This is a genomic window from Paenibacillus sp. UMB7766-LJ446 (assembly GCF_030226665.1).
GTDB classification, from domain to species: domain Bacteria; phylum Bacillota; class Bacilli; order Paenibacillales; family Paenibacillaceae; genus Paenibacillus; species Paenibacillus vandeheii.
The window spans coordinates 1-57,671 of record NZ_JASOYM010000002.1; the positions used below are offsets into that span (position 1 = coordinate 1).

Genomic DNA, 57,671 nt, shown 5'->3' on the forward strand with positions numbered 1-57,671 from the left:
GTGCGATGAAAGTCGCACGCACGGTGTGGAGAAGGGGAAAAGGCGGTGATTATATCAAATCCTTACCTATTTCTATTGATCTTTCCATTGTGTTTGTGCTTATCTTTTTACCTATATTTTGGGTTATATCTCACAATACAAACAATGCCCAAGAGGCTCAATATTTAAGCAATCGATATAAGATGGCACTTCAGTCTGCTGTACTGGATGCAGGGGCTGTGATGCATCAAAATGAGAAGCAAAACGATGAAGCAGGGTATGATTCAACCAAATTTGTTAAAGCGGACAAAGAGCTTGCTTTGACTACATTTACCCAAACCATGGCACTAAATATGGGGATTCAGGATGACCCTGCTGCTATACGAACCATGTTTAATTACATTCCTGCAATGGTCGTGCTAGATTATGATGGTTACTATATTTTGGCGAACGAAACAGAAATGACCGGTAACCTTGAGGATACCTTCCGACAGGTTTGGAGTCCCAAAAAGCCCTATACATATTCGGATTCAAATGGTAGCAGTATTAACTTCACACTCGATGGGTATGTGTATGCCTATGATGCAGGCTTGGGCAAGTGGGTGGAGGGTTTCCAGAAAGAATTGGCCTCCAGCACGCAAATCCCTCTGCTTCAGAATTCCGAGACGTTTGAGCAGGTCAGACGAAGCCGGATCGTGACAAGTGTGCAGGAAGATTTGGCAGATGTTATTAACAGGCATAATGAGTTTGCAAGAAGGAATGGTGTTTCCTACACCTTTACGATGCCTTTGATTTCTCAGGAAGATTGGTACAACTCGATTAAAGACACGGGGCTTATGGCTTTTATCCAAGGAATACCTGTAGGTAACCAAAAGATTAACAATTATGCCATTGGTGGTGGCAGACTGGTGAAGAAAACAGCGATTGTTGGCGGAGTTGATCCGTTGAGTGGAATCAAATATTATTACCCTTCCACTTGTAGCAATGGTTACAGAGCCGAAGAAGTATTTATAAATGCCAAACAAGCGGCAGCGCAAGGTTATTTTGAGTATAACTGTTCCACAAATTAAAGGCAGTTTGTTTGTAATATAAAAGCGAGGTTGCATGAGATGTTTACATTACTTTCAGAAAAGGCTACACCTGTGCTAAAATAGGGTTTCGGAACGATAGCAATGTCCAATAGATAGGAGCAACCTCATCTTATGAGTTTATTGTCAGTAGAGAACGTGAGTCACAATTTTGGAGACCGCACGTTATTTAAAAATGTATCTTTTCGTTTACTTGCCGGAGAGCGTGTAGGCCTTGTTGGTGCAAATGGTGTGGGCAAGTCCACACTGATGAACATCCTTACCGGGAAATTGCTAAAGGACGAAGGGAAGGTCGAATGGACCCCCAAAGTTCGTTATGGATATCTGGATCAGCATACCAAGCTCACGCCTGGAAAAACGATTCGTGACGTGTTAAAGGATGCGTTCCTTCCCTTGCTTGAGTTAGAGAAAGAAATGATGTCCATCACGGATCAGATGGCAGACGCCGATCCGGACAAGCTCGAATTGTTGCTGGAAGAAATGGGTGACATTCAGGAGCAATTGGAGCAAGGTGATTTTTATCTGATTGATGTGAAAGTGGAAGAGATGGCGAATGGACTTGGCTTGTCCGCTATCGGTCTGGATCGTGACGTGGCTGCGCTTAGTGGTGGTCAGCGTACAAAGGTATTGCTTGCCAAGCTTTTACTCGAGAAACCCACTGCTCTTCTTCTGGATGAGCCGACGAACTATCTCGATGTGGAACACATTGAATGGCTGACGCGCTACCTGAAGGATTACCCGTACGCGTTTATTCTGATCTCGCATGATACGGAGTTTATGAATGAGGTCGTTAACGTTATTTATCATTTGGAATTTGCCAAGTTGACGCGTTATGCAGCCAACTATAACAAATTCCTTGAAATGGCTGACATGAATAAGGCCCAACATATTGATGCTTATGAGAAACAGCAGGAGTACATCAAGAAGCAGGAAGATTTCATTCAGCGGAACAAAGCCCGCGCTTCCACTTCCGGTCGTGCCAAGAGCCGTGAGAAGCAGCTCGGCAAGATTGAACGTATTGATCGTCCAGACGAAGCAGCCAAACCCACGTTTAATTTCAAAGATGCCCGTGCGAGCAGTAAAACAGTCTTTGAGGGTATTGATTTTGAGATTGGATATTCGTATGCATTATTGCCCAAAATGACGATGACTATTGAGCGTGGCGAGAAAATTGCCATTGTTGGATGTAACGGTGTAGGTAAATCAACACTACTCAAGACCATTTTGGGGAAAATTCCACCCCTTAGTGGTAAGACTTTCTTGGGTGATTATCTGGAAACCGCTTATTTCGAACAGGAAGTACGTGCAGGTAATATTACCCCGATCGAAGATGTTTGGAATGAATTCTCTCATCTGACACAGAATGAAGTCCGGGGCCATCTTGCACGTTGTGGATTGAAAAATGAGCATATCACCCGTCCGCTTAACGCGCTTAGTGGTGGAGAGCAAGCGAAGGTTCGTTTGTGTAAGCTTCTGATGCGTGAAAGCAACTGGATTTTGTTCGATGAGCCTACGAACCATTTGGATGTGACGGCCAAAGCAGAGCTGAAACGTGCCCTGCAAGAATTCAAGGGTACCGTGCTGCTTGTATCCCATGAACCTGAATTTTATGAAGGCTGGGTAACCAAAACGTGGGATGTTGAGGCGTGGTCCGAGAAACAATAGTTTCTTCATACCAGACGAGCTATTTCGATAACTAGATTGTCTTCAGCAATGGATAAAGAACGTAATAAATGGAAATTGTACGGTGACAAAAAAAGATGTCTATGGTAACATAGGCTACAGCTTCATATGAACACTAGGGGGGCCGCACGATGCGGCTGAGATGGAAGAATGCGATTCCGGACCCTTTGCACCTGATCTGGATCATACCAGCGTAGGGAAGTGGCGCGTTTCAGCTAATGACAAAGGGCGTTATCGTTGACTTTGCGATATTGCCTGCAAGATGAATCATGTGGTTTCTAGGTATACTACGTTGCGACTATGGATGTTTTTATAGTTGGTTATACGTTATGTTTAGAGTAATTGCATGCGACAGTCATTCAGTTGATCATGAATTCTAAATTCGTGGCCACTCCCCTACGGGAGTGGCTTTTTTGTTGTTTTATATCAGCCTAAAGCACGTAAGAGGAGGGCGAACAGGACGTCAATTTTCCATGAACATGTAGCAGCACGATCATTTGAACTGCATGTCATTTCGCCAGGTAAGGGAGACATGTACTCTTTTCTAGATACGGCTAAGAAAGTATGGCGATGGATCGATTTTATCCACATTCGGGAAAAAAAGCTGACCCTAGAGCAGCAGATGTATTGGGCGCAAAGTCTAAAAACACAAGGAGTTCCATCTAAACGAATCGTTATGAACGGCTTAGATCAGCTGGCTCAACATGCGTGGTTGGGTGGTGTGCATTGGGGTCAAGCAGCTATTCAAGGCTATGATCTGGCTGAGTTAAATCGACTGAACCGGCTTCGTGTAGGCGTGTCGGTTCATTCTCTGAAAGAAGCAAAAGTTGCAGAAGAACGTGGAGCGGATTATCTCTTTTACGGGCATGTATACGAATCCGATAGTAAACCGAATTGCGAACCTAAAGGTCTTATTGCGTTGGCTGAAGTATGCTCCAATGTTTCGATTCCAGTGATTGCGATTGGCGGGATTAGACCGGAGAATATCGGGGCTATTCGTACTGCGGGTGCCAAAGGCGCTGCGGTAATCTCAACCATTTGGATGAACAGTAAGCCGGAGCTGGCTGCCGCTTCATTGCGGCAGGCAATCAGGGATTCAGAGAACGCCGAACCAAGGAGATGAGAACATGAGAGAGGAAGCAAGAAGCCGGAGCAGGAATCGTTCGGGTTATCATCCAGGAACAGTATTCAGGAGTAAAGGTGGAACAGAGATTCGAGGCAAGCTTCATGCGGAAACGATTATTGTTGGTGGAGGAGTTATTGGTAGTGCCATTGCATGTGAACTCGCCACCCGCGGTCACGACGTTCTTCTGGTTGAGCGTGCAAGAATAGGCGGGGGAACTTCCTGTGCAGCTGCCGGGATGCTTGCTGCGGACAGTGAGGAATTCACTCATGCTGTGATGGCGAAGCTTGCGCGGCAGAGCAGAGCATTACTTCACGAGCAGAAGGAGCGAATCCATTCACTTAGCGGAGTGGAAATGGGTTTGCAACAGCATGGATTTATTACTCCTTTTCGTTCATACAGTGAGGTCAGCAGTTACAAGAATATCCGATCGTCTTCCTTATCTACAGAACATATTTGGTGGGATCGAGTGGCTGTCCAACAAGAAGCATCATGGTTAAACAGGGATACGTATGGCGCATATTACAGACCTTCCGAGAGCGAGGTTCTTCCTATCAATCTAACGCAGGCTTATGTCAGATCGGCTCAGGCCCTGGGTGCCAGAGTGATGGAAGGTGTACAGAATGTCTGTTTGCATAGGGACATGAATGGAGTGCAAGGTATTGAGACTTCAATTGGAACCATGACATCGAGAAATGTCATTATCGCTACAGGGTTACAAGGCGAAGAATTGATGAGACAAGTGGGCCTTGATTCACCTGTTTTGCCTGTGAAGGGTGAAATTGCAGCCGTGCAGTTCTCACCCCACCATGTCGGTTACAGACCTGACAAAACGGTGTATGCAGAGGATATATATATTGTTCCCAAAGCGAATGGAGAAGTGTGGATTGGTGCAACAAGTCTTCCTGGAAGAACCGACATGAAGGTCTCCGTTCAAGGCATTCAGAAGCTGCTTGCAGCCGCGACAAATTGGGTGCCTGGTATGAAGGAAGCGCATTTTATCCGAGCGTGGGCGGGAGTACGTCCTTCGACTCCGGATGGGTTGCCTTATGTGGGTGCTTGTGAAAGTGTTCCGGGTTTATTCGCTGCTTTTGGACACTATCGTAATGGCATACTGCTTAGTGCGATCACGGGCAGCTTAATGGCTGACTTAATTAATGGTAAAACCTCGGAAGAGCTGGGTATTCAGGACTTAAGTCCTGAACGGTTAAACCGAAAGGAGATATTGCAGTGAATATCATTGTCAACGGACAAAGCATGCATATTGAGGATAGTTTAAATCGTGTGGACAAATTACTCCATTCGTTTAATCTGCAAGTGAAAACCGTGGTAGTTGAATTGAATCGGCAAATTTTAACACGTGAATATCATGAAACGACAACGTTAAGGGACGGAGATCGAATTGAAATTGTACATTTTGTGGGAGGCGGTTGAACCATGTTGAGGATTGGGAAGTATACGTTTGAGTCCAGGTTACTGCTGGGTACAGGCAAATTTTCGGATTTGGAAGTGCAGAGCCAAGCGGTTGAAGCCTCGGGTACGGAAGTATTAACGTTTGCAGTTCGGCGTTTGAATCTGGAAGATCGCAACAAACAGCATTTTCTGGATACACTGGATTTGAAAAGGTATACCCTGCTTCCTAATACAGCGGGTGCTTCAACGGCAGAGGAGGCGGTGCGAATCGCTGAATTAGCTCGGGCTTCAGGACTTTGTGATATGATAAAAGTGGAAGTCATCGGCGATGGAATCACATTGCTTCCTGACCCGATTGAAACCTATAAAGCTTGCGAGATCTTGCTTGAAAAGGGCTTTACGGTACTGCCTTATATCTCGGATGATGTTATTCTGGCCAAACGATTGCAACTACTCGGCGTACATGCCGTTATGCCTGGGGCTTCGCCCATAGGGGCGGGGAGAGGAATTATTAATCCCTATAATCTGGAGATTATTATTGAACAAGCCGTCGTTCCTGTCATTGTGGATGCAGGACTTCGTGCACCAAAAGACGCTGCTCATGCGATGGAGCTGGGAGCTGACGGTGTATTGTTGAATACGGCAGTCTCCGGATCTGGGGACCCGGTAAAGATGGCAAAAGCAATGCGAATGGGGGTTGAAGCAGGCAGACTGGCTTATGAGGCAGGCATGATTCCCGTCAAGCGCTATGCAGCGGCGAGTAGTCCGGCGGAAGGAATGGTTCATACATGACTAATCAGACACAATCCTCTGAGCAGGGAGACCGCTATTCCAGACAGGAACGGTACACACCTATCGGTAAGGAAGGTCAGCATCGATTGAGTAACAGCAGAGTATTGATTGTTGGAGCTGGTGCGCTTGGTACTGGGATTGCAGAAACACTGGTGCGTTCGGGAATTGGCCATATTACCATTGCAGATCGTGATTATGTGGAGTGGAGCAACCTGCAGCGACAACAGTTATATACAGAGCAAGACGCCACTGAGCGAATGCCTAAAGCGATGGCAGCGAAGAAGCGCCTATCGGAGATTAACTCTACTGTTGAAGTTGTAGGTAGAGTGATGGACGTTAGAGTGAATGAAATGGAAGAATTGATACAGAATGTAGACTTAATTATGGATGCAACAGATAATTTTGATACCCGGCTTTTAATAAATGACATGTCTCAGAAGTATCGCATTCCCTGGATTTATGGCGGATGTGTGGGCAGTTACGGAATCACCTACACATTTCTGCCTGGAGAAACCCCTTGTCTAAACTGTTTGTTGGGTGAGGTTCCGTTAGGTGGGGACACCTGTGATACGTCAGGCATTATCCCTCAGGCAGTGCAGATGGTTACGGCGAATCAGACTGCTGAAGCGATGAAGTTTCTTAGTGGGAATTCAGATGCGCTCAGACGCAAATTGCTATCATTCGATGTGTGGAGAAATAAATATATATCCATTAACGTTGACGGTGCCAGAAAAGAAGATTGTCCTTCCTGCGGAGTTAAGGCAAATTATCCGTACCTCTCAGCCTCAAACTTGGAAAAAACAGATGTATTATGTGGCAGGGATACAGTACAGATTCGTCCTTCCCGGCGAATGAAACTGGATTTGCAGCATACGGCTGATCGCCTCGGCAAGCTGGATGAGGGCAAAGTGGAGGCCAATCCATTTTTGGTTTCTTTCACAACTGGAGCGTACAGGATGGTCATTTTTCAGGATGGGCGCGTCCTTGTTCATGGAACAAAAGACACGGCAGAGGCGCGTACGCTGGTTCACCGGTACTTTGGTTAAAGATAAAAACAAATGAATTCTTCGAGTCCGTTCCTTCCGGGAATGGACTTTTTCATTTTACGGCATGATAAACATACAAGAATGCTGCGATGCACAGTGGTCACAAGTATGTGGAGACCAGGTGTAGTTGAAACTAACCAAGGTAGCAGCGTATAAGACAGGCCGGGTGAAAACATGAAAACATCCATATTACTGGTTGGCAGGGGCGATCTGGTTTCTTTTATTCAAGGCATATTAGGTGCTGAAGGGTACCAAGTCGAGCAAATGGAATGGACGGAACTGCACGATCTTTCTGAACTAACACTAACGAATCTCAATATGATCATATTAATAAATGAAGGCTGTCATGTAGATAACCTGAAGAGTGGACTGGAATCTTTGGTACGCATGGGTGTCACCTCTCCATTACTTGTGATTACTCCTAAGATATCGCCTGAATTAATTGTGGAATTACTCGATTACGGCGCTAATGATGTGATGGAAGCACCTATTCATGGTAATGTGATGATGGCCAGAATACGAAATCTTTTACGTGTGTTCTCACATGCTGCACAGGAAGATGAAGAAATCATTGTTGTGCATGATCTCAAGGTCAATCTGCGTTCACGTCGTGTAAGTCGTGCAGGTGAATATCTGGTATTGACTCCGAAAGAATATGAATTGCTGGAGTTTCTGGCCCGTCATGTGAACGAGGCATGTGCCCGGAGCGCTATTTTAAGGGAAGTGTGGGGGTATGATTTTGCAATGGATACCAATGTGGTGGATGTGTATATCAAACATTTGCGGGTGAAGGTGGATAAGGGGAGGAGCGTCAAATTAATTCATACCGTTCGGGGGATCGGCTATATGCTTCATTCTCATTAAAAAGGGTTGTAGCGGCGAGCTCCATTTCTGTTTTCCACATTACTCCTGTTTGAACAGAGAACTTTATCGGGTAAATATAAAAGGACCGGATCATTAGATCCGGCCCCACTCGCTCGTTTTTTCTGAAATGTGAACTACAGTACGCGGCGAGCTTTAATATATGTTTTTTTCCAGTTTCCCGAGTTTAAGTCGGAAAGAGTAACACCTGGTGATCCGTACGTGTGCAGAATTTTTCCGTCTCCTGCGTATACGCCTACGTGTGTAATATTGGACCCTGTGGAACGACTGCCGCTGGAGAAGAAGACCAGATCTCCCACTTGCAGATTAGCTTTGGACACAGCTACGCCTTCTTGGGATTGCTTAACGGATGTACGTGGCAAATCAACACCATACTTTTTGAAGATGTATTTCATAAAAGAAGAGCAGTCAAAATTTTTGGTTGTAGAAGTTGACGCCCCAAATTTATATGGAGTTCCTGTAAAGGTTTTACCATAGTTCACGATTTGTTGTCCTGTGGATACAGAAGCGCTTGCTGCTTGTGCAACAGGTGCATTAGTCATTAATACAGCTCCAAAACCTAGTGTAGCGCACAACCCGACGGTTACGGCCTTTTGGACAAAGATGTTTGTTTTCATGTGAGTACCTCCAAAATTCGTTTTCGTTTAGTTGCTAGAGCGAGTATAACAGCTTTGTAACAGCCTAGAAATTGGATGGAACCTGTTCGTCCTTAGAGCCGCAAAGGTTTGGGTTTGTTTATTAAAATACCATTAAAAATGTCAAAAAATTAATCATTGACGAATCTTGAACATTATAAACATAGAAAAGACCCTTGATATATCAAGGGTCTTTGTTGTTTTATGCGATTATTTTTGATCTAAATCACAGGTTACAAAAACGTAATAAGTCTGCACTAAAGTTTAATCTTTGCTCTGAATAAGGAGTAACAACCCACTATCGATCGAGACCGTGCCAGACTTTCCGAGCAGTTTGTTGCTAATCCCCAAAGATTGCCCCATACGTATGGTGGCTTGCTCCAGCGGGTACATGAAACCTTCCAGCGTGATACCTGTAACTTCATTGGTGAGAGGGAGCAGGGAGATGTACTCATATCCACGGTCCTCCACGAAAGCTTCGGAGGTCGTTAGCATCATATAATTGTGTTCATCCTGCAGAGTACAGGAAATATGATGCTGCATAGCGCGGACCATAATATGTACGTTAGCCAGTGTATGATCCATGCGTGTACCCGTTGCGCCCAACAAGAGAATGTCAGTAGGCTCAAAATCCAGTGCTGTTTCGAATGCCATCTCGGTATCCGTCAAATCCTTATGCACAGGATCACAGGTAATTATCCGTTCGCTGTTATCTCGTACACTCTCCCGTTCCTGTTCGGTAATGGAATCAAAATCTCCTACAGAAATATGCGGCTGAATCCCATGTTCTATTAAAAATAAAGCTCCACGGTCGGCCGCAATAATGATGTCATCCTTACCGATTTCTTTCAGAAATTGAGGAGATAGGGTTCCACCCGTAAAAATAACAACTCGTTTCTTAGTCATTCTATTTCATCCTTCCTGGTCAATGAAGAAACTAAATCACTTCTAATAATGTGATGAATTGATGTAAATATCATTCACAAAACCAGTATAATCCACAAAATGTGGTTGCACAATTTCAGCCTGCGCGGATACAATGGGTAGAGCAACATGGAGATGACTTGAAAAGTGAGGTTTGGACGGGTTGGACTTGCACATTTTTGAAGTATTCAGCATTATAGGTACCATTGCATTTGCAATGTCCGGTGCTTTCGTGGCAATGGAAGAGGAATATGATATTTTGGGCGTTCTGGTATTGGGACTCGTGACTGCATTTGGAGGCGGAGTTATTCGTAATGTTCTCATTGGTGTTCCTGTAACCATGCTGTGGAGCCAGGGAGCGCTGATTATGCTTGCCTTAGTATCTGTAGCGATCGCGTTTGTATTACCTCTTAAGTGGATTGGTCACTGGAAGCGAACAGAAGCGCTGTTCGATGCGATCGGACTTGCAGCATTTGCGATTCAAGGTGCGTTATATGCGGCAAATATGGGACATCCCATTAGTGCGGTGATTGTTGCCGCAATGATGACTGGTATAGGCGGAGGGATCATTCGTGATTTGTTGGCAGGCAGGAAGCCACTGGTGCTACGGGATGAAATCTATGCCGTTTGGGCAATAATCGCTGGTTTTGCCGTAGGCATGGGCTGGTTCACAACGAACGTTGGACTGTTAATATGTTTCGCTGCAGTTGTGTTTTTCCGGATGTGTTCTGTTCATTATAAATGGAAGCTGCCCCGTCGTTCTCTGGTACAAACGGAGAGTGTGAAACCTAAGACTGCAACAGCGCCACTTAACCGCACCTTGAGTAAGGGGGAATAACATGATTAACGTTTTGTTTGTATGTTTGGGCAATATTTGCCGATCGCCGATGGCTGAGGCTGTCCTCCGCCACAAAGTTAATGAAAGAGGACTGGCTCAACAAATTCGAGTGGACTCGGCAGGTACAGGCGACTGGCATGTCGGTAAACCTCCGCATGAAGGGACTCGCAAATTGCTTGATTCACGTCAAATTTCTTATGCTGATATGGCTGCAAGACAATTTGAGAGTGAAGATTTCGTACAGTTTAATTACATTATATGCATGGATGATTCCAACGCTGCTAACGTAAGAAGTGTTACCGGTGGTGAAGAAGCAGAAATTATCAAGATGATGGATATGCTGCCGGACGAGACACTTCGTGAAGTTCCAGACCCGTATTATACGGGGAATTTTGAAGAAGTGTACAGGCTGCTTGATGCGGGCTGCGACGTGTTGCTAGATCGGATTGCGAAGGAGCATTCACTGGTATAACCAATGTGATATTAGCTGAACATTGACAGATGTAGTACAGAAGAAGAGGCTGGACGAACAAGCAGGAGAGCCTGCTTCTTTTTTGAATGTTTATGTAAGCGATATCATTGGATTGTAAAACAAAAGCGGCATTTCAGCCGCCTGTTCTATGATCGTGTTAGTTTTCCTGAAGAAAGTAAAGCAAAGCTTCCGGCAGTTCATTCTGCCAGAATCCCCATTGGTGACGCCCGTCTTTCTCCTGATAGGAGACGATTGCACCTCGTTTTTCCAGCAAATCACGGGTATCACGGTTTAATTGAACAAAATTATACGTGCCGGTGTCGGCTTCAAAAGCCGTCTCCTGCAAACCAACAATCATCCAAATGGATAACCAGGACAAGTCTTCAGCTGCAGCGTAGATTTCCTGAGAAGCGGAGTAGTAAGCACCAGACATGCTGATCACACGTGTGAACAGGTTCGGATAGAGTAGAGCAAGGTGAAGTGAAACGCTGCCACCCAGTGAGTCGCCGGCAAGAACACGTTCCTGCGGAGAGCTCCGAACAGGATATTTCTCTTCTACATAGGGAATAATCTCTTCAGCGAAGCATGAGGTATACGCCTTGAACCGATCGCCGAATGGGGCGTATTCCTGAGTTCTTACAGACACGTCGACCTGAACTCCTACTATAATGAAAGGTTCGGCTCCCTCGTCGAGAATGATTCGGTTGGCCGTGGTGGCGATACGTCCAAAGTTGAAAAATTCTTCACCGTCCTGACAATAAACGACAGGGTAGCTAAGCAACTCGTTATAGCCAGGCGGAAGATAAATTCGAAGTGTGCGCTTCTCTCCGAGATAGCGGCTCTCAATCTCTTCCTTTACAATCGTGCGTTTCAAATAGCGGGAATCCGTCATAAAACGTCACCTTTCTCGGTAAATTTTTGCATTCGACCGCGCAATACGGTAAGATTAACCTTGTGCGAGGATGGGTCAAACACGCAAACATGTATTATGCTGTTATACCAATATTAAGCCCCTGTTATACATACAATCCGGAAGGAAACATAAAAAAATTACGGATATCTTTGACGTATGCAGTGAAACAGGTGTATAATAATATTATAACAGCGGAACTTGATATTCAAATTTTTTGTTGAGGTGAAGAAAAAAATGAGCAAGGTTCCTTATGAAGTATATACGGAGGATGTAGAAGCTCTGTCCGTGCTGTCTCCTGATGGCGAAATCGTTAACAAAGACATGATGCCTAAACTTTCCGACGATCAATTAAAAGAAATTATGTACCGCATGGTATTTACCCGTACTTGGGATGACCGTGCAGTAAACCTGGGCCGTCAAGGTCGTCTTGGTTTCTATGCTCCAGTATCTGGTCAAGAAGCTACAATGGTTGGTAGTGAATTTGCAATTGAAAAAGAAGACTTTGTATGTCCTGGCTATCGTGACATTCCGCAACTCGTGTGGCATGGACTTCCTCTTTATCAAGCGTTCCTGTACTCCCGTGGACACCAACATGGTGGACAAATTCCGGATGGCGTTAATGTATTGATGCCGCAAATCATCATTGGTGCACAAATCCTGCACGCAATGGGTATTGCTATGGGTTACAAGTTGAAGAAACAAAAACAAGTAGTTATTACGTACACAGGTGATGGCGGTTCTTCTGAAGGTGACTTCTATGAAGGTCTCAACTATGCTGGTGTTTACAAACTGCCTGTTATTTTCTTCGTACAAAACAATGGTTATGCCATCACAACTCCTTTTGCCAAACAAACGGCAGCTCTGTCCATCGCTCACAAAGCGGTAGCAGCAGGTATCAAAGGTGTTAAAGTTGACGGTATGGACATCTTTGCAGTTATCAAAGCGGTTCAGGAAGCTGCTGAACGCGGTCGCAACGGCGAAGGCGCAACATTGATCGAGGCAGTAACTTACCGTTTCCGTCCTCACTCCCTTTCTGATGATGCTTCCAAGTATCGTACAAAAGAAGAAGAGGCAGAATGGAACACTAAAGATCCAATCGCACGTTTCGCTAAATATCTGGAGAAAAAAGGTCTTTGGACTGAAGAAGATACAGCACGTGTGAAAGAAGAAGCAAAAGCTAAAGTGAACGAAGAGATCAAAAAAGCGGAAAAAACCGAGAAAATGACGATTTCAGGCTTGATCGACAGCATGTTCGAACAAACGCCTAAGCACTTGGAAGAGCAAAAAGCTGATTTCCAATAAGTTTTTTCCGATAAAGCATAAACATCCGGGACGGGTTCCGGTGTCCCGGTATACATGTATGAATTCAAATGTGAACTGTCAATGTTTAAGGAGGAAATGAAGCAAATGGCACAAATGAACATGAAAGAAGCAATCCGTGATGCGCTTCGCGTTGAGTTGAAACGTGATCCTAACGTACTGCTTTTCGGTGAAGACGTAGGTAATGTAGGCGGCGTTTTCCGTGTAACGGAAGGTCTGCAAAAAGAGTTTGGCGAAGAGCGTGTATTTGATACTCCACTCGCTGAGTCCGCTATTGGTGGTCTGGCTGTAGGTTTGGGTGTTCAAGGCTTCCGTCCGGTTGCCGAGATCCAATTCGTTGGTTTTATCTTCGAAGCACTTGACCAAATGGTAGTTCAAGCCGCTCGTATGCGTTTCCGCTCCGGCGGTAAATACAATTCTCCAATCGTATTCCGTACACCTTTTGGTGGCGGTGTAAAAGCGGCAGAATTGCACACAGATTCCCTGGAAGGTCTGCTTACGCAAACTCCGGGTATCAAAGTGGTAGTTCCTTCTAACCCTTACGATGCAAAAGGTCTGATGATCGCTTCGATTCGCGATAACGACCCTGTATTCTTCATGGAGCACTTGAACTTGTACCATGCATTCCGTGCAGAAGTACCTGAAGAAGATTACACTGTTGAGCTGGGCAAAGCGAACGTTGTTCGTGAAGGTTCTGATGTAACTATTATTACTTACGGTATGATGGTTCACACTTCTGTGAAAGCAGCAGATGAGCTCGAAAAACAAGGAATCAAAGTTGAAGTAATCGACCTTCGTACGGTTAGCCCGATCGATATCGATACCATCGTTGCTTCCATTAAGAAAACAAACCGTGCAATTGTTGTACAAGAAGCTCAAAAGAGCGCAGGGGTTGCAGCTGAAGTCATTGCCCAAATCAATGAAAAAGCAATCCTGCACTTGGAAGCACCGGTTCTGCGTGTAGCTGGTCCGGACACTGTATATCCATTTGCACAAATCGAAGATACATGGCTGCCTAACCCGGCTCGTATCGTTGCCGCGGTTAATAAAGTCGTAAATTTCTAATTTAATCATCTGACATGCCGCAAGGCGCAGTATGGTGATTCACACCGCAGCGCAAGCTGCACTGTAAACAGCCATTAGCCCCTTGAGTAACAGTTTATTGCACTAGCAGTAACGGTTGTTTCTTGGAGTTAAGGGTTGTTTTCAGGATTGAGACATAATCAAGGAGGTTTTTCAGTTGGCTAAATTTGAATACAAATTCCCTGAACTGGGCGAAGGCCTTCACGAAGGCGAAATCATCAAGATGCACATCAAAGTCGGTGACAAAGTAACTGACGACGACATCATCATGGAAGTACAGAATGACAAAGCGGTCGTTGAAGTACCTTGTCCAGTTAACGGCACAGTAACAGAAGTATTCGCAAAAGATGGTCAAGTTTGCCACGTAGGCGAAGTTGTTGCAATCATTGACGCTGAAGGCGAGCTTCCTGAGCAAGACGATGCTCCTGCTGGCGATCAAGGCGAGCAAGAAAAAGATGCAGCTCAAGGCGGAGCTGACACAAGCGGTTCTTCTGCAGCAGCTTCCAGCTCCGATGCAGCTAAAGAAGGCGGCAACAACAGCGTTCCGGCAGTACCTGCTAAAGACGTTCTGGCAACACCAAGCGTGCGCAAATTTGCCCGCGAACAAGGCGTAGACATCGCTCAGGTTAACGGTACTGGCAACAACGGTAAAGTTACCAAAGAAGATGTTGAATCCTTCAAAAATGGTGGCGGTTCTTCCGCAGCGGCATCTTCCGCAGCTCCGGCTCAAGAAGAGAAAAAATCCGCAGCACCAGCAGCGGCTGCAGCTGATCAACGCCTTGAAGAAGAGCGCTTACCATTCAAAGGTATCCGTAAAGCGATCTCTAACGCAATGGTTAAATCGGCGTACACAGCACCTCACGTTACAATCATGGACGAAGTGGACGTAACTGAACTGGTTGCTTTCCGTACTCGCATGAAACCAATTGCTGAGAAAAAAGGAACAAAAGTTACTTATCTGCCATTTATCGTTAAAGCATTGGTTGCGGCTTCCCGCCAATTCCCTGCTTTGAACGCAATGATCGATGAAGAAGCTAACGAAATTGTTTACAAAAAATACTACAACATCGGTATCGCTACAGATACAGACAACGGCTTGATCGTTCCTGTTATCAAAGACGCTGATCGTAAATCCATCTGGATGATCGCTGATTCCATTCGTGATCTGGCAGCTCGTGGCCGCGATGGCAAACTGAGCGCGAACGAAATGAGAGGAAGCACAATCTCCATCAGTAACATTGGTTCTGCTGGCGGTATGTTCTTCACTCCGATCATCAACTTCCCTGAAGTTGCAATTCTCGGAACTGGACGCATCAGCGAAAAAGCCGTTATCAAAAATGGCGAAGTTGTTGCAGCACCTGTAATGGCACTTTCCCTGAGCTTCGACCACCGTATTATCGATGGCGCAACAGCACAAAACTTTATGAATTACATTAAACAGTTGCTCGCTAACCCTGAGCTGCTTGTTATGGAGGTGTAAGATATGGTAGTAGGCGACGCTTCTCTCAATATCGACACATTAGTAATTGGTGCGGGTCCTGGTGGCTATGTAGCTGCCATCCGTGCCGCTCAACTGGGCCAAAGCGTATTGATTGTAGACAAATCCGAACTGGGCGGCGTTTGTTTGAACCGCGGATGTATTCCATCCAAAGCTCTGATCTCGGCTGCGCATCAATATGAGTCTGCACTTCACGGTGAAGCATTTGGTATTTCTGCTGAGAACGTGAAAGTGGACTTCAGCAAAACTCAAGAATTCAAAAACGGTGTTGTTAAGAAAATGACTGGCGGCGTAGCTGGTTTGCTCAAAGGCAACAAAGTTGAAGTTTTCAACGGTGAGTGCATGTTCATCAACGAAAACGAAGCTCGTGTATTTAACGATCACGAGTCACCACGTTACAAATTTAAAAATGCAATTATTGCAACAGGTTCCCGTCCAATCGAACTGAAACCTTTCCCGTTTGGCGGACGCATTCTGTCTTCAACAGAAGCTCTGAACTTGCCTGAAGTTCCAAAAAGCATGATCGTTATCGGTGGCGGTTATATCGGTGCTGAGCTTGGTCAAATGTATTCCAAATTCGGTGCAAAAGTAACCATCATCGAAGGTTTGGATACAGTACTGCCAGGTTTCGATAAAGACATGACTAGCCTTGTTGCTAAAAACATGAAGAAAACAGGCATCGAAATCGTAACGGGTGCAAAAGCTGAAAGTGCTGAGCAAACGGATAAAGATGTAACTGTTAAATATTCCGTAAATGGTGAATCCAAAGAAGTAACTGCAGATTACCTGCTCGTTACTGTTGGACGTCGTCCAAATACGGACGGGGAGCTTGGTCTGGACCTGATTGGCGTAGACGTTGACGAGCGTGGATTCGTTAAAGTTGATCACCAAGGCCGTACCAGCATTCCTCACATCTTCGCAATCGGTGATATCGTATCCGGTCTGGCACTTGCCCACAAAGCTTCTTATGAAGGTAAAGTGGCTGCTGAAGCGATCGCAGGACAACCATCTGTAGTTGACTACAAATGTATGCCGGCAGTTGTCTTCACAGATCCTGAGTGCTCCAGCGTAGGTTACACTGAGAAAGAAGCTAAAGAAAAAGGCTACAAAGTAAAAGCTGGCAAATTCCCTTATGCGGGTAATGGCCGTGCTGTATCTTTGAACCACGCTGAAGGCTTCGTGAAAATCGTAGCTGACGAAGAAAGCGGCCTCGTATTGGGTTGCCAAATCGTAGGTCTGGAAGCTTCCAACCTGATTGCTGAGCTTGGCCTTGCAATCGAAATGGGTGCTACTCTGGAAGATTTGGCGCTGACTATTCACGCTCACCCTACTTTGGGAGAAATCGTGATGGAAGCTGCGGAACTGGTTATGGGTCACCCGATCCACATCATTTCCCGCTAATATCGTCTAAGCTTCGGATTCGTCCGGCATTATACGTAAATCAAGAAGGGATAGATAACGTGTTACAGCGTTGTCTATCCCTTTTTTGTATAAATACCTCAAGTGAGTCTGTTAAGACTCAAAATTACGGGTTTTACGTATAGCTTTTTATCGATGAAGCATCATGCAATCTTAATCTCAATGTGGTACACTGTAACAACGAATATGACAGCATCGACCTTAGCTCTGTGCTGTTTCAATAAGGCAAATTGGAGCAACCACAACCACTGTGAATGTTCTCGTTTGTTTTTATTGCTGTGAAATAAGAAGTGCGAGGGGATTATAATTTGAAGAACTATCTTGATTTATTACAGGATATCCTGGATAACGGCGTGCATAAGGGAGACCGCACCGGAACGGGAACCCAATCCGTTTTTGGCAGACAGCTTCGATATGACCTATCCGAAGGGTTCCCGCTTGTAACAACCAAGCGAATCCATCTGAAATCAGTCATTCATGAGTTGTTATGGTTTTTGAGCGGGGATACGAATATATCCTATCTAAAGGAAAATGGCGTGAAGATCTGGGATGATTGGGCTGACGAAAATGGTGATTTGGGTCCGGTATACGGATCTCAATGGCGCACTTGGGAAGCACCCAATGGAGAGAAGATTGATCAGATTTCAGCTGTAATTGATTCAATTAAAAACAATCCGGATTCACGACGTCACCTCGTTAGCGCCTGGAATGTGGCGGAGATTAACAACATGAAACTGCCCCCTTGCCATTTCGCGTTTCAGTTTTACGTGGCTGAGGGTAAACTATCATGTATGCTTACAATGCGTTCCGTGGATACGTTCCTGGGGTTGCCATTTAACATTGCCAGCTATGCATTGCTGACACATATGATTGCCCAGCAGTGTGATCTTGAAGTGGGAGAGTTCATCTGGTCCGGTGGGGATGTACACATTTATTCAAACCATGTGGAACAAGTGAAAACCCAGTTGGATCGTGAACCATACGCATTGCCTAAGCTGGTCATCAAGCGTAAGCCGGATTCCATTTTTGATTATACGTTTGAAGATTTTGAGTTTGAGAACTATCAGCACCATCCGGGTATTAAAGCCCCGATTGCAGTATAAGTACATGCTCAATAGTCTGGTTTTCAGTGCCGAGAAGATGGAATGAAGCTAGAAATGAAGTAGCGGAGCGTAGGGAAAACTACGTGAGCAACGGACATTTCGGCTGAATTTCATAATCGATGCTGATAATGCCGCTAGGCATCATTCGTAATCAAAAGTGGACTTTTTGAACAACCTATAAACAGAATGAAGGAGTGTGTAATCTTTGAGCATAGAACTGGTATGGGCAATGGGCGAGAACGGCGTCATTGGATTGAATAATTCCATTCCATGGCGTTTGCCTAAAGATATGGCCTTTTTCAAGCAGCGTACGCTGAACAAAACGATTATTATGGGACGTAATACGTGGGAGTCCTTTGGGGCCAAGCCACTTCCACAACGTCGAAATATTGTCGTAACCAGAGATTTGAACTATAAAGCGGATCAGGCTGAAGTGGTGCATACGATCGAAGAGGGGCTGGAAGTGACAAAAGGTGATGAGCTTTGCGTTATTGGCGGTTCCCAGGTTTATCGTGAGTTTTTGCCGCTTGCAGATCGGCTGGTGGTGACCAAAATCCATGAGGATTTTGAAGGGGATACCTTTTTCCCGGAAGTGGATTGGTCGGAATGGGAGCTAAAGGAACAGATTGAAGGCGAGCAAGACGAAAAAAATGTTTATGCGTATACGTTTGAGTTCTATGAACGAAAACGGTAATAGGGACATAAGATGAAGTAGAAGAGCCCAAACATATGCTGTAAACGAAATATAAGGGCGCTGATTTACGAAATATTCGTGAACAGCGTCTTTTTTTTGAAAATAAAATAAAATATATGTAGAATAACATATAAATAACACAAATATGACGTTAAAATAACGATCAATATAAATTTAATACATAACAATCATCACGAAGTGGTAAAAAAGTATAAAAGTTATAGGGTTTCACCGTTGTAAAGCCCTAAAATGGAATGATATTCGGAATTGATCTCGCAAAGCAGCAAAATTTGTTGTATTAAATGGCAAATTACCTCACATTCAAATGACATTTTGTCGGTTTTTCCATTAATTAAAGACTTGATTTTGTGTATCCATACCTGATAAATAACCAATTTAAGGGTATTGACCATGGGTAGACTTGGGCGATATGATGTATAAAATACAAATAATTATGCGGATAATCCATTTAATATTCAGCAAGCAAAGTGCTACTATAATTGAAATATCTTCGAGAAGCTTTTGTGATACAATATACAAAAAAACTCAAACATGAGTAATCCATTTCATATAGAACCATGCAGATGAAGGGATTAAGACAAGAACGGATGGGGGAAAACGTAAGATGTCTACACCTACTGGATTTATGGAATACAAACGGCAGTTGCCTGCGGACCGCCAACCAGCGGAGCGGGTCAAGGATTGGGAAGAGTTTCATAAACATATGGCTGAAGAAGAGCTCAGAACACAAGGTGCACGATGCATGGATTGTGGTACCCCTTATTGCCATACTGGTATAGATATGACTGGCGGAACGTCGGGCTGTCCTGTGCATAACCTGATTCCAGAGTGGAATAATCTGGTGTATCGCGGTTTGTGGAGAGAAGCGCTTGATCGTCTGCATAAAACGAATAATTTCCCTGAGTTTACAGGTCGTGTCTGTCCTGCTCCTTGTGAAGGATCATGTACAGTAGGTCTTATCGGTGAACCTGTAACCATCAAAACGATTGAAGAAGCGATAATTGAAAAGGGTTTTGAAGAAGGCTGGGTTGTTCCCCAACCTCCAGAGAAACGTACGGGTAAACGTGTAGCAGTTGTAGGTTCAGGTCCTGCGGGACTGGCTACGGCAGCTCAGTTGAATAAAGCAGGTCATTCAGTAACGGTATACGAGCGCTCCGATCGTGTAGGCGGTTTGCTGATGTACGGTATTCCTACGATGAAATTGGATAAAAACGTCGTTCAGCGTCGTGTTGATTTGCTGGAAGCAGAAGGCATTCAATTTGTAACCAACACGGAGATCGGCAAAGATATTGCTGCGCAGCAGCTGGTAGATGATTATGATGCGGTTGTCTTGTGCGGCGGTGCAACCAAACCACGTGAGTTCAACATTGAAGGCAGTGATCTGAAAGGTGTGCACTACGCCATGGATTTCCTGAATGGCAGCATCAAAAGTTACCTGGACTCCAATCTGGAGGATGGTAACTACCTGTCAGCACAGGACAAGGATGTTATCGTAATCGGTGGCGGGGATACAGGTTCCGACTGTGTAGCAACATCGCTTCGCCACGGTTGTCGGAGCATTACCCAATTTGGTACACATACTCAAGCTCCTATGGAACGTGATCGCATTAACAATCCTTGGCCGCAATTCCCGAACGTATATACTCTTGATTATGCACAGGAAGAAGCGAAAGCACTGTTCGGTGACGATCCGCGTGAGTTCTCCATTATGACGACCAAATTTGTGGGTGATGACGAGGGTAATCTCAAAGAACTTCATACCGTTCAAATCGAGCGTATTGTAGATGAGACAGGGCGTAAGATCTATCAGCCGATTCCGGGTACAGAGCGCGTGTTCCCAGCTCAAATGGCAATGATTGCTATTGGCTTTGACGGACCGGAACAGACTCTTGTGGAGCAACTTGGACTTGCAACAGACCGTCGTACCAACGTTAAGGCACGTTACGGCAAATACAATACCAATGTGGATAAAGTATTTGCAGCAGGTGACATGCGTCGTGGTCAAAGTCTGGTTGTATGGGCAATTAATGAAGGCCGTGAAGCTGCCCGTGAAGTGGACAAATACTTGATGGGTGCTACAGTTCTCGTATAACGAGTCGATAAGACACAGATCAGTATGGATTTGCAATATATGAATAAATTATAAAATTGATAAAGTGAAAGTCCTCGCAGTTTGCGGGGGCTTTTTTGTTATTTTATGATATTCAGATAAAGAACATCGACATTTATTTAGGCAAGTGTGCGGTATAGCATTGCTTTTTAGCTCCTAAAGATTTATTATTAGATTATAATGATTATAAATAAGAAACGCCATGACACTTAAAAACGACACGAATTGTGAAATGATAATATCTGGAGGTGCAACCTTATGACAAGTAACCGGGGCAAATCCATTTCAGAACAGATTGATGACATTAAGAAACAGTTGGTCGCAAAAGGTTATAAGCTGACACAGCAACGAGAAGTTACGGTACGTGTATTGCTTGAACATGAAAAGGATCATTTTAGCGCAGAGGAAGTATTTCTGCTAGTCAAGGAACAATTCCCCGAGATTGGCTTGGCTACGGTATATCGTACGCTTGAACTGCTTAGTGACCTTCAGGTCGTAGAAAAGATTAACTTTGGGGATGGTGCTGCGCGCTTCGATCTGAGAAGTACGGATGGCTCACATCACCATCATCATTTGATTTGCACGGAGTGCGGCACTGTGGAAGAGATTATGGAGGATGGCTTGCTTCGTCTGGAACAACAAATCGAGCGTCAGTACGGCTTTGCCGTTACAGACCACCGGCTTGATTTTCAGGGTGTGTGCAAGGAGTGCAGAGCGAAGCAAGCTTTGAATGAACAGGCAGCTGGGTAAATGCAGCGGGGAGGATGCTCCCGCAACCAAAATCTGATATAATAAGTTTCAGAAGCAAGGGGCTTCCGTGGGCGGAAGGCCCCTTTTTGCCGTCATGCGGACGGTGAAGGAGGAGAGATGGACGGATGAAGACACTGGTTATAGCGGAAAAGCCCGACATGGGCCGAACCATTGCCGCCGTCATAGAACCAAGAGCCAAGAACAATCGCAATTATTTGGAAGGTGAGCATTACATTATCACCTGGGCGATTGGTCATCTATTGGGACTTGCTGAACCGGATGCCTATGATTCAAAGTACAAGCGCTGGAATATCGGCGATTTGCCGATCATTCCGGATCAGTTCAAGATTGTGCCCAACCCCAGAACGAAAGATCAACTGAAAATTATCGGAGAACTTGCAAAAAGGGCATCGGCCATCGTTAATGCTTGTGATGCAGGGCGAGAGGGACAGTACATTTTTGCCTTAATTCAGCAGCAGTTGAAACTGCGTCAGCCTGTAAAACGTCTGTGGATATCGGATCTGACCGCAGAGAGTATTAAACGTGGTTTTGATGGCTTGAAAGATGCCTCGGAATTTGAGAATTTGACTCATGCTGCCCGGGCTCGTAGTGAAGCGGATTGGCTGATTGGCATGAATGCTTCTCGGGCTTTTACGACTCGACACAATGCCTTGCTTTCTGTAGGCCGGGTGCAGACTCCTGTGCTGGCTTTGATCTATGATCGGGAAATTGAGATTGAAGCGTTCCAGTCCCAGACCTTTTATGAAGTGCCCGCATGGTTTCGTCAAGAAGGAGTGGAGTACAGGGGATTACGTCAAGGGGACAAGCTGACCGACCCTGCCGTTGCTGAGTCGATTGCTGCCAGTGTGAAGGGGAAGACGGGACAGATTACCAAGTACGAAGCAAAACAAACCAAGGAGTATCCATTCCGATTATATGATCTGACCCTTTTACAGCGTGAAGCTAATGCCAAGTATGGTTATGGGGCGAAGAAAACGCTGGATATTGCGCAGGCGCTTTATGAGAAACATAAGGTGATCTCTTATCCGCGGACCAATTCCAACTATGTTACAGAACAGAATATTGAAGGTATGCACAAAACGCTGAATTTGCTTAAAAATGGATCTTACAGTGAATTGGCGCTAGGAGCAAAACCTGAACTCGTTCATAAAAATAACAAGGGTGTATGTAACCCGTCCAGAGTTGAAGATCACCATGCGATATTACCTACTTTGAAACGACCAGGTACGTTATCCAAGGATGAACAAAATATTTATGATCTGATCGTAAGACGTTTCTTATCCCATTTTTATCCACCAGCAGAGTACAAGCAGCATACCGTGCTCACCGAAGTGGAGAAGCACCAGTTCAAGACATCTGTGAAAGAGCTGCTCTCGCTGGGTTGGAAAGTGGTACTGGGATCTGTGGATCAGGAGCAGACAGGCAAGAAAAAGACGAAGAAAAACAGCAACGAAGAAGAGGAAGCAGAAGAATGGACGGACAAGGCATTTGCCGTTCAACCTGAATTGCCTGTTCAGTGTTCCAAAAGTGAATTCAAGGAGAAGGCGACACAGCCTCCCAAGAGTTATACGGAGGGAACATTGCTGAAAGCGATGGAGAGTGCAGGGAAGCAGATCGAGAATGAAGAGCTGCGTGATGCAATGAAGGACAGTGGACTGGGTACACCAGCGACTCGCGCCGCAACGATTGAAAGACTTAAAAACGTGGGTTACATTACGATGCAGGGTAAAAAGATGCAACTGACGCTGAAGGGCCGGACAGCCATTGAATTGATCCGCAAGGCAGGCGTGGATTTGTTGACTTCGCCTGAGATGACGGGCCAGTGGGAAAGAAGATTGTATCAAATTTCCAAAGGTGAAGCCGGCCAGGACAAGTTCATGGAGAACGTCAAGAAATTTACCATGTCCATCATTGATAAAGTACGTGTGCAGGCACCGGCACCAGCTGATGCTTTTGGGGAAGATACGCGTGGGGGGCGGGGTAAAGGGAAGGGAGCTGGAGCCCAGAGAACCAGCGCCAGAACATCCGCCAAAACAACAGGTACCGGTGCGGGCACAAGTGTGGGTGCGAAGACTACACGTCAAACGTCGAGAGCGTCATCCAAGACTGGTAGTGTTGCGAACTCGACAGCACAAACACGATCTTCGACTTCTAGCCAACCGGGTGTCCGTGAAACGCTGGCATCCTGTCCATCACCGGGTTGCACGGGTCAGATTATTGAGGGCAAGAAAGGTTATGGCTGTACACGTTTCAAGGAAGGCTGCGGGTTTGTCATTTGGAAAGAGTACGTCGGCAAGAAAATCACAAGTACGATGTTGAAATCGTTGATTGAAAAGGGCAGTACTCAGGTACTTGCATTTAAACGAAAAGACGGAAGTACGGTGAAGGCGCGTATTATTTTGCAAGATAAGGTAACAGGCAAACTATCCGCGGAGAAGCAAGATGCATAAGTTTTTGGATGTAATATCTGAAAGAAGAACGAGAAGCCTAATGTACTAGTGCCAAGTTCAATCATCTTAAATAAAACAAAAAAATGACCCTTATCCAAGGGTCATTTTTTGTTGCTGCTGTTGTATATTTTCATGGATGACCTTCGGTACCTCTTCCAGAGCAGTGATGGTATACATTGATGTCTCCGGATTAGGTTGAAGCTCGACCATGTTGTATTGCCACTCGTTCGGCTGTTTAATATAGATGCTATGGATGCCTGCCGTCACGGCTGGCATAATATCCGTACGCAGTGAGTTCCCAATCATCCACGTTGCACGACGCTCAAACGGGCCAGTAGAGAGAATACCTTCAAGTGCCTCAATGTTCTTATGTTGCCGAATGTAGATTCGGTCATCGAAATAAGCCGATAGCTTCATCTGATCAATCTTCCGCTGCTGAATGACAGTTTCTCCGCCCGTGTACAGGTAGAGGGCATGTCCAGCTGATTTAAGATTCTCTAGCGTTTCCACCATATGAGGATAAGGCTCAACCTCTTGGTCATATACACTCATTCCTAATTTGGTGAGGTAAGATTCCTCTTGGGGAGAGGTGGGTTTTGCGTACATCTGGGAGAAGTAACGGTAGGTATCAATAAGGGATTGCGGGAAATGGTGACTTGCAAATCCCAGTTTATTGACCCCGGTTACATCGATCTCCAGCTGTTTCTCCCTAATTTGTTGAACCGTCAGGGCATGTCCGTCAAACCACTCCTGCATGTTCTCGAAGAATTCACCAAGCACCAGATTGAAATATTTATTGCAGTACACAAGTGTATCATCGAGATCAAACAAAATATGTTGTTTTATTATTTTCATATCCAATTCACTCCTTGCAGCCAGCAGCACAGTTGTTCATATTTTATATGCGAATATAAGATTCCAGGAACATGTTCAACTCCGATACGCCATCTGGTCGAATACTGTACTTCTCTTTGCGATTACTGCCGAGCAGATGGGTTCGCAGCAGTCCAGCGATGCGCAGTGCCATAACCTGATCTTTAACCATATCCTCGTCCTTGCCCAGCTCTTCACACATTTCAGCGAGCGACTTTGGTTCACCTGACACGTAACGGAGCAGACGAAGTCTTTCCGGATCGGCCAGGGCATGTGTGAAACGAAGCAAACAGGTTGGTGGTTGGTCTTCATCCTCTTCAGGTGCATCCACAGGATACTGCATAATCATCATGCCCTCATAGAAGCAGTACATATTAATGGGACGGTTGTGAACGGTTGGAAACAGGATTACTTCATCCAGTCCAGGCATCGGTTCAACCAGAACACCCGCAGTAGCGTATTCAATAAGTAATTCAGGTCCCATTTTATCCAGCAGTATGCGTTTCTCTTCAGCATCTTCCTCCAGCCAGATACGATAATCCTCACTCATATGCTGGCAGTAATGCTGATCCCAGAGTCGCAAAAGTGGCACATAGCTGTCCCGAATACGAGTAGATTCTTCTATTGTAAGATGGGGCAACAGAGCAGAAACACGTGCGAACAGCTCTTCGGCTGTCTGTCCAGCAAGCATATCCAGAAAATCAATGTTTTCATTGGAATCGTTCCGATAGGCCGCCCATGCAAACAAAACGTCAAAGTCATCAAAAGGCCATGTGGCAGCAGGTGCGAGCGCAGCTCGAACATTGGAACTTAGTTTGCCTTCCACCTCAATGATCCATTCAGGGCCAACATCCAGATGTTGAATCCACTTCTTCGTTACATATACCAAAAAGCTATTGAGCATTTCATATATCGGTGAAACATCGATTTTAACATGATAAGCCATATGATGCAGAATCCTCCCGTCACATCTAAATGTACGCAGCGACTTAAGTACTATTATGGCTTGTTTTGCAGGGCGTTGTCCACTATAATGTTCAAGTCCAGGGGAAAACCCCTGGCGTAACCATGCATGATCATCAGAATAGTTATAACATGCGAAAGGTCGTCAGAGATGGCGATTTTTCTTTGTATGCTTGCAGGAGGAATGATTCTTGTGTCATTGATAACCACCCCAAAATTGTCACATTCAACATCTAACTATCTTATCCTGATAACCGTTATAGTTGTGGCGGGGATCAGCCAGGGGCTTTTATTGCCTGTGCTATCCATATTTTTAGAGCAAAAAGGAGTCTCACCGGGTTTAAACGGATTGAATGCTGCCGCATTGTACGTGGGGTCCTTTGCGATGACCTTGGTGGCCGAACGACTGCTGGGAGCTATCGGTTTCAAAAAGCTGATTATTGGCGGACTGTTATTTGTCATGATTCCCCTAATCCTGTTTCCTTATTTTCCGGATATCAAAATTTGGTTCATTTTACGTCTCGTGGTCGGGATTGGTGATAGTGCACTCCATTATTCTGCCCAGTTGTGGGTACTTCTGGTGACCGCACCCGAAAAACGAGGACGATACATCTCTTTATATGGCATGTCCTATGGTTTGGGATTCAGTATCGGGCCACTGGGAATCAAGCTGCTCGGGTTTGGTGCTGCTGTTCCATTCTGGGTATTGTTTGTTTGTATGGCCGCAGTGCTGGTCCTTGTATTATTGAAGCTTCCCGATACGAAGCCGGAGAAGGCAGAGCATGGACAACTGCCTAAACGCCGTTTCCGTCGTAGTCTGGCCTGGGCATGGTATGCACTGTTGCCTGCTTTATTGTACGGGTACATGGAAGCCGGAATGAACAGCAATTTCCCCGTATACGGACTGCGTATTGGTTTGGATGCCAATCAGATTTCTTCTTTGCTGCCATTTGTCGGAATCGGGGGTCTGTTCCTGCAATTACCTCTAGGCATGTTGAGTGACCGTTATGGTCGAAAGCAAACGTTGATGTTTGCCGGTATTACTGGTGGGATCATCTTTATGCTCGTACCGGTGGCCGGCACACATTTCTGGTGGACGCTTGTGCTATTGACCATAGCAGGAGGTCTCGTAGGTTCATTCTTCTCGCTTGGCCTGGCTTATGCCGCAGATATTTTGCCCAAAGCGCTGCTGCCCGCAGCGAACGTTGTGGCCTCATTTCATTTTACAATAGGAAGCATTATTGGACCGAATCTGGGTGGGCAAGTGATCAACTGGATTTCACCCGGAAGTATGTTTATGTTACTTGGATTCATGTATCTTCTTTTTGGTGCAGCAGGTGTATTATTTCGTCGTAAACCTATGCTTGAATCTGTGGTAAAATAGAAGCTGGTGTTCGCATGGAAATTGATGTCCATTTCCGAGTACACTAGTAGTAGGGAAAAACATGGACAAGAGGAGACATCGCGATGATCAGAGTTGAGGGGTTAAGCAAATCCGTTGGAGCGGATCGGGTTCCGGTTCTGCGGGATATACGATTCGATATGCAACAGGGAGAAATGATCGGTGTAGTAGGCTCAAGCGGAAGCGGAAAAAGCATGCTGCTTAAATGCCTTGCTATGATGGAAAAATGGGACAGTGGTCGATTTACGGTGGATGGAGCCGAGATTATAAAAGAAGGTTGGTCCGGAAAACGGAAAATTAAACGGGAATGGGCATACTTGGAGCAGAATCCGCAATTGTATCCGAGACGTACAGCCTTGAAAAATGTATTGATCGGTCGGTCTGGTCAAACCCCTTTATGGAGAATGGTGACAGGTATGGTTCGTTCCGATGATTATATGGGCGCAATGGATTATCTGGAAGGACTGGGGTTGCTGGATAAAGCACACCAGACGGCAGAGAAGCTCAGTGGTGGCGAGAAGCAGCGTGTTGCGATTGCTAGAGCGCTTGCACATGGTGCAAAAGTTGTTTTGGCGGATGAACCTGTCATTGGGCTTGATCCTCATACAGCAGATACGGTGCTGGAAACGCTGCGCAAATTGTGCGAAGAGGAACGTGCTACCGTAATTGCAGTATTGCCAATTGAAATGGCAGAGAAACATGCAACCCGCATCTGGGGTCTAGCGGAAGGCAAGATTGCTTTTGATATACGGGGACGTCGGTTGACACAGCAAGAAAAAAATATGATTTAAACTATTGAAAAGAGTGATGAATTTGCTTAATTCACGGTGGGGGCGCCTGTTAGCGGGGGGAGCATTAACGATCCTGCTCGGTTCAGTCCTTAGCGGATGTACTGTCCTGAGTGATCCCAAGCTTCTGATGAAACAACCCATGATGTCGATGGACAAGGAGAGACTACTTACAATTGTACAGAAAGAACAACCTCCTGAAAGCCAATTAATCAGGCCCAAAGACTTGAACAATACAAGCATGATACGGGTGGCCGATTTGAATGGGGATGGGACCCGAGAGGCCATTGTTTTCTACGAAACTCCGAGTGAAAATGTTCGGATTCATGGCATGCTTCTCGAAGAGCAGGGTGATACCTGGGTGAAAAAACTCACTTTTGATGTTCCGGGAAATACCCTGCAATCCTTTAAATTACTGGACATCACGAACGATGGAAATCCTGATATTGTTCTAGGGGTGAGCCTTGAAGCCCAGAAAGCTTTGATGGCCTATTCTTATAAAGGGGGAGCCCTTGAACAGGTGATGGGCGGTGTACCGTATAATCAGTTAATTATTGATGATTTACAAGGGAATCCTTTGGATCTGAACGGGGACAAAAAGAATGATTTTGCTATCGTTTCGCTCAATACCAGCGGATTTGCTTCCATTGCCTTATATCAATATGATGAGGGCAGTTTTAAGGAAGTGGACCGTATACAGACGGACTATACAGTAAAAGAATTTTATAATGCACTTGGAGGTCAAATTGCCAAGGATAAAGTGGGCATCGTTTTGGATGCCGAATTGGATGACCGAAGTACTTTTACGCAGATTGTGTATGTAAAAGACAACAAATTGGTGTATGCATTCAATTCCCCCGATCAAACCTATAGAGATGACAAAATTTTAAGCGGTGATTTTAATAATGATGGTATTATTGAATTTGGATTGAAGGAAACACCCAGAGGCTGGGAACATTACGTATTTGATGCTCGAATGTGGTTCTATACTTTTTATCAGTGGAACGGTAAGGATGGCAAAGATTTCGTATCCTTCCAGTATCGTGATGATGCGAATGCATTCCACCTTAACCTGAAAACAGATTGGTATGGAAAAGTTACAATAGACACCAAATCGGAAAAAGGAAAATATATTCGTTTCAAAATGATTGATACGGATGAAACCGTAGGTGAAATTAAATATTTTACACTTACGAAGTGGGAACAGGAAAAAGGTAAAGGCTGGAAGGAAATTACTAAATCAAATGATCGAGTGATTGCTTATCGTAGCGCACAATCTGCGAATAATGATGGTGGATTACTGGACAATATGTCGCATCTGAACAGAAAGGAAGAACTTAATGAGTAAAGTACTTATTCTTGAGGATGAAGAATCCATCCGCAGTTTTATTGTTATTAATTTGAAGAGAAACGGGTTCGAAGTGCTCGAAGCGGGAGACGGACACGAAGCGCTTCGTATTCTGCAAACCGTTCCAGATATTGACTTAGCTTTGCTGGATGTTATGGTTCCTGGTATTGACGGATTTGAAGTGTGTCGTCGTATTCGTGAAACGAATGAACGTCTAGGTATTATTTTCCTGACAGCCAAAGTGCAGGAGCAGGACAAGGTATATGCACTCTCGGTTGGAGCAGATGATCACGTAAGCAAGCCGTTCAGTCCAACCGAGTTGATTGCACGCATCCAGTCCTTGTTGCGTCGGGTGAATGTTCACCGGGAGACGGCTGCCAAGGTAACGTTCCAATCGGGGCCATTTTCACTGGATTTGATCTCCAAGCAATTCAAGAAGCAGAATGAATTAATTGAGTTAACACCAACCGAATTTTCCTTGATTCAATTCTTCCTAGAGAAAGAAAACACTCCGCTTAGTCGAGATGTACTGCTGGATCACGTGTGGGGCAAAGAGTATATGGGTGATCCGAAAATCGTGGACGTAAACATTCGCCGCTTGCGCCAGAAAATTGAAAACAATCCTTCCGAACCTGAATACCTGCAAACTGTATGGGGACATGGGTACAAATGGAAGGGCCGGGATCAATGATCAAAAAAGGCATTACGCGGCAGATCGTACTACATTACTTCATTGTAGTATTTCTGGCTCTGCTGTTGGTAGAGTTCGTATTTTTGATTGCAGTGCAGAGGTACTATTATGAGAGTATTTATAATACGATTAATCAGCAGATAACATCCACGAATGATTTTAAAGAAACGTTATCTCGTACGGATGAAGCTAATAATTTATCGTATTTGCTCGCAAATTTACAATTGGTTAGTACCGAGCTGCAAATCCTTGATATGGATGGTCGAGTTTTGGCTAGTTCAACGGCTTTCGAGTCCGAACATGCCGTTCTTCAAACGAGCGATATATCACAGGCCATGAACGGAAGCATTGGTCGTTGGGTGGGTAGACAACCCCTTACGGGTGAGCAAGTCATGGCGGTATCCCACAAGCTAGATTTGGGTGGCGAAAATACTTATATTGTAAGGTACCTCACCTCGCTGGATATGGTTAATTCGAAGCTTCTGGTTATGGGACTGCTAGCGGTTGCTGTAGGTGTGGCTGTACTAGTTATTGTTTTAATTATCAGTATCGGAATGGCGAATTCAATTGTACGTCCCCTCAATAACATTACAGCCGTTTCAGCTCAAATGGCCAGGGGACGGCTGGATGTCCGAGTTAAAGGGAATTACAAGCACGAGCTTGGCGAACTGGCGTCTACATTGAATTTTATGGCACATGAGATTGTACGCAGTAACCAGATTAAAGATGATTTTATTTCATCTATTTCGCATGAATTGCGGACACCTCTGACCAGTATCAAAGGCTGGAGTGAAACCCTGGATTCAGGCGGATACGATCCGGATGAGACGAGAATTGGAATGAGTATTATCTCCAAAGAAACCGAGCGACTGATCGGTCTTGTTGAAGAAATGCTCGATTTCTCCAAATTGCAGCAAAATCAGATGAAGCTTGTAAAAGGCTCAGTGAGCATTCGAGAAATTGTTCAGGAAACGATGTTGAACGTCTGGGCCAAAGCGGAACAAAAGCAAGTACATCTCAAGCTGGACACAGATGAGACACGTGCGTTTAACGTCTTTGGAGACGGAAACCGGTTGAAGCAGGTCTTTCTTAATCTTGTTGACAACGCGATTAAATTTTCTCATGAAAATTCGTGGATTTTCCTTTCTGTTAAAGAAGAGAAGGGGCAGATCATAGCTGCTGTTCAGGATACCGGTATCGGAATCAGTGAAGAACATCTCATCAAAGTACGTGACCGGTTCTTCCAGGTGAATCATCAGAACGGGGGAACTGGGCTGGGTCTTGCCATTACGCAGGAACTTGTGGAACTGCATGAGGGTACAATCACAATTCAGAGTGAGCTTGGGTCGGGAACCACAGTTACTGTTTCTTTGCCAGCATTGCCTGAGGAAGAGGCTGGTATAGGAGAAGCTCCTAAGCATGACAGTGACTCTGAAGGAGTACAGGAGACACAGGACCAGCAGACAAAGTCCGATAAGGAAGGAATATAATCCTAGTTGGTAAAGTTACGGATACGTATTTGTATTCGGAAAAGTGTTGTGTCTAACGCACCAAAAAGGCGAGCCATTATGGCTCGCCTTTTCTTTATGTTATGAAGAAAGTTCACCTGTGCGCAGGCGTCCGCTTTTTTCATAAACATCTTTTAGCATACGTACCGGTTGTGTGCGTACAGCCGGTTTGGCGGAAACAATCTCATTAGGTCCGACAACCATAATTTCATCTGCTGTACCTTTGACAATGGCGCCGTCTTTGATAATGGCACCTTCACCAATAATGGCGCGTTCGATATGAACACCGCGACCTACCCGTGCATTTGGCATGATCACACTGTCTTTAACCTCAGAACCTTTACCAACTTCGGCTCCGCAGAAAATAACAGAGCGTTCAGCACGGCCATCCATGGCGCAGGATTCATGTATCATGGATTGCAGAAGCTCAGCACGTGTATGACGCGCTTTAAATGCACTCGGTTTGGTTCTCCAGTCACGAGTATACATCGGCCAGTCTTCTTTTTGCAGGCTCCAGCCTTCCTCATTGTGAAGCAGATCCATGTGCGCATCCCATAAACTTTTCACCGTACCCACGTCTTTCCAATAACCATTGAAGTTATATACGAAGAGGGGAGTGTTTTCATTCAACATTTGAGGAATTACATCTTTACCGAAGTCATGGCTGGATTCCGGATTAGCGGCATCTTCGATCAGGTGACGCTTCAGATATTCCCATTTGAACATGTAAATTCCCATGGACGCCAGATTGCTTTTTGGTTCGGCCGGTTTCTCTGCAAATTCCGTTACTCTCAGATTTTCATCAGCTGCCATAATGCCGAAGCGGTGAGCTTCTTCCCAAGGAACTTCCATAACGGAGATGGTCGCTACCGCTTGGTTAGCTGTATGTGCTTCCAGCATTTCACGATAATTCATATGATAAATATGGTCACCCGACAAAATTAGAACATTTTCGGGGTTTTGTTGGTCGATATAGTCGATATTTTTATAAATAGCATCCGCGGTTCCCAAGTATTCGTCATTTCCTGTATGATAAGATGGAAGTAAGGAAATTCCTGCCTCACTTGAAGTCCCATGTCCCCAAGGTTCTCCGCCACCAATGTGATCATGCAATGAATCAGCTTGGTACTGCGTCAAAACACCTACAGTATCGATGCCTGAGTTTACGCAGTTGCTGAGGGGAAAATCGATAATCCGGTAGTGCCCGCCAAACGGTACAGCGGGTTTTGCGATACTTGAGGTTAAAGGGGCTAATCTCTTCCCCTCTCCTCCCGCCAACAGCATAGCGATGCAATCTTTATTAAACATAATCGTTTCCCTCCCAAGATATTTGTCCAGTGTAGTACATACATAAACGCAATGCGGAGCTATTGAAACGATGTATACTGTAAAAATCCTGAAAAATTACAACATTTTTTTACACACCGCATTTTTCTTTTCAACTTGGCTAGAATGGGGTAATGGTTACTGTTAAATCTATTTTCTGGAGAAGAAGGTGATCTCTTGGCCATTCAACCGTTAGCAAATCCGGAAATTTCGCCGGAGCACATTTATTTATTTCATGAAGGAAACCTTCATCACAGTTATCGAATAATGGGCGCACAGCCTGCGTTCGAAGATGATCGTCAGGGGTACCGTTTTACTGTGTGGGCTCCGAATGCCACAGAAGTAGGCCTGGCTTTAGACCGAAATGGATGGAAAGGTGAACAGGAACCTTTATATAAGATACCCGATTCTGGATTTTGGAGTCGTTTTATTCCGGAAATCGGTGAAGGAACTTTATACAAATTCCGTATATTAACGGAAGATGGTACAGAATTGCTTAAAGCTGATCCTTATGCTTTTCAGGCAGAAGTTCGCCCACGTACGGCATCTGTCACCAGTTCCATTGAAGGTTACAAATGGAATGATGGAGCATGGAGACGCAAACAACGAGGCGTGTATAACAAACCTCTACATATTTATGAAATGCATGCTGGAACCTGGAAAAGGAAAGAAGACGGTTCTCTTTACAGTTATCGTGAAATTGCGGACTTGCTTGTTCCTTATTTATTGGAGATGAAATATACCCATGTAGAGATGATGCCCCTGAGTGAACATCCTTACGACCTTTCGTGGGGATATCAGAACACAGGTTTTTATGCACCAACAAGCCGTTACGGGCAGCCTAAAGATCTGATGTATCTGGTGGATACTCTACATCAGGCGGGAATAGGCGTATTGCTCGATTGGGTCCCTGCACATTTTGCCAAGGATGCTCATGGCTTGCGTCTGTTTGATGGAACCCCTTTGTATGAATATGCTGATCCGCTGTTAGCAGAGAGACCAGGCTGGGGCACCCTCAGCTTTGACTACTCTAAACCCGAGATACGTTCGTTCTTAATTTCCAATGCGCTATACTGGATGGAAATGTACCATTTCGACGGACTCCGGGTCGATGCAGTAACTAGTATGCTCAAATTGGATTTCGAAAAGCAGCCAGGACAGTACCGAACCAACAACGAAGGTGGCCTGGAAAACAAGGAAGCTGTAGCTTTTTTGCAGCAGTTGAATGAAACAGTCTTCAAGTACTTTCCATATGCACTGATGATGGCAGAAGAATCCAGTGCATGGCCGATGGTTACGTCGCCAGTGGATCAGGGCGGGCTGGGTTTCAACTACAAATGGAACATGGGTTGGATGAATGACACGCTCGATTACATGGAATCGGATTTTCACGAGCGTCCTTCCAAACATCATTTGCTGACATTCCCGGTCGTATACTCCTTTGCTGAAAATTACGTGCTTCCTCTGTCTCATGACGAGGTTGTTCATGGCAAAAAGTCACTCCTAGACAAGATGCCAGGAACATACGAGCAGAAATTTGCCGGCATGCGTGCCTTTATGGGGTACTTTATGACATTCCCAGGCAAAAAACTGCTGTTTATGGGTGGAGAATTCGGCCAGTTTATCGAATGGAAAGATGAAGATCAACTGGACTGGTTTTTGCTGAACTATGACAGTCACCGTAAACTCCACAAGTTTGAACGGGATCTGTCTGAGCTATACTTGGGCGAAAAAGCTTTGTGGGAGCTTGATCATTCCTTTGACGGTTATGAATGGATCACTCCGGATGATCAGAACCAAAGTGTCATTTCATATGTGCGCAAAGGAAAAAAACCTGCGGATACACTCCTTGTGCTCATTAACTTTCAGCCGGTCAAGCGGGAGCGTTACCGGATTGGTGTCATGCGTCCCGGTATGTATACCGAAGTTCTGAACAGTGATCATTCCGATTACGGCGGATCAGGCATTATCAATGATATGCAGCTTACTACAGAAAAGATTCCTTTTCATGGGCAACCACATAGTCTGGAAGTTGTTTTGCCACCGCTAAGCGTAGTTATTTTAAAAAAGAACACACGTCGGAAAACGGATGCATCACCCCTTGAAGTTCAATCCGTCAGATCAAAAGCCAGTACAACTAAAACCAGTAAAACAAAGGATAGCACTGCAGTTAAACCCAAAAGGAGGACGAAGGCATGAATATTCTATTTGCTGCTGCTGAAGTACATCCATTTATTAAAACCGGAGGTCTTGCTGACGTCATTGGTGCGTTGCCACAGGCACTAAAGAAGAGTGGAGCAGATGTTCGTGTCATTTTACCCAAGTACAAGAGCATTCCAGAGGAATACAAAGAAGCCATGGAGCCTGTCATTACAACGGATGTGCCGCTTGGCTGGCGCAGACCTTATTGTGGGATAGAGATGCTGGTCCATGACGGAATTCCTGTTTATTTTGTGGACAATGAATACTATTTTGGACGGGATGGCGTGTACGGATATATGGATGATGGCGAGCGTTTCGCTTTCTTCAATCGTGCTGTACTGGACGTGTTGCCGCAAATCGAATTCAAGCCGGATGTGCTGCACAGTCACGATTGGCACGCAGGAATGATTCCTTTACTGCTGGAGGCTCACTACGCACATGATCCGTTTTACAGTGAGATGAGAACCGTATTTACGATACATAACCTGTTATATCAAGGTGTGTTTCCACATGATTTATTCAGTGATCTGCTTGAGCTGGACGATCGCTATTTCACGGCAGATGGCGCAGAATATTACGGTAACGTCAATTTTCTGAAAGCTGGAGTCGTTTTCGCGGACCATGTAACGACCGTCAGCCCTACCTACGCCAAGGAAGTTCAAACCTCCTATTATGGCTATGGTCTGGATGGATTGCTCAGTTCTCTGGGGGATCGTTTCACAGGGATTGTCAACGGTATTGATACCAAGAGTTACAACCCGGCAGCGGATAACAAAATTGCAGTTAAATACAGAACGAGCTTGTCCAAGAAAATCGAGAACAAGATCGAACTGCAGAAGGAGTTAGGTCTGCCTGTACGTCCGGATGCCCCACTTATGGTGATGGTTACAAGGCTGGTCGATTCCAAAGGACTGGATTTGGTCTGTCGTGTATTGGATGAATTATTATATTATGATGACATTCAATTCGCAGTATTGGGCACGGGAGATCCGGCTTATGAGCACTGGTTCCGTGAAGCGGCTAATCGTTATCCACTGAAAATGTCTGCCCAGATTACATTCAACGATGGGTTATCCCGCCGATTCTATGCAGGCAGTGATCTGTTCCTGATGCCATCAAGGTTCGAGCCATGTGGTATTAGCCAGTTGCTAGCACTCCGTTATGGCAGCGTACCGCTTGTCCGGGAAACAGGGGGTCTGAACGATACGGTGCAGGCATACAATGAATTCAGCGGTGAGGGGAATGGGTTCTCTTTCACCAGCTTTAACGCCCATGACATGATGAATACAATCCGCCGCGCCGAGGCGTTTTACCGACAGCCCGAGCACTGGAAAAAGATCGTGAAAAATGCAATGAGCGGAGACTATAGCTGGAACGTCTCAGCTGAAGAGTATATGGGTATTTATCGCCGCATAACGCTTGAATCTGTGAAATAGTTTGGGACAAATGAGCCGCAGTATATTCGTACTGCGGCTTTTTTGTATGATCCTAAGAGGAGGCGAAATTTAAAAATGAACAACTACATTAATTTTACCTCTACTTACAATCCTAATTTGCAGGCTTTAAGCAGTGTCGACGGTTATGATGCCGTCAAAATGAATGACATGTTTGGTCAGATTATGGGCAATATCGCAGCCGTCCAATCTACGCTGACAGGCAGCCTTATTGATGTCAAGAATTTTGCTCCAGGAGATGGAAGTGATCAGACAGCCCCGATCAATGCTTTTTTTGACTCGGCACAGGAAGGGGATGTTTTATTATTTACGCCAGGGCATTATAAAGTCGTCAAGACGGGCTGGTTCTATACGTTTAGCGGCAGATCCGTTATCATTAAGGCCCTTCCAGGCGCAATCTTAGAGGTCTCGGATCAGGGAATCCGGATTGAAGGCAGCAATCATGTAGAAATAAGCGGTTTGACCTTGGTACGCACGACTCAAGCAGCTTGGAGTAAAAACAAGACAGGGCTGCACATCGAAAATTCAAGCAATGTATTATTGCAGCACAATGATATCAGCAAGTTTACGGATGGGATCGGAGTCAATGGTTCAAGCAGTCAAGACAATCCCGCCCGAAATGTCGTTATACGAAACAACAAGCTGCACCACTTGGGAGAAGAACCGATTGCAGTTCGGAGTCATTTGGTTTTTGTGGTAATTCGTGAGAATGATTGTCACAGATATCTTGGGGATGGCATTTTGGTCAAGGCAACATGGCATGTTTCGATCACCGACAACTTTCTGCACACCCCTGTATTATCGAGTGATCCAGATTATTCTGCTTTTTCAGGCGGACAGCAAGTAAATAATATGCCTAAGGTCGGTGGTGGGATTACCTGTAACAATGAGGGAGGAGAGACCGGAGCCAAAAACCTGCATATTCATGGCAATAGCCTGATCGGAACAGCATTTGGTGTGGGGCTTATCGGATTCGAAGGCACATTTGTGACCTCCAATTATTTTTATGATATCAAATTAACTTCTGTCATCTCCGTGTCTTTCTCCTCATCCATATATAATCCAAATAACGTAAGCAACCATCTCTTTGTAATCCAGGGTAACCTGATTGATACCATCTCCAGACCAAGTGCTACCGCTGCCATTGAAGCAAAAACGAGTACGGGTGCAGAAGGCATGGACGTCGGAATAATATCAGATAACATCATCATTCCAAGAGGGAAACACTGGGGAATTGTCGCGGATGGACATATTATTGTAAAAGGCAATTATATTGCCGAAGCGGGCATAGCCATGGATATTGCCAATGGAGTGATTGCATCGAGCAACATCATCGAGCCTGGTTTTGAAACGACCAATCCTGACCGAATGGTGAGTTTGCATAATGACTGTACATTTTCTCATAATTCAATTACTGGAAAAGGTACGTGTCTTCAATTACGAGGCTCCAACAATATCATTACTGGAAATCGCTTGAAATATGAGGGAACATGGTGGGCGGTGCATCTGGACACTGTGAATAACACGGTGGAAGGAAACCTCATAAGAGACAACATGCTGATGGTTACCGCAAGTGCGGCGGGACGTTATCTCTTTGGCGCAAGCCCATTGACGAATGGGAAAAACGTAGTGGTTGATCTGGTTAAGGATACTAACGGGACATTTTATCAGCTCGTCAATGAAATTGTTATGCTGGGTGCGAATTCTACGCGATGGAGAATAACTGTGGATGCAAAAGGGGATTTGAAAACGACAAAGTTATAGCTAAGTTCAGTTCTTTGCCAGAAAACTCCTGAAGTATCCGAAGATCATTGAAGGTTGTTTTCAATATTTCAGGAGTTTTAGGCATATGATCAGCTCGGTTCCAATTGTCTATACAAAATGCGGTAGCCGTAAGGATCAAGTTTAATATTCATCATGCCATTGGTAGGAACAACGGCATCCTCGGTAAGGGCATCCTTCCAGTCTTTGGTTTCCATCGGATGTGACAGGGTACGTTCTTGCGGAGTATTGTTCATCCACACCGTAAAGTGGAGAGTGTCATCCATACGTTCGTAAATGATGCATGGATCATTGCGATCGGCCTTCAGGAAACGAAAGCGACCTTTGCGCAACGCTTCATTACTTTTTCGTAAATCAATCATCAGGCGGTAGAAGTCATATAGCTCCTGATCTTGCTTGGCAGGGTCCCACTGCATACATTTGCGGCAATCCGGATCACCTTCTCCACGTAGACCAACCTCATCCCCATAGAATATACAGGGCGTACCAATATAGGTGAAAAGAAATACAACCGACAATTTTAATCTGCGTTTATCTTCTCCAGCCCGAGTTAGCAGACGTGGGGTGTCATGACTGCACAGCATGTTAAAGATGACTTCATTGGTTTGTTGCGGGTAACGCATAATGAGTGATCCCATCTCGTTCGCGAAGTTATAACCATCCATAGAACCGCAGAAGAATTCGAGTACTTTGTCGGCAAAAGGGTAATTCATCACGGAATCAAATTGATCCCCCATGAGCCAGGTCAGGGAATCACTCCATACTTCGCCTACAATGTAGGCTTCCGGATTGGCGGTTTTGACTACTTTGCGGAAATCGCGCCAGAAGTGATTATCCACTTCATTGGCTACATCCAGACGCCAGCCGTCGAGTTTAATTTCCTTGATCCAGTATTCAGCGACATCGAGCAGGTACGCTTTGACCTCGGGGTTGGCGGTGTTGAACTTGGGCATATTGCCATAAAATCCAAATGTATCGTAGGTAGGAATACCATCTTTAATCCGCACTGGATATTCATTGATATGAAACCAGTCTGCATATTTGGAATTTTTGCCGTTCTTCAGTACGTCCTGAAAAGGAGGGAAGTCTTCGCTGCAGTGGTTAAAAACCGCGTCAAGCATGACACGGATCCCACGGTGATGACATTGTTCCGCCACTTTTTTGAGCATGTCATTGTCCCCGAAATGCGGGTCTACTTTTTTATAATCAATGGTATCGTATTTGTGGTAGGAGTTTGCTTGAAATAGCGGGGTAAAGTAAATCGCATTGACACCGAGTTTAGTTAAATCGTCCAGGTGGTTGAGCACACCTTGCAGGTCTCCGCCAAAGTAGTTATCCAGTTCAGGTCGGCCACCCCATTCCTGGGTTCCTTCCGGGTTCAGATCGGGATTGCCATTCGCAAACCTTTCCGTCATGATCTGATAGAACACGGCTTCCTTGGCCCATTCTGGAACTTTAAATACATCAATTTCATGAATGTAGGAAAATTCATAATATCCTCCGGTAGCATATGGGAGAGCATAATGAATTCCGTTGTCAGCGAGATAAATATTCTCGGTACCGGCGGTAATGCGGAAGATGTAAGTCAGACGTTTGAATTTGGGCTTAACTGCAGTTTCCCAGTAATCAAACATACTGTCGGAAGCAGCTTTCTCCAATTGAATTTCCTTATAGGTTCCATTCCAATCGTATTTATCACCAGTCAGTGCAGTCACATATTGTACATCGTCTCTCTTCGTTCGTACACGCAGGTGGATTGTCGAGGGATTATAAGCATAAGCCCATTTATCGCGGGGAACGTGATACATCGCTTCGAGCAGCATGACAACACCTCCTGATTTTAAGATAAAGTTATAGCTATAAATAACCAAGTTAGACAGCATTTGAACCATGTAAACAGCGTGGGATGCAAAAATTTCAACATTTTTCAACGCTTTCTTTTCACAGCATTTCCAGCTGGTGTCCGTATATACGTGTTTATTATAAACAAAAAGGGTGCTCCTTAAGACCTGAAATGCAGGTCCTTCGAACACCCTAGGTTAATATACAGCAGTTTGCGAAAAACTTAGCGACTTGCTTGTTTAAACTCGGTTTGAATGGTTTGCAGCAGCTCAGGCTGTGTAAGAACATCATAAGCAGTTGCAGCAATTGCCTTGGCTCCAAGAATCATGCCATCCAAGGCCCGTTCCTGTAGTGCCAAATCACGGAATTCAATGGAATGGAGGGTATGAACTTCGTCCACAACACGAATATAAGGGTGAATTGCAGGACAGCGCAAGGAAACGTTACCGATATCCATGGAACCATGATCGTTACCCGTTACGATTTCCTCTTGAGAAATACCGAGCTCTAGCAGATTAGCACTGAAAGCGGCAGATAACGTTTCATTTGTAACCATTTCATCATAGGAAGTCTCGTAATTGGATGTAACCAGCCGGCACCCGGTTTGCAGAGCAGAGCCTTCGGCAATTTGAATCACACGTTGGGTCAGGATATTTAATTCTTTTCTGGTTGAAGCACGTACATAGAACTGGGCCGAAGCATAATCAGGAATGATGTTGGCTGCCTGTCCTCCGCTATTAATAACCCCGTGGATACGAACCGTACTCTTCACTTGTTGGCGGAATGCGTTAATTCCATTAAACGTCTGGATGACCGCATCCAGTGCATTGATGCCTTCATGTGGACTTGCAGCAGCATGTGAAGATTTCCCATGGAATTCAAATTGTACGGCATCAATAGCCAGGGAACTCCCAGATTTCTCATAGGCGTAATAAGGATGAGCCATCAGCGCAACATCACAGTCATCAAATAACCCTGCCTCAGCCATAGGCACTTTGGCGCCCCGGGTTTCTTCCGCTGGTGTACCGAATACTTTCAATGTTCCGCCTACTTCATCGAGTATGGACTTCAGACCTACCGCAGCTCCGAGGCTCATCATGCAGATTAGATGATGGCCACAGGCATGACCGATTTCAGGAAGTGCATCATACTCACAGAGAAGGGCAATAGTCGGACCAGGTTTGGATGCAGCATATGTACCGATAAATGCAGTATGCAAGCCAAGAACAGGAGCTTCTACGGAAAAACCGTGGAAGGCAAGTTCTTCCTTTAACCGAGCAGAGGCGAGATATTCTTCGTTACCCAGTTCGGGATTGGCACCGATGTATGATGAAATCTCCTTAAAACGGGAAGCATATTGATCAATTACAGTTAGAATTTGAGATTTGGTATGTGTCATGGTGGACTCCTTAAGCAAAAATGAAAATAATTTAATAATTATATCATAGATGCAGTTATTTTTCAGAAACTAGTCAAGATTTGTAATGTCGAAATGCATTGCATAATCATGCATTCTACTTTATAATGACTCAGGCATCAACAACAGAAAGCATACAAAGTATTATAAGGGGAGAACAGGGTTGAAATTGATTAGTCGTTACACCATGATGCTGATAGCTCTTGTGGTTTTGCTAACTACGGTTACACCGGTTGCGTCGGCAACGGGAACTACAGGCGACTCAGGCAGTAAAAAGCTGGTGCTCGGTACAAGCGCCGATTTTGCACCATATGAATTCCATAAAGTCATTGATGGTAAAGATCAAATTGTCGGCTTTGATATTTCGATTGCCAAAGAAATTGCTGCCGATCTTGGGGCAGAACTTGTAATAGAGGATATGGGTTTTGACGGACTTCTTCCTGCATTGCAGAGTGGTCGTGTGGATATGGTCATCTCGGGAATGACGCCAACGGATGAGCGTAAAAAAAGCATCGACTTCTCCGATACCTATTATAAATCGAAACAAGTTATCATGATTCGCAATGAGGATAAAGACAAATATTCAACCATGGCCGATCTGGAAAATGAAAAAATTGGAGTCCAAAAAGGTTCCATTCAGGAAACGATTGGTCAGGGAATCCCAGGCGCCAAATTGACAGCACTTGATAAAATATCTGATATCGTACTGCAATTACAGACCAATCGTGTGAATGCTGCGATCGTCGAAGATACAGTAGCTGCCGGCTATCTGGATGATGTTATCGGACTATCTGCTGCGATCCCGGATGAAGAGCAGGTCGAAGCGGCGATCGGGATTCGCAAGGGCAATACGGAATTGCTGAATGCAGTCAACGGAACGCTCGAACGTCTGAAAAACGAAAATAAAATTGATCAGATGGTTACAGAAGCAAGCCAGTTGATGGCAGACAAGGTGAATAAAAGCCAAAACATTTTTGAAGTGTTCTGGCAGTACAAAAGCTTCTATGCGACAGGTGTGGGCTATACGCTCTTACTGTCTGCTCTCGGTGTAATATTCGGGGTCATTATCGGTTTGATCATCTGTCTGTTCCGTCTGCATGACGTCGCAATTCTGCGCTGGCTCGGAACAGCTTACGTTGAGGTTATTCGTGGTACACCAATGCTGGTTCAGTTGATGATTATCTACTATGGACTTGCATTGACACTTGGTATTAATTTTACGCCGCTTCAGGCGGGTATTATTACTCTTTCCATTAACAGTGGTGCCTATCTTGCCGAGATTTTCCGTGCAGGTATACAGGGTGTGGATCGCGGCCAGCTGGAAGCAGCACGTTCCCTGGGGATGGGAAGAGGTGCCGCAATGCGCTTCATCATTCTTCCACAAGCGTTCAAAGCGGTGTTGCCGGCGATCGGTAATGAATTCGTGACAATTATCAAGGAATCCTCCATTATCTCGGTTATCGGTATGGTGGACATTATGTACCAGGCAAGTGTGGTCAAAAACATTACGTACCAAGGAATGAACCCATTCCTGATTGCAGCAGCCATTTACTTTGTGCTGACGTTCATTTTGTCCAAGCTGCTGGGTCGACTGGAAAGGAAGTTGAGTGCAAGTGATAGACGTTAGACAATTACACAAATCATATGGAAGCAACGATGTGCTTAAGGGCATCAACGTAACAATAGGCAAAGGTGAGGTTGTCGTGGTCATCGGTCCGTCCGGATCGGGGAAAAGTACCTTCTTACGTTGTCTGAACCTACTGGAGCAGCCTACTTCCGGGGAGATTGATTTTGAGGGTGTATCGATCACGGGTCCCAAACATAACATTAATGCGACTCGTGAAAAAATGGGGATGGTATTCCAGCATTTCAATCTGTTTCCGCACAAAACGGTGCAGCAGAACATTACGATTGCTCCCATTAAAGTGAAAAAACAGTCTGCACAAGAAGCGGAACAAATCTGTGAAGATTTGCTCAAAACGGTTGGCTTGTCCGACAAAAAAGATGCCTATCCAAACCAGTTGTCCGGTGGACAGAAACAACGGATAGCCATTGCAAGAGCCCTTGCGATGCAGCCGCATGTTATGCTGTTTGATGAACCTACCTCTGCACTGGACCCTGAAATGGTCGGTGAAGTGTTGGATGTCATGAAGCGCCTTGCAGTAGGCGGCATGACCATGGTCATCGTGACTCATGAAATGGGCTTTGCCCGTGAAGTAGGTGACCGCATTCTGTTTATGGATGGCGGGGTTATTGTAGAAGAAGGAACGCCGGATGAAGTGTTTGGTCAACCCAAACATGCACGTACACGTGACTTCCTCGCTAAAGTGCTTTAATACAACCAAATCCTTAAGGATGATGGTCAAGGTGGAATTAAAAATTCGTTCTGCGGATGAGAGTTCATCCGATCTATACATCCCTGTCGACACCAGTCGGCAGGGATGTTTTGTTATGTGAGGATAAGAACAGATTTACATAAAAAGTAACGTTTCTGTCATCAATGATTTAAGTCCAAATAGACAATTTATTGAAAAAAGTCGCTTGAATTCAGCATAAAAGTTGAAGTGAATTAGCCAGATGGTAACATTTACTACGACTCTTGGTTACAAAATTGTGATATATTTGTTCCTGCCGAAACTTCCGGAGGTGGGAGTGTGGGGGATGTAACGATGCAGAGTGTGCTTGGGGAAGAATCATTTGCACACGGCTTGGGGTGAATTAGGGCTACATAAATTATTCATGTAATTGAACCTATAGGGTGGTTTCCTCCATCCGAATCCGACAACTAACTTCGCAGGCATAATGAGGGAGGAAGACCATGATTAACAAGAAACGTATAGCCAAAACAGCAACAGCTTTGCTGACAGCAGCAATGCTCATTCAAGCCGTTCCGGCTCATGCTGATTCAGTTCATGTGGCCAAAGAGGGGGATACCTTCTACACCTTATCCAAACAATATGGAGTTGGACTTAACGCACTTATTAAAGCTAACAATGACATTTCAGCTTACAACATTTATGGGGGTTTGAAAATTACGATCCCTGGTAACACAACGAACACAGCTTCTGCTGCAGCAGCAAAAACAGAGGCCAAAACGGTGACTGCCGCAAGTCTTGACGTAAATTCGGATAGCAAGGTAGTACAGGCCTGGGGAAAAACGTTTGATTACAGCAAAACTGTTGACGTAAAAGCAACAGCATACTCCTCGGATGCTTCCGAAAATGGAGGATGGGGTGCAGTAGATTACTTCGGTAATCCGCTCGAACTGGGCACGATCGCAGTAGACCCTAGTATCATTCCACTGGGTACAAAAGTACTGGTGACGGGTCATACACATCCAGGACTACCTAAACAGGCATTTGTTGCTACAGCCCGTGATGTGGGTGGTGCCATCAAAGGCCATAAAATTGATATCTTTATTCCTGGCAGCAAGCAATCCGTGAACACATTTGGTATTCAGGATGTTGAACTTTACATTTTGAAATAAAATCAAAAGAGTAGCTGCACATGAACATGTGAGACTACAACTGAACCTACATTAAACCGTAAAGGGTGTCCTTCAATCACAATATTGTGATTGAAGGACACCCTTTTGCATATCCGATTTTTGTAGCGCCCAAGCTGCTGGCGCTGCTGGACGCGCTGCGCAGCGAATCTTGACCCTACTTGCCCTTGGGCAGCTCCAACAATTCATCCAAAGTTACGAGCTCATACCCGCGGTTTCGCAGCTCCTCGATGACTTCAGGCAACGCCTCAATAGTACCATTTAATATCGATCCGACCCCGCCTCCTGCATGCTGCAGAACAATGGAACCAGGTTTGACGGCAGACAGGATGTTTTGTTTGACTTCCTCTTTGGAGAGACCCTTCCAGTCCAGGGAATCGACGTTCCAGTTCACAATGCTGTAATGTTGTTTGGCCGCCCATTGCAGCTGCTGCTCGTTAATGTCGCCATAGGGTGGACGAATCATTTTGGGTGTGTAACCTACCAGATTGCGAATAATATCCCCGGTATGTAAGATTTGTTTGCGAAATGCATTCATGGATAGCTTACTGAACTGGGGGTGATTGTAGCTGTGATTGCCAACAATATGCCCTTCCTTCACCATGCGTTTCACCAAATCCGGATGTTTCTCAGCGCGATGTCCCACGATGAAAAAGGTAGCCCGTACCTTGTATTTTTTTAAAATATCCAGCACTTGAGGGGTGAACCGCGGATCAGGTACATCATCAAAAGTCAGTGCGACCTTTTTTGTTGAAGGGCCGTTGGTTTTGAACGTATCCGCATATTTCTGTCTGAGCTGTCCCAGTGTCAGCTGTTCCTCTTCGGAAGAATCAGACTTCGAAGCGGGTTCGGTTTGAGGGCTTGTAGATGCCCATATCTGAGCAGGGGCGTAACTTCCTCCCAGAAGAATGACCATGATGGATATCATTATGAGGCGTATGCGCATGTTAGTGCCTCCTTTTCCCAAATTGCGTTCTCTTTGGTATGCCCGGGGGGATCCGTATTTATGCATGATGTGAGATGTTTCATTGTTGATTCATTAAATTGTAGCCATAATTCCACCATATATATTGCATATAGAAAAGGACAGGTGGAGCAGGATGAATACATACGATTTAAATTCCGTTCGTTTACAGGTGATTGAGGCAGGGGAAGACAAAGTGTTTATGGTAACTGGAGGAAGATCACATATTGGGGCGGTAGCAACATTTTATCCGGACCGGGAACGGGTGAACGGTGCTACGGTGCATATCCCTGGGCATAAAGAACAAGAGCTGTGCGAGAGACTTGCACGTAGGGCTTCCTTGTATTTAAAGGTAACCGTAACTGTGATTATGGGCATTCACTTTGATGCCATTACGCGAATGCAGATTGATGAGATTGTGCAGACTGCAGAGAAGCTGCTGGATGAAGAGCTGTTGAGCCAAACCGGTCCACTGATCCAATAGCTCCAGGTAGGCTAAGTAGCTAAAATCGTTTTTTATGATTTTTTTTGTTAAAATTGAAACGAGTAGAACATTGCCACGTATGTATGATTATATACAAGGATGAACTATCGACTAGGAGGAATACCATAATGTCCATTTTCAAACGATTGCGCGATTTAACGATGTCTAACATTAATTCCATTATTGACAAGGCAGAAGATCCAATCAAGATGACGGATCAATATATCCGGGATATGCAAGAAGATCTAGAAGATGCGGAGAAAGCTGTTGCCGCACAGATTGCCATTGAGAAGAAATTCAAGCAACTGTTCGAAGAACAGGAAGCTCTCGTGAAGAAACGTGAAGAGCAAGCACATACAGCTGCGCGTGCACAGAATATGGATCTGGCCCGTCGGGCACTGGAAGAGAAAAAAGTCGCTGAAGAGAAGATGGCTGAATACAAAACAAGCTATGATCAAAATAAAGCGTCTGCCGATAACCTTCGTGGCAAGCTGGACGAAATGCGCAAACAATTAACGCAAATGAAAAATAAACGCGAAACATTGGTTGCGCGCTACAATGCAGCAAAAGCTCAAACCGAAATCAACAAGGCATTGAACGGATTTGGTTCAGATACTGCTAGTGCCGGCATGAAGCGTATGGAAGAAAAAATGATGCAGATGGAAGCTCAGGCTGAAGCCAGCAATGAAATGTCGTCCAAAGAAAAATCGCTGGATGATGAGTTTGAGAAGCTGGGCAAGGATCAGGCTGTTGAGGATGAACTGGCTGCGTTGATGAAGCAATATGAAAATAAGAACTAAACCTTGTATGTAAGCAGGGCACCAGCGGAGGAGAGACCAGCGTTTCTCCTTCGCTTTTAATTGCGGTTCATGTTGATATGTGGGGGCTATGTAAATGGATTTGAACATTTTGGCAATGCTGGTCTGGACGTTATCGGGTTCGGTTTTGCTGTTTGTCTTGATGTATGTGGATTCGTTGTTCACGAAGTATAAGGATTTTGCCGAAGTGAAGGCGGGCAATATGGCCGTTACGACACGTATGGTAATGAAGCTGTTTGCTCAGGGTTATGTACTTGCGACCTCCATTTCAACAGCGGGTCACCTTGGAGAAGCGTTGTTGGTATCCGTAGTTTCATTTATTATTTTGCTTATTCTGGAGAGTGTGGTTCATTATATGATTCGGAGATGGGCGAACCTGGATCTGGATACGGGAATACAGCAGGGCAAGACAGGTTATGGCTTGTTCTCGGGTGCACTTCATATCGTGGGCGCATTAATTATTGCAGCTTGTTTATAAGATAAAGAACAGGAGTAATGGGCATGAGTGTGTGGAAACGGATTAAAGGAATACTAGCCAAACCTGAACCGCCCCAGGCAGAGAAAACAATGCTTCAGCTGGCACCTGGTGATATCTGTGAGGTTTCGCTGGTTACTTATGAAGTTGTTGGGCGGGTACATCATCGAGCACGGAATGCGGCAGTCCTAACGTTGCAGGATGGTACGGCAATCCGACATTTGCATATAGAAGAAAGGGAAATGACCCGATATGCCCTCTATACACCAATTGATGGTCGTCTTGATGCACCGGATGAGGTTCCTACGTTACTGGATCTGGATGGACGTGCGTATCATCTGGAGGAAGAATACGGAGGAATGGTAACCACTACTGGCAGGACACCCTATGGTCAGGCTGGAGAACAATTAGTATGGCAATATCAGTCTGATGATAACATGCTTTTGCGTGTGGAGTGGCAAGACAGAAGATTTACGCTGTATGAGGGTGAGTCCATTCTTCCTGCGGATATCAAAGTGATTCGTTCGAGCTAGGAGAGGTTCCAATGAAAAAGCGCTTGGCACATGGATTAAAATTAATGCTTGTCCTCAGCCTTGTGATGTCGCTGCTGTCCGCGTGCGGAGCACCTTCCGTTCAGGACACATACCCGCTTGAGTCGGTCAGCGGCAGTGGTAACACGACATCCTATGTGTACCGAGCTGCCGATCGTACCGTTCCAGAGGTCGCTCAGGAATTATCTGAACAGCGGAAGCCGGATCAGATCTCGGCGGAAAATACAGAGCGGATGTTCCTGGTATATCAGGACCAGTATTATCATTTGCAGCAAGACCCGAATAAAGCGGAAGACACCTTGGTTGAGGTGGATTCCAAGGAATATGTTCGGCAGAATTATGATTCGTCCTTTTTGCAAGGGTACTTAACCGCAACATTAATCGGTAGCTTGTTTGATTCTTTTGGGGGCAGCGGGTCTGGTAAGTATCGGGGATACACGAATAAAGACACGTACAAACCGAGTGCAGGTTCCTATCGAACACCGACGAGCAGCGATAAAAAGGTTGCCCCGCCAATTACAGTTGACCGTAAAGGGTCGATTACCCGGCGAGGCAGCGACAAGGATTCGAGCGTAGGCTCCGGTGGCGGATTATTCAGCCGAAATAAGGAGCAAAGCAAAGGCACAATTGATCGCAATAAAAGCAGTGGTGGCCTTGGCGGATTATTTGATTCACCGAAGAGCTCTTATAAAAAGCCCAAAACGAGGGTTGGGGGCGGCCGAATTATGAGGCGTAGGTAGTACTACTCATAAGCGGCGGTCCGCAATATTAATTATTCGCAGAAGAACAGTGAACAGGTAAAGTGGAGCGAGCTCTGCCACTGCAATATTACCTTGGCAGCTGTTCTTTTTGTTTTACGATTTGCGGACATGATGGGACTTTCGCACACAAGGGATGGTTGTAGCCGGTTGTTTGCGAATCCAGCGGATATAAGGAGCGATGCGCTCATCTTGCCTCAGTGCCTGCACGTCAGTTAAACCGTAGGTTATTATATCGCGATTGGTATATAGAGAATGAATTTGTTTGTGGCAAGGGATACAAAGATTAGCCGTAGGCATGTGCGTTCCGCCCATTTCTTTGGGTGTCAAGTGATGGACGGTTGTCTCGACAGGTTCCCTGCCACATAATTCGCATCGTTGGTTCATAAAGGATCAGCTCCTTTTCTCGTACATATTATGGGCTGTCGATTTGACTTTCATGTGGAACGTAATGGGGGAGTACTTGTCACAACCTGGCTTTCGGGCTACACTTTCCTAAAACGATCAAATGTCACAGGGGGTTCGAACACCATTGAAAATAAATTCTCATTCAACTGATATGACAACTGCGAAATTTAACCGTACAGCTATACAAGTCCCGGATGCTCAGGCTAAAGTTGCTGCTCATGTCAGTTCAGGTTCAGTAGAAAAAGTAACACTTGAGCAAGCACATGGTCGAACGCTTGCGGAGTCGATTTTTGCTCCCCATCCTTATCCCTTCTTTCGTCGCTCCGGAATGGATGGCTTCGCAATTCTAAGCTCGGATACGATTGGAGCATCCAGCGAGCAGCAGATTTGGCTTCGTATCATTGATGAAATTCCATGCGGGTATACATCGGATCAACGGATTACATCCGGTACAGCTGCCCGGATTATGACAGGAGCTCAGGTACCGGAAGGTGCAGATGCTGTTGTTATGATGGAAATGACTGAAAGTAAAGAAGAGCAAGGGGAACAATGGATTTCCCTAAAGCGCCATATTCAGCCGGATGCCAACATTACGCCAATTGGATTGGAAGTTGTTGAGGGACAATTGCTGCTTGAAGCAGGAGTGATCATTCAGGCAGGTGAACAATCCGTGCTGGCAACATTCGGTGTAGGCCAAGTGCCTGTATACAAACGACCGAAGGTAGCCATTTTTGCAACAGGTACAGAATTGTTGGAAGTGGACGAGCCGTTGCAGCCAGGACGTATTCGGAACAGTAACAGTTATATGCTTCGTTCTCTGGTAGTTGAAGCGGGGGGCGAACCAGTTATGTATGGTTCAATCGCTGATAATGTGCATACTGCACGTACGAAGCTTGCGGAAGCACTTGAACATAATGATATGGTGGTCACAACAGGCGGAGTATCCGTAGGAGATTATGATATTATGGGAGACCTGGTTCGGGAAGGGAATATGGAGATGCTGTTTAACAAAGTAACCATGCGTCCCGGCAGTGTTACAACGGCTGCTGTGGTCAATGACAAGCTGCTTTTTGCACTTTCGGGCAATCCGGGAGCTTGTTTTGTGGGCTTTGAGTTGTTTGTTCGGCCAACGATTCGTTCGATGCAGGCCGATGCTCATCCATATTTGGAAGAATGGACAGCCATATTGGATGATGACTATACCAAGGTCAACAATTTTACACGATTTGTACGCGGACGGACAGAGATACGTAACGGAATGGTGTATGCTAAACCTTCTGCCTCGCGTGTGGACGAATCCAGTGTCATGATTACCATTAAAGACAGTGATTGCCTGATCGTTGTTCCGCCCGAGAAAAAAGGGATTCCTGCTGGTGAACAGGTTCGAATTCTCAGACTTCCCACGGGTCATGTCAGGTAGGCATATATGACTGAAATAAGCAGCATGCCGTATATCATGCAGATTGTTGGATATAAGAACACAGGCAAAAGCACCTTAATTGCTGCGCTTACCCGGTACCTTACCTCTACTGGACGAAGTGTAGCTGTAATTAAACATGATGGACATAATCATTTTGAGATGGATCACGAAGGAACCGATTCCTATAGCTTTGCTCAGGCAGGGGCCGATGCTGTCGTTGTTATGTCGGAGAAACGCACAGCACTGATTGAACGACGAGCGACTCCACTGGAAGATATGGTGAATTATCTGTCAGCGTACGACTGGATTCTTATTGAGGGATACAAGCAAGCTACTTACCCCAAATTGGTCATGGTCCGTGAAGAGAAAGACCTCTCTCTGGTCGAAATGTTACAGGGTGTAATCGGGATTATCTCATGGCTAACGCATGACAAGATAGAGTACACGGGGCCCAAGGAGAACTGCGTTTGGCATTCTGTTCATGAGACAGAACATGTAGCAAGATGGCTGATCTCGCTTGAACATGATGAAGAGAAAAGAAAATTGTGACGAATGAAATATTTATGTAAACTAAAATGAAAATGAGATGGAATGTAACGAAACAAAACGATAATGCTTACTTTTATTATGCGAATGAATGAAAATAAAGAAGCGATCCTTGCCAGGGCATTTTCCTGGAAGAATCGCTTTTTTAAGTTACCTTGTAAGGAATCCAATCCATGCTTGAGCTGTTAAAGTAAATTAGATTACATTTAGATTACATACCCTCATCAGTGCGACGTTCAATTGCTTCAGACATCGTTTTATCCGTGAGATGCGCGTAAATTTCGGTCGTTTCCGTAGAGGCGTGTCCAAGCTGTTCTTTCGTTTTATAGATATCATTTTGCAAATAATAGTCAGTCGCAAAAGAATGGCGCAATTTATGCACAGTCAGGTACGGCTTGCCGAATTGCTTGGCATACTTCATGATCATAGCCTGTATGGCCCGTTTAGTCATTCGACTTCCCTCGGATTCTCCATTGCGAAGAGCGATAAACAACCCTTTTTCCCTTTTGGGTGTACGGTAACGTGACTGGCGCAGATGGATATAGGTTGCAAGTTCATCCTTGGCTTGTTCTCTAAAATACACGGGCGTTTTAAATGTCTCATCATTATTACCTTTGCGATATACATACAGCAGCTTATTATTCAGATCCAGATCATCTACGTTCAGGTTCACCACTTCAGACACGCGCAGACCCGAATTCAGAATAAGGCTGGCAATGCAGGCATCCCGTTCTTTGTTTAGCTCATGCGAGTAAAGAGCCTGTTTATTCTTTTCCATATCTACGGCATATCCCTCAAGAATATATCCAATAAATTCCAACAGCTCTTCTTCTTCCAGAAGTTTACCCTTTAATTTGGCTGCTGTATCTTTGGGTTTATGAGTACGTTTGATCTCAATCTTCGCCATAATGTTTCGTTTCAGCAGTGGGTAGAAATCTTCATCTTCCGCAATCTGACTTAAATAATGAAAGAGGGAACGAAGGGAAGAAAGCTTGCGGGAAACCGTGATTCTGGAGTTCGCTCCTTCACGCTTGGTGGTCAGAAACAAACGATAAGATGTCACTGATTCCATTCGAAGCACTTCCAGCTCAGTCAATGTTACTTCCTTGTTGGAGCTGGCCACGGATAATCCTTCTGCGCGCAACCAGCCAAAGAAGGCTTCATAATCTCTTAAATATTCAAGCAGAGTGGAAGGAGATAAATCGGGTAATTTATAGTCAATGAATTGCTGAACGAACCAGGGCATGGAAGGTAGTTTGTCATCCAGCTTTCGTCGGTCAATCTCTTTTTGCACATTGGTCAAGTTCGGCACCCCCATGTTAAAATATTTTCTAAAATATGCTATATCTCAGTGTACCATATTTATATCGTAACAGCCTGTTCACGGAACCGGCATAATGCAGATTCATGCTTCCTTGCCCTTGTGGCTGTAAAGCTTTAAAGTATGAATTATAAGTAGAGCAGAGGAGGTGAACCGGATGAATATAAAAATAGAGCTGGTTCCCCGGGAACGCAGTCAGGTGATTCGGCATTTAATGCAATTTTATCTGTATGATTTTACCAAATATTTGAATATTGACGTGGATAGCAATGGTATTTTTCCGGAATATCCTGGATTGGACGCGTTCTGGTCAGAGGAAGACCGCAAGTTCCCTTTTCTGATTACAAGTGATGAGGCGCCAGCTGGGTTTGCATTGGTAGAGCGTTGTGAACCAGGCAGCAAAGATAATGACTATTATTTGACGGAGTTTTTTGTAATGCAGAAATACCGACGTAGTGGAGTGGGTACCCGGGCAGCGTATGAGCTGTTTGAACGGTTTCCGGGAAGGTGGAAAGTAACCCAGGTACGCAACAATGTCATTGCACAGGCATTCTGGCGAAAAATCATAGGGGAATATACGGGAGGCCGTTTTCGCGAGAAATTTCATCCGGAACTGGGGAACCCGAGTCAGTTTTTCGTAACCTGATTCAACCGATCAATCCCGCGTTCGAGGAAATAAGTAAGTTGAAAAAGTGGGTGTAATATCCGGCATAAGGGTAATACATACCGAAGGGGATTTGTACTATATATACTTTCATTATTTGTACCCAATTCACGAAGCTCGGAGGAGATTATCCATGGAACTGCGTAATTACGGAAACACTGGCATGAAAGTAAGTACACTTGGGTTTGGTGGAGCGGAGATCGGCAAGAACGTATCCAAAGCAGATGTAGAAACATTGCTTAATAGTGCGTTGGATGCAGGGTTAAACGTCATTGATACGGCTGAATGCTATGGGGATAGCGAAGAGTTAATCGGAGATGTGCTCTCCCATCGCAGAGACGATTATTATTTATTTACCAAATGTGGACACGCCGCTGGGGTAGAAGGCCCCGATTGGGATGCCAAAGTATTAGAGCAAACGATTGACCGTAGTCTTAGAAGACTAAAAACGGAATACGTTGATGTGATTCACCTTCATAGTTGCTCCGAAGAAGTACTTCGGCAAGGAGCGGTTATTGAAGTGCTGCAGAGAGCCAAGGAAGCTGGGAAAACAAGGTTTATTGGATATAGCGGCGATACGACGGATGCTCTTTATGCGATACAGACAGGCGTGTTTGACAGCTTGGAAACATCGCTGAACATTGCCGATCAGGAAGCTATTGATCTGACGCTGCCTGAGGCGAGAAAGAGAAATATGGGTGTCATTGCCAAACGCCCTATTGCCAATGCGGCATGGACGTATGACTCGCTTCCCGAAGAAGCCTATCCCTTTGTATACTGGAAACGCTTAAGTGAACTTGGCTATGGTTTTCTAAGCGAAGATGCACAAGCAGCAGTTGAAACCGCATTACGTTTTACGCTCAGTACAGACGGTGTAGACACGGCTATTGTGGGTACAGCCAAACCCAACCGCTGGCAGCAAAATGCCGATCTTGTCGCCAAAGGTGCGCTGTCTAAGGAGTTATATGATGAGATCAGGGAACGCTGGAAAGAAATTGCGGGAGCTGATTGGACTGGGCGAACTTAATCCATTTGGTTGGAAAATAGCTTGAGATTTTGTCAAAGTCGCCACGGAGGCGGCTTTTTTCTTTGCAACAACCTTATATTTTCATTATATGAAAAATTCATAACAACAAAATACACTGGTTATGTCCACTTGGAGCGTATTCTTCCTTCAATTTTTTTTCCACGAATGAAGGGAATTTACTTATGTAGCTTCAAATGTCAACTCGTTGTCTTTAAACAATATATTATTATTTCATTATATGAAAAATTCACAATAGAAAAATCAATTTACTCTCCCTGGCTCATACCTGCAATTCCACTACCTCATCTCACCAACACGTTACAACGAACTGCCTTATCCTCGGCTTCATGTCAACACTGATTTGTAGTTAATATTGCAAGGATAAGTACAGAAAGTAAACCAGAGGGGCTCTGCGCCCCGGTGGATTGGTTAGGTTCATAAGCTTAGAGCGATTTATAATCACGAATAATGACCTCTATTACATGCTTTCCCCAGTTCGAGGCTTCCGAGCCTTGTTCATTCCAATCGTAAGAGATGAGTGCTTTCCACAAAGCCCAGCCACGTGCACGATCAACCGTATCCTGGTCAACATTCATACAGCTTAGAAATATCTTGCGAGTTACATCATCAAAAAAGTTCCATGCCATTACCAGATCACTTGAAGGATCGCCCACGCCCATAGTTCCAAAATCAATGACCCCGCAAAGTCGCCCCTTTTGCACGAGCAGATTGCCTACTGCAACATCACCATGCAGCCATAAAGGTGCGGCTTGATATTTCGTTGCAAGGGCAAGCTCCCATATTTCTTTCATGAGCTTAGGATCGTATTGGCTGGATACCTTCTCAATGACGGTCATAGTATCCGTATCGTAAACCGCCAGGTTCCCTCCACGATGAAAGTTTTGAATGCCTGCCGGTATGCCGTGACTTGCATCAATGGCTTCTAATTCTCTCAGAAATCTAGCGAGGTCTTCGGCAAATGCACCTAAATCGAATACGTTGGCAGGCGAGACAGTTTCGCCCTCAATCCATCGGTTGATGGACCATGGAAGGGGGTATTCATTCGAAGGTTCACCTTGTGCAATGGGAGCAGGAATGGGCAAGGACAGGAGAGGCTTGAAAACAGGAAGCCACTTCAGTTCTTTTTCTACAGCAGAAGCGTAACGTTCGTGACTCGGTAAACGAACCGTCATTTCGTCTCCCAATCGATAGGTGCGGTTATCGTGCCCGCTTTTTTCTACGGGGATTATCGCCAAGCCTTTCCATTTTGGAAATTGACGATCAATTAATTGCCGAACCAGTTCAATCGTAATTTCAATCATGTGCTCGCCTCATTTTCTATAAATGGTTGGTGCGTAATCGATAATACATAAATTTCAACCATTTGTCTTGATCGAATCCAAGGGGAAAAATTGTACAAAACGAATGAGAGGACCTGATCCGAGAAAGTTGCCAGAAAATGCTTGAAATCCGCCCCAAATGGCGGTTTTTTAGTTACTAAAAGCCTTGTTGTGAGTGTAATATCACAGGTTTTTATCCCTTGACATAAAATGTCATTATAAAGATAATAATTGTAACTTTGGAAGAGGGAGGAGAAAACAAAGCCGAAATCAGGTTTGATTTGAATGGCATCTGTAAGCGTAATAATTTCGGTTGTACCCTCACACAATTATCACTTTAAAGGAGTGTAGTCATGTACGATCAAATTGTAGATATTTTGTGCGCTATTAAAGAAGACCAACCGGAACTACGCCAATCCCTGTCCCCAGCAACGGAACTGAATAACGATATAGGTCTCGATTCTCTGCAAATGATCCAGTTTATGCTCAAAGTCGAGGATCAATTAAACGTAATTATTGACTATGACGAATTTGATTATGAACACCTCCAATCGATCGACACATTTATGACATTTCTGAAAAGCTGCCAGCCTCAAGAGCAATCATTGTACGAAGATGTCCAGAAGTGAAGCCGGGGTGACTCCAACGATTGTTATGGGGACGTTTGATCCGGAAACGCGATGGAGGGATCTGAATTTAGCGAAGTTACCCGCTATGCCTGATAAGGATCGGGAATCCATTGTTTTATGTATGGACGAGCTTTTATTTCCATTTTGCGGACCAGATGATATTCTCTACAGCCGCTGCAAAATCGATCCAGGGCTGTATGAATATCTGAACGGGTTAGGTTTTTATTTTCGTAGCCGTCATCACTTTGATTTGAGCGATGCGGAGAGGTCCCTACCCGAACCGGACCTTTTCAAGCAGTGTATGTTCAGTCTTGCATTAGACGGTCAACAGCGTGAAGAGATATTAATTCACAACGTAAAACAGCTCTCTCCTTATGCGATTACGGCTGATACGGAGGAGTACCTGCATGCGGCCGGATTGTTGGGTTCTTTGCCGGATCATGAGACGGTTAAACGTGTAAACTCCAAATTCTATTCCAACCGACTCCTCTCCAGGATCGGAGAGAAGTGCTATGGCACGGAAGTGAACAGCGCACTAGAAGTGCAGGCTGTCGGAAATACGCTGCTGAATCGAGGGGCATATTTACTTAAAGATCCATTCGGGGTTTCCGGCAAGGGCAACATGCTCATTGAAAATGAAGCCATGCAACGAAGGATAGCAGAGCACCTGGAAAAGCAGGAGAGAAGAGGATTGCACTCGCAATTCCTGCTGGAACCACTGCTGAGGAAAGAGACTGATTTCAGCTCACACTGGTTCATTCGAGAGAGCGGTGAGACCGATTTCATATCCGTTCAGCGCATGCTGAACCAGCAGCAGAATTACGGCGGGTCTATCAGAGCGGATGAGGCTATGATCCTTTTACTGAGGAACGCGGGTTATTTTGACACGATGGAAAAGGCACTTCGGA

At 45.0% G+C, this 57,671-nt stretch carries 53 protein-coding genes and 2 riboswitches (1 of these 55 running past the window's edge); of the genes, 41 read left to right on the plus strand and 12 right to left on the minus strand.

Annotated features, from left to right (window positions below; translation table 11 throughout):
- Positions 1–5 precede the first annotated feature (5 nt).
- The 8 genes from QP794_RS05000 (at position 6) to QP794_RS05035 (ending at position 7,988) form a co-directional block, all read left to right on the plus strand.
- Positions 6–1,049 carry a hypothetical protein gene (locus QP794_RS05000; RefSeq protein ID WP_285075761.1) on the plus strand — a complete coding sequence of 348 codons (1,044 nt, stop codon included), beginning with the start codon at positions 6–8 and terminating at the stop codon, positions 1,047–1,049.
- 132 nt (positions 1,050–1,181) lie between these two features.
- Positions 1,182–2,732, plus strand: a complete 1,551-nt coding sequence (locus tag QP794_RS05005) for an ABC-F family ATP-binding cassette domain-containing protein (RefSeq protein ID WP_024630371.1) — start codon at positions 1,182–1,184, stop codon at positions 2,730–2,732.
- A 125-nt stretch (positions 2,733–2,857) separates the two neighbouring features.
- Positions 2,858–2,967, plus strand: a riboswitch (TPP riboswitch).
- A gap of 315 nt (positions 2,968–3,282) precedes the next feature.
- Entirely contained in the window at positions 3,283–3,873 is a 591-nt protein-coding gene (locus QP794_RS05010) for a thiamine phosphate synthase (RefSeq protein WP_285075228.1), read from the plus strand.
- A gap of 4 nt (positions 3,874–3,877) precedes the next feature.
- Entirely contained in the window at positions 3,878–5,107 is a 1,230-nt protein-coding gene (gene thiO / locus QP794_RS05015; RefSeq protein WP_285075229.1) for a glycine oxidase ThiO, read from the plus strand.
- Positions 5,104–5,307, plus strand: a complete 204-nt coding sequence (gene thiS, locus QP794_RS05020) for a sulfur carrier protein ThiS (protein WP_285075230.1) — start codon at positions 5,104–5,106, stop codon at positions 5,305–5,307. The genes thiO and thiS overlap by 4 nt, the downstream gene beginning before the upstream one ends.
- Before the next feature lie 3 nt (positions 5,308–5,310).
- Positions 5,311–6,078 carry a thiazole synthase gene (locus QP794_RS05025; protein ID WP_285075231.1) on the plus strand — a complete coding sequence of 256 codons (768 nt, stop codon included), beginning with the start codon at positions 5,311–5,313 and terminating at the stop codon, positions 6,076–6,078.
- A complete protein-coding gene (locus QP794_RS05030) occupies positions 6,075–7,124 on the plus strand; it encodes a MoeB/ThiF family adenylyltransferase (protein WP_285075232.1) in 1,050 nt (349 codons plus the stop codon). The genes QP794_RS05025 and QP794_RS05030 overlap by 4 nt, the downstream gene beginning before the upstream one ends.
- 174 nt (positions 7,125–7,298) lie before the next feature.
- Positions 7,299–7,988, plus strand: a complete 690-nt coding sequence (locus QP794_RS05035; protein ID WP_285075233.1) for a response regulator transcription factor — start codon at positions 7,299–7,301, stop codon at positions 7,986–7,988.
- A 134-nt stretch (positions 7,989–8,122) separates the two neighbouring features.
- Here QP794_RS05035 and QP794_RS05040 read toward each other — a convergent pair whose 3' ends face one another.
- Together QP794_RS05040 and QP794_RS05045 are read right to left on the minus strand one after the other, a co-directional pair.
- Positions 8,123–8,623, minus strand: a complete 501-nt coding sequence (locus QP794_RS05040; RefSeq protein WP_285075234.1) for a C40 family peptidase — start codon at positions 8,621–8,623, stop codon at positions 8,123–8,125.
- 282 nt (positions 8,624–8,905) lie between these two features.
- Positions 8,906–9,547: a thiamine diphosphokinase gene (locus tag QP794_RS05045; RefSeq protein ID WP_079349227.1), complete on the minus strand. Its 642-nt coding sequence runs from the start codon at positions 9,545–9,547 to the stop codon at positions 8,906–8,908.
- A 187-nt stretch (positions 9,548–9,734) separates the two neighbouring features.
- Between QP794_RS05045 and QP794_RS05050 the strand changes: the two genes are divergently transcribed.
- Positions 9,735–10,403, plus strand: coding sequence for a trimeric intracellular cation channel family protein (locus QP794_RS05050; RefSeq protein WP_024630362.1), 669 nt, complete (start codon positions 9,735–9,737; stop codon positions 10,401–10,403).
- A 1-nt stretch (position 10,404) separates the two neighbouring features.
- Complete coding sequence (locus QP794_RS05055) at positions 10,405–10,875, plus strand: low molecular weight protein-tyrosine-phosphatase (protein WP_024630361.1); 471 nt, start codon at positions 10,405–10,407, stop codon at positions 10,873–10,875.
- A gap of 157 nt (positions 10,876–11,032) precedes the next feature.
- Here the strand turns inward: QP794_RS05055 and QP794_RS05060 are convergent, their stop codons facing one another.
- Positions 11,033–11,767 (minus strand): alpha/beta hydrolase, encoded by a 735-nt coding sequence (locus QP794_RS05060; RefSeq protein ID WP_285075235.1) that lies wholly within the window; start codon positions 11,765–11,767, stop codon positions 11,033–11,035.
- A 255-nt stretch (positions 11,768–12,022) separates the two neighbouring features.
- Here QP794_RS05060 and pdhA point away from each other — a divergent pair, with 255 nt between their 5' ends.
- The 9 genes from pdhA (at position 12,023) to QP794_RS05105 (ending at position 24,257) form a co-directional block, all read left to right on the plus strand.
- On the plus strand, positions 12,023–13,090 hold the full coding sequence (gene pdhA, locus QP794_RS05065) for a pyruvate dehydrogenase (acetyl-transferring) E1 component subunit alpha (RefSeq protein WP_024630359.1): 1,068 nt from the start codon (positions 12,023–12,025) through the stop codon (positions 13,088–13,090).
- 105 nt (positions 13,091–13,195) lie between these two features.
- The gene (locus QP794_RS05070) at positions 13,196–14,173 is read left to right on the plus strand and encodes an alpha-ketoacid dehydrogenase subunit beta (RefSeq protein WP_024630358.1); all 978 of its coding nucleotides are present in this window, start codon (positions 13,196–13,198) and stop codon (positions 14,171–14,173) included.
- Between the two features lie 175 nt (positions 14,174–14,348).
- On the plus strand, positions 14,349–15,671 hold the full coding sequence (locus QP794_RS05075; protein ID WP_285075236.1) for a dihydrolipoamide acetyltransferase family protein: 1,323 nt from the start codon (positions 14,349–14,351) through the stop codon (positions 15,669–15,671).
- 3 nt (positions 15,672–15,674) lie between these two features.
- The gene (gene lpdA, locus QP794_RS05080) at positions 15,675–17,090 is read left to right on the plus strand and encodes a dihydrolipoyl dehydrogenase (RefSeq protein WP_024630356.1); all 1,416 of its coding nucleotides are present in this window, start codon (positions 15,675–15,677) and stop codon (positions 17,088–17,090) included.
- A gap of 326 nt (positions 17,091–17,416) precedes the next feature.
- Positions 17,417–18,211: a thymidylate synthase gene (thyA, locus tag QP794_RS05085; RefSeq protein WP_285075237.1), complete on the plus strand. Its 795-nt coding sequence runs from the start codon at positions 17,417–17,419 to the stop codon at positions 18,209–18,211.
- A 205-nt stretch (positions 18,212–18,416) separates the two neighbouring features.
- A complete protein-coding gene (locus tag QP794_RS05090; protein WP_079349222.1) occupies positions 18,417–18,905 on the plus strand; it encodes a dihydrofolate reductase in 489 nt (162 codons plus the stop codon).
- A 625-nt stretch (positions 18,906–19,530) separates the two neighbouring features.
- Positions 19,531–21,018, plus strand: a complete 1,488-nt coding sequence (locus tag QP794_RS05095) for a glutamate synthase subunit beta (RefSeq protein WP_024633996.1) — start codon at positions 19,531–19,533, stop codon at positions 21,016–21,018.
- A 300-nt stretch (positions 21,019–21,318) separates the two neighbouring features.
- Positions 21,319–21,786: a ferric iron uptake transcriptional regulator gene (gene fur, locus QP794_RS05100; protein WP_024633997.1), complete on the plus strand. Its 468-nt coding sequence runs from the start codon at positions 21,319–21,321 to the stop codon at positions 21,784–21,786.
- 125 nt (positions 21,787–21,911) lie between these two features.
- Entirely contained in the window at positions 21,912–24,257 is a 2,346-nt protein-coding gene (locus QP794_RS05105) for a type IA DNA topoisomerase (protein WP_285075238.1), read from the plus strand.
- A gap of 90 nt (positions 24,258–24,347) precedes the next feature.
- On the opposite strand, the gene QP794_RS05110 is transcribed toward QP794_RS05105, so the two are convergent.
- Positions 24,348–25,112 carry an HAD family hydrolase gene (locus QP794_RS05110; protein ID WP_285075239.1) on the minus strand — a complete coding sequence of 255 codons (765 nt, stop codon included), beginning with the start codon at positions 25,110–25,112 and terminating at the stop codon, positions 24,348–24,350.
- A 43-nt stretch (positions 25,113–25,155) separates the two neighbouring features.
- On the minus strand, positions 25,156–26,076 hold the full coding sequence (locus QP794_RS05115) for an ArsR/SmtB family transcription factor (RefSeq protein ID WP_285075240.1): 921 nt from the start codon (positions 26,074–26,076) through the stop codon (positions 25,156–25,158).
- Positions 26,077–26,277: 201 nt separating this feature from the next.
- Here QP794_RS05115 and QP794_RS05120 point away from each other — a divergent pair, with 201 nt between their 5' ends.
- The 5 genes from QP794_RS05120 (at position 26,278) to QP794_RS05140 (ending at position 31,812) form a co-directional block, all read left to right on the plus strand.
- Positions 26,278–27,477 carry an MFS transporter gene (locus QP794_RS05120; protein WP_285075241.1) on the plus strand — a complete coding sequence of 400 codons (1,200 nt, stop codon included), beginning with the start codon at positions 26,278–26,280 and terminating at the stop codon, positions 27,475–27,477.
- Positions 27,478–27,560: 83 nt separating this feature from the next.
- Positions 27,561–28,286, plus strand: a complete 726-nt coding sequence (locus QP794_RS05125; protein WP_024634002.1) for a phosphonate ABC transporter ATP-binding protein — start codon at positions 27,561–27,563, stop codon at positions 28,284–28,286.
- A 16-nt stretch (positions 28,287–28,302) separates the two neighbouring features.
- Complete coding sequence (locus tag QP794_RS05130; protein WP_285075242.1) at positions 28,303–29,631, plus strand: hypothetical protein; 1,329 nt, start codon at positions 28,303–28,305, stop codon at positions 29,629–29,631.
- Complete coding sequence (locus QP794_RS05135; protein WP_024634004.1) at positions 29,624–30,322, plus strand: response regulator transcription factor; 699 nt, start codon at positions 29,624–29,626, stop codon at positions 30,320–30,322. The genes QP794_RS05130 and QP794_RS05135 overlap by 8 nt, the downstream gene beginning before the upstream one ends.
- Positions 30,319–31,812, plus strand: coding sequence for a sensor histidine kinase (locus QP794_RS05140; RefSeq protein WP_285075243.1), 1,494 nt, complete (start codon positions 30,319–30,321; stop codon positions 31,810–31,812). The genes QP794_RS05135 and QP794_RS05140 overlap by 4 nt, the downstream gene beginning before the upstream one ends.
- A 99-nt stretch (positions 31,813–31,911) precedes the next feature.
- Here QP794_RS05140 and QP794_RS05145 read toward each other — a convergent pair whose 3' ends face one another.
- Complete coding sequence (locus tag QP794_RS05145; protein ID WP_285075244.1) at positions 31,912–33,138, minus strand: glucose-1-phosphate adenylyltransferase; 1,227 nt, start codon at positions 33,136–33,138, stop codon at positions 31,912–31,914.
- A 195-nt stretch (positions 33,139–33,333) separates the two neighbouring features.
- On the opposite strand from QP794_RS05145, the gene glgB reads away from it, so the two are divergent.
- The 3 genes from glgB (at position 33,334) to QP794_RS05160 (ending at position 38,576) form a co-directional block, all read left to right on the plus strand.
- Positions 33,334–35,355, plus strand: a complete 2,022-nt coding sequence (gene glgB, locus QP794_RS05150) for a 1,4-alpha-glucan branching protein GlgB (protein ID WP_285075245.1) — start codon at positions 33,334–33,336, stop codon at positions 35,353–35,355.
- Complete coding sequence (gene glgA / locus QP794_RS05155) at positions 35,352–36,794, plus strand: glycogen synthase GlgA (RefSeq protein WP_024634008.1); 1,443 nt, start codon at positions 35,352–35,354, stop codon at positions 36,792–36,794. Before glgB ends, glgA begins: the two co-directional genes overlap by 4 nt.
- Before the next feature lie 75 nt (positions 36,795–36,869).
- On the plus strand, positions 36,870–38,576 hold the full coding sequence (locus QP794_RS05160) for a NosD domain-containing protein (protein WP_285075246.1): 1,707 nt from the start codon (positions 36,870–36,872) through the stop codon (positions 38,574–38,576).
- Positions 38,577–38,665: 89 nt separating this feature from the next.
- On the opposite strand, the gene QP794_RS05165 is transcribed toward QP794_RS05160, so the two are convergent.
- Both QP794_RS05165 and QP794_RS05170 read right to left on the minus strand, forming a co-directional pair.
- A complete protein-coding gene (locus tag QP794_RS05165; protein ID WP_285075247.1) occupies positions 38,666–40,417 on the minus strand; it encodes an alpha-glycosidase in 1,752 nt (583 codons plus the stop codon).
- Positions 40,418–40,659: 242 nt separating this feature from the next.
- Positions 40,660–41,835 (minus strand): M20 family metallopeptidase, encoded by a 1,176-nt coding sequence (locus QP794_RS05170; RefSeq protein WP_285075248.1) that lies wholly within the window; start codon positions 41,833–41,835, stop codon positions 40,660–40,662.
- A gap of 181 nt (positions 41,836–42,016) precedes the next feature.
- On the opposite strand from QP794_RS05170, the gene QP794_RS05175 reads away from it, so the two are divergent.
- From QP794_RS05175 to QP794_RS05185, 3 genes are all read left to right on the plus strand, one after another.
- On the plus strand, positions 42,017–43,480 hold the full coding sequence (locus QP794_RS05175) for an ABC transporter substrate-binding protein/permease (RefSeq protein WP_079349209.1): 1,464 nt from the start codon (positions 42,017–42,019) through the stop codon (positions 43,478–43,480).
- Positions 43,467–44,189, plus strand: coding sequence for an amino acid ABC transporter ATP-binding protein (locus QP794_RS05180; protein WP_024634013.1), 723 nt, complete (start codon positions 43,467–43,469; stop codon positions 44,187–44,189). Before QP794_RS05175 ends, QP794_RS05180 begins: the two co-directional genes overlap by 14 nt.
- 283 nt (positions 44,190–44,472) lie before the next feature.
- Positions 44,473–44,669: riboswitch (cyclic di-AMP (ydaO/yuaA leader) on the plus strand.
- 2 nt (positions 44,670–44,671) lie between these two features.
- Positions 44,672–45,340, plus strand: a complete 669-nt coding sequence (locus QP794_RS05185; RefSeq protein ID WP_094936138.1) for a 3D domain-containing protein — start codon at positions 44,672–44,674, stop codon at positions 45,338–45,340.
- 175 nt (positions 45,341–45,515) lie between these two features.
- Here the strand turns inward: QP794_RS05185 and QP794_RS05190 are convergent, their stop codons facing one another.
- On the minus strand, positions 45,516–46,304 hold the full coding sequence (locus tag QP794_RS05190; RefSeq protein ID WP_094936139.1) for a polysaccharide deacetylase family protein: 789 nt from the start codon (positions 46,302–46,304) through the stop codon (positions 45,516–45,518).
- Between the two features lie 154 nt (positions 46,305–46,458).
- Between QP794_RS05190 and lpdD the strand changes: the two genes are divergently transcribed.
- The 5 genes from lpdD (at position 46,459) to QP794_RS05215 (ending at position 49,390) form a co-directional block, all read left to right on the plus strand.
- A complete protein-coding gene (gene lpdD, locus QP794_RS05195) occupies positions 46,459–46,806 on the plus strand; it encodes a prenylated flavin chaperone LpdD (RefSeq protein WP_094936140.1) in 348 nt (115 codons plus the stop codon).
- Positions 46,807–46,934: 128 nt separating this feature from the next.
- Complete coding sequence (locus QP794_RS05200; RefSeq protein WP_285075249.1) at positions 46,935–47,606, plus strand: PspA/IM30 family protein; 672 nt, start codon at positions 46,935–46,937, stop codon at positions 47,604–47,606.
- A gap of 94 nt (positions 47,607–47,700) precedes the next feature.
- Positions 47,701–48,102: a DUF350 domain-containing protein gene (locus tag QP794_RS05205; protein ID WP_024634018.1), complete on the plus strand. Its 402-nt coding sequence runs from the start codon at positions 47,701–47,703 to the stop codon at positions 48,100–48,102.
- Positions 48,103–48,125: 23 nt separating this feature from the next.
- Positions 48,126–48,632 (plus strand): DUF4178 domain-containing protein, encoded by a 507-nt coding sequence (locus tag QP794_RS05210; protein WP_094936142.1) that lies wholly within the window; start codon positions 48,126–48,128, stop codon positions 48,630–48,632.
- Positions 48,633–48,643: 11 nt separating this feature from the next.
- Positions 48,644–49,390 (plus strand): DUF4247 domain-containing protein, encoded by a 747-nt coding sequence (locus tag QP794_RS05215; protein WP_024634020.1) that lies wholly within the window; start codon positions 48,644–48,646, stop codon positions 49,388–49,390.
- 114 nt (positions 49,391–49,504) lie between these two features.
- Here the strand turns inward: QP794_RS05215 and QP794_RS05220 are convergent, their stop codons facing one another.
- Positions 49,505–49,795 carry an HNH endonuclease gene (locus tag QP794_RS05220; RefSeq protein ID WP_285075250.1) on the minus strand — a complete coding sequence of 97 codons (291 nt, stop codon included), beginning with the start codon at positions 49,793–49,795 and terminating at the stop codon, positions 49,505–49,507.
- Positions 49,796–49,967: 172 nt separating this feature from the next.
- On the opposite strand from QP794_RS05220, the gene QP794_RS05225 reads away from it, so the two are divergent.
- Positions 49,968–51,236, plus strand: coding sequence for a molybdopterin molybdotransferase MoeA (locus QP794_RS05225; RefSeq protein WP_285075251.1), 1,269 nt, complete (start codon positions 49,968–49,970; stop codon positions 51,234–51,236).
- Positions 51,237–51,242: 6 nt separating this feature from the next.
- Positions 51,243–51,785, plus strand: coding sequence for a molybdopterin-guanine dinucleotide biosynthesis protein B (mobB, locus tag QP794_RS05230; protein ID WP_285075252.1), 543 nt, complete (start codon positions 51,243–51,245; stop codon positions 51,783–51,785).
- Positions 51,786–51,993: 208 nt separating this feature from the next.
- On the opposite strand, the gene xerS is transcribed toward mobB, so the two are convergent.
- Complete coding sequence (gene xerS / locus QP794_RS05235; RefSeq protein WP_285075253.1) at positions 51,994–53,085, minus strand: tyrosine recombinase XerS; 1,092 nt, start codon at positions 53,083–53,085, stop codon at positions 51,994–51,996.
- Positions 53,086–53,260: 175 nt separating this feature from the next.
- Here xerS and QP794_RS05240 point away from each other — a divergent pair, with 175 nt between their 5' ends.
- Positions 53,261–53,749 carry a GNAT family N-acetyltransferase gene (locus QP794_RS05240; RefSeq protein ID WP_076289151.1) on the plus strand — a complete coding sequence of 163 codons (489 nt, stop codon included), beginning with the start codon at positions 53,261–53,263 and terminating at the stop codon, positions 53,747–53,749.
- Positions 53,750–53,900: 151 nt separating this feature from the next.
- Positions 53,901–54,794, plus strand: coding sequence for an aldo/keto reductase (locus QP794_RS05245; protein WP_285075254.1), 894 nt, complete (start codon positions 53,901–53,903; stop codon positions 54,792–54,794).
- Between the two features lie 443 nt (positions 54,795–55,237).
- On the opposite strand, the gene QP794_RS05250 is transcribed toward QP794_RS05245, so the two are convergent.
- The gene (locus tag QP794_RS05250) at positions 55,238–56,116 is read right to left on the minus strand and encodes an aminoglycoside phosphotransferase family protein (protein ID WP_285075255.1); all 879 of its coding nucleotides are present in this window, start codon (positions 56,114–56,116) and stop codon (positions 55,238–55,240) included.
- 371 nt (positions 56,117–56,487) lie between these two features.
- Between QP794_RS05250 and QP794_RS05255 the strand changes: the two genes are divergently transcribed.
- Entirely contained in the window at positions 56,488–56,763 is a 276-nt protein-coding gene (locus QP794_RS05255; protein ID WP_079349196.1) for a phosphopantetheine-binding protein, read from the plus strand.
- A protein-coding gene (locus QP794_RS05260) for a hypothetical protein (protein WP_285075256.1) crosses the window boundary here: on the plus strand, positions 56,750–57,671 show its 5' portion. Its footprint extends 470 nt past the window's final position; only the first 922 of its 1,392 coding nucleotides appear in the window; the start codon lies at positions 56,750–56,752; its stop codon lies off the right edge, out of view. Before QP794_RS05255 ends, QP794_RS05260 begins: the two co-directional genes overlap by 14 nt.

What these genes read in the sequence shown, in the direction of transcription:
- QP794_RS05000 (WP_285075761.1), top strand. Translation starts at nt 6, where the DNA reads ATGAAAGTCGCACGCACGGTGTGGAGAAGGGGAAAAGGCGGTGATTAT.
- QP794_RS05005 (WP_024630371.1), top strand. Translation starts at nt 1,182, where the DNA reads ATGAGTTTATTGTCAGTAGAGAACGTGAGTCACAATTTTGGAGACCGC.
- QP794_RS05010 (WP_285075228.1), top strand. Translation starts at nt 3,283, where the DNA reads ATGTACTCTTTTCTAGATACGGCTAAGAAAGTATGGCGATGGATCGAT.
- thiO (WP_285075229.1), top strand. Translation starts at nt 3,878, where the DNA reads ATGAGAGAGGAAGCAAGAAGCCGGAGCAGGAATCGTTCGGGTTATCAT.
- QP794_RS05025 (WP_285075231.1), top strand. Translation starts at nt 5,311, where the DNA reads ATGTTGAGGATTGGGAAGTATACGTTTGAGTCCAGGTTACTGCTGGGT.
- QP794_RS05030 (WP_285075232.1), top strand. Translation starts at nt 6,075, where the DNA reads ATGACTAATCAGACACAATCCTCTGAGCAGGGAGACCGCTATTCCAGA.
- QP794_RS05035 (WP_285075233.1), top strand. Translation starts at nt 7,299, where the DNA reads ATGAAAACATCCATATTACTGGTTGGCAGGGGCGATCTGGTTTCTTTT.
- QP794_RS05040 (WP_285075234.1), bottom strand. Translation starts at nt 8,623, where the DNA reads ATGAAAACAAACATCTTTGTCCAAAAGGCCGTAACCGTCGGGTTGTGC.
- QP794_RS05045 (WP_079349227.1), bottom strand. Translation starts at nt 9,547, where the DNA reads ATGACTAAGAAACGAGTTGTTATTTTTACGGGTGGAACCCTATCTCCT.
- QP794_RS05055 (WP_024630361.1), top strand. Translation starts at nt 10,405, where the DNA reads ATGATTAACGTTTTGTTTGTATGTTTGGGCAATATTTGCCGATCGCCG.
- QP794_RS05060 (WP_285075235.1), bottom strand. Translation starts at nt 11,767, where the DNA reads ATGACGGATTCCCGCTATTTGAAACGCACGATTGTAAAGGAAGAGATT.
- pdhA (WP_024630359.1), top strand. Translation starts at nt 12,023, where the DNA reads ATGAGCAAGGTTCCTTATGAAGTATATACGGAGGATGTAGAAGCTCTG.
- QP794_RS05070 (WP_024630358.1), top strand. Translation starts at nt 13,196, where the DNA reads ATGGCACAAATGAACATGAAAGAAGCAATCCGTGATGCGCTTCGCGTT.
- lpdA (WP_024630356.1), top strand. Translation starts at nt 15,675, where the DNA reads ATGGTAGTAGGCGACGCTTCTCTCAATATCGACACATTAGTAATTGGT.
- QP794_RS05095 (WP_024633996.1), top strand. Translation starts at nt 19,531, where the DNA reads ATGTCTACACCTACTGGATTTATGGAATACAAACGGCAGTTGCCTGCG.
- QP794_RS05105 (WP_285075238.1), top strand. Translation starts at nt 21,912, where the DNA reads ATGAAGACACTGGTTATAGCGGAAAAGCCCGACATGGGCCGAACCATT.
- QP794_RS05110 (WP_285075239.1), bottom strand. Translation starts at nt 25,112, where the DNA reads ATGAAAATAATAAAACAACATATTTTGTTTGATCTCGATGATACACTT.
- QP794_RS05115 (WP_285075240.1), bottom strand. Translation starts at nt 26,076, where the DNA reads ATGGCTTATCATGTTAAAATCGATGTTTCACCGATATATGAAATGCTC.
- QP794_RS05120 (WP_285075241.1), top strand. Translation starts at nt 26,278, where the DNA reads ATGATTCTTGTGTCATTGATAACCACCCCAAAATTGTCACATTCAACA.
- QP794_RS05125 (WP_024634002.1), top strand. Translation starts at nt 27,561, where the DNA reads ATGATCAGAGTTGAGGGGTTAAGCAAATCCGTTGGAGCGGATCGGGTT.
- QP794_RS05130 (WP_285075242.1), top strand. Translation starts at nt 28,303, where the DNA reads ATGAATTTGCTTAATTCACGGTGGGGGCGCCTGTTAGCGGGGGGAGCA.
- QP794_RS05135 (WP_024634004.1), top strand. Translation starts at nt 29,624, where the DNA reads ATGAGTAAAGTACTTATTCTTGAGGATGAAGAATCCATCCGCAGTTTT.
- QP794_RS05140 (WP_285075243.1), top strand. Translation starts at nt 30,319, where the DNA reads ATGATCAAAAAAGGCATTACGCGGCAGATCGTACTACATTACTTCATT.
- QP794_RS05145 (WP_285075244.1), bottom strand. Translation starts at nt 33,138, where the DNA reads ATGTTTAATAAAGATTGCATCGCTATGCTGTTGGCGGGAGGAGAGGGG.
- glgA (WP_024634008.1), top strand. Translation starts at nt 35,352, where the DNA reads ATGAATATTCTATTTGCTGCTGCTGAAGTACATCCATTTATTAAAACC.
- QP794_RS05160 (WP_285075246.1), top strand. Translation starts at nt 36,870, where the DNA reads ATGAACAACTACATTAATTTTACCTCTACTTACAATCCTAATTTGCAG.
- QP794_RS05165 (WP_285075247.1), bottom strand. Translation starts at nt 40,417, where the DNA reads ATGCTGCTCGAAGCGATGTATCACGTTCCCCGCGATAAATGGGCTTAT.
- QP794_RS05170 (WP_285075248.1), bottom strand. Translation starts at nt 41,835, where the DNA reads ATGACACATACCAAATCTCAAATTCTAACTGTAATTGATCAATATGCT.
- QP794_RS05185 (WP_094936138.1), top strand. Translation starts at nt 44,672, where the DNA reads ATGATTAACAAGAAACGTATAGCCAAAACAGCAACAGCTTTGCTGACA.
- QP794_RS05190 (WP_094936139.1), bottom strand. Translation starts at nt 46,304, where the DNA reads ATGCGCATACGCCTCATAATGATATCCATCATGGTCATTCTTCTGGGA.
- lpdD (WP_094936140.1), top strand. Translation starts at nt 46,459, where the DNA reads ATGAATACATACGATTTAAATTCCGTTCGTTTACAGGTGATTGAGGCA.
- QP794_RS05200 (WP_285075249.1), top strand. Translation starts at nt 46,935, where the DNA reads ATGTCCATTTTCAAACGATTGCGCGATTTAACGATGTCTAACATTAAT.
- QP794_RS05205 (WP_024634018.1), top strand. Translation starts at nt 47,701, where the DNA reads ATGGATTTGAACATTTTGGCAATGCTGGTCTGGACGTTATCGGGTTCG.
- QP794_RS05210 (WP_094936142.1), top strand. Translation starts at nt 48,126, where the DNA reads ATGAGTGTGTGGAAACGGATTAAAGGAATACTAGCCAAACCTGAACCG.
- QP794_RS05215 (WP_024634020.1), top strand. Translation starts at nt 48,644, where the DNA reads ATGAAAAAGCGCTTGGCACATGGATTAAAATTAATGCTTGTCCTCAGC.
- QP794_RS05220 (WP_285075250.1), bottom strand. Translation starts at nt 49,795, where the DNA reads ATGAACCAACGATGCGAATTATGTGGCAGGGAACCTGTCGAGACAACC.
- QP794_RS05225 (WP_285075251.1), top strand. Translation starts at nt 49,968, where the DNA reads ATGACAACTGCGAAATTTAACCGTACAGCTATACAAGTCCCGGATGCT.
- mobB (WP_285075252.1), top strand. Translation starts at nt 51,243, where the DNA reads ATGACTGAAATAAGCAGCATGCCGTATATCATGCAGATTGTTGGATAT.
- QP794_RS05240 (WP_076289151.1), top strand. Translation starts at nt 53,261, where the DNA reads ATGAATATAAAAATAGAGCTGGTTCCCCGGGAACGCAGTCAGGTGATT.
- QP794_RS05245 (WP_285075254.1), top strand. Translation starts at nt 53,901, where the DNA reads ATGGAACTGCGTAATTACGGAAACACTGGCATGAAAGTAAGTACACTT.
- QP794_RS05250 (WP_285075255.1), bottom strand. Translation starts at nt 56,116, where the DNA reads ATGATTGAAATTACGATTGAACTGGTTCGGCAATTAATTGATCGTCAA.
- QP794_RS05255 (WP_079349196.1), top strand. Translation starts at nt 56,488, where the DNA reads ATGTACGATCAAATTGTAGATATTTTGTGCGCTATTAAAGAAGACCAA.